Origin of the sequence: Paenochrobactrum pullorum (genome assembly GCF_041929845.1) — a bacterium.
In the GTDB taxonomy this organism is placed as follows: Bacteria; Pseudomonadota; Alphaproteobacteria; order Rhizobiales; family Rhizobiaceae; genus Paenochrobactrum; species Paenochrobactrum pullorum.
Genome location: NZ_JBHEEH010000001.1, coordinates 230422 through 288092, shown reverse-complemented (window position 1 = coordinate 288092; position 57671 = coordinate 230422). Strand labels below are relative to the sequence as shown.

Annotated in this window: 50 protein-coding genes, 1 tRNA gene, 1 other RNA gene and 1 pseudogene (1 of these 53 running past the window's edge); 28 read left to right on the top strand and 25 right to left on the bottom strand. The window is 50.5% G+C overall.

The window, feature by feature from the left end; genetic code table 11:
• The 4 genes from recR to ffs all read right to left on the bottom strand — a co-directional run.
• On the bottom strand, positions 1-575 hold the 5' portion of the coding sequence (gene recR, locus JNC77_RS01485; RefSeq protein ID WP_374828950.1) for a recombination mediator RecR. 31 nt of this gene lie to the left of the window's left edge; only the first 575 of its 606 coding nucleotides appear in the window; it begins with the start codon at positions 573-575; its stop codon lies beyond the left edge, outside the window.
• 69 nt (positions 576-644) lie between these two features.
• Positions 645-968: a YbaB/EbfC family nucleoid-associated protein gene (locus JNC77_RS01480; RefSeq protein ID WP_374828949.1), complete on the bottom strand. Its 324-nt coding sequence runs from the start codon at positions 966-968 to the stop codon at positions 645-647.
• Between the two features lie 64 nt (positions 969-1032).
• The gene (locus JNC77_RS01475; RefSeq protein ID WP_374828948.1) at positions 1033-2847 is read right to left on the bottom strand and encodes a DNA polymerase III subunit gamma/tau; all 1815 of its coding nucleotides are present in this window, start codon (positions 2845-2847) and stop codon (positions 1033-1035) included.
• A 135-nt stretch (positions 2848-2982) separates the two neighbouring features.
• Positions 2983-3079: signal recognition particle sRNA small type (gene ffs / locus JNC77_RS01470), an RNA gene on the bottom strand.
• A gap of 70 nt (positions 3080-3149) precedes the next feature.
• Between ffs and JNC77_RS01465 the strand changes: the two genes are divergently transcribed.
• Positions 3150-3554 (top strand): HIT domain-containing protein, encoded by a 405-nt coding sequence (locus tag JNC77_RS01465; RefSeq protein WP_374828947.1) that lies wholly within the window; start codon positions 3150-3152, stop codon positions 3552-3554.
• 28 nt (positions 3555-3582) lie between these two features.
• Positions 3583-4530: an NAD(+) diphosphatase gene (gene nudC, locus JNC77_RS01460; RefSeq protein ID WP_374828946.1), complete on the top strand. Its 948-nt coding sequence runs from the start codon at positions 3583-3585 to the stop codon at positions 4528-4530.
• A gap of 37 nt (positions 4531-4567) precedes the next feature.
• Here the strand turns inward: nudC and JNC77_RS01455 are convergent, their stop codons facing one another.
• Both JNC77_RS01455 and JNC77_RS01450 read right to left on the bottom strand, forming a co-directional pair.
• Positions 4568-5446, bottom strand: a complete 879-nt coding sequence (locus tag JNC77_RS01455) for a prephenate dehydratase (protein ID WP_374828945.1) — start codon at positions 5444-5446, stop codon at positions 4568-4570.
• Positions 5447-5515: 69 nt separating this feature from the next.
• Positions 5516-6274, bottom strand: a complete 759-nt coding sequence (locus JNC77_RS01450) for a 3-deoxy-manno-octulosonate cytidylyltransferase (RefSeq protein ID WP_374828944.1) — start codon at positions 6272-6274, stop codon at positions 5516-5518.
• A 228-nt stretch (positions 6275-6502) separates the two neighbouring features.
• Between JNC77_RS01450 and JNC77_RS01445 the strand changes: the two genes are divergently transcribed.
• The 6 genes from JNC77_RS01445 to JNC77_RS01420 all read left to right on the top strand — a co-directional run bounded on the left by JNC77_RS01445 (position 6503) and on the right by JNC77_RS01420 (position 14186).
• Positions 6503-7207 (top strand): c-type cytochrome, encoded by a 705-nt coding sequence (locus JNC77_RS01445; protein ID WP_374828943.1) that lies wholly within the window; start codon positions 6503-6505, stop codon positions 7205-7207.
• A 146-nt stretch (positions 7208-7353) separates the two neighbouring features.
• Positions 7354-9195 carry an extracellular solute-binding protein gene (locus JNC77_RS01440; protein WP_374828942.1) on the top strand — a complete coding sequence of 614 codons (1842 nt, stop codon included), beginning with the start codon at positions 7354-7356 and terminating at the stop codon, positions 9193-9195.
• A 158-nt stretch (positions 9196-9353) separates the two neighbouring features.
• Positions 9354-10451, top strand: coding sequence for a microcin C ABC transporter permease YejB (locus tag JNC77_RS01435; RefSeq protein WP_374828941.1), 1098 nt, complete (start codon positions 9354-9356; stop codon positions 10449-10451).
• Positions 10451-11590: an ABC transporter permease gene (locus tag JNC77_RS01430; protein ID WP_374828940.1), complete on the top strand. Its 1140-nt coding sequence runs from the start codon at positions 10451-10453 to the stop codon at positions 11588-11590. Before JNC77_RS01435 ends, JNC77_RS01430 begins: the two co-directional genes overlap by 1 nt.
• Positions 11587-13221: an ABC transporter ATP-binding protein gene (locus JNC77_RS01425; protein WP_374828939.1), complete on the top strand. Its 1635-nt coding sequence runs from the start codon at positions 11587-11589 to the stop codon at positions 13219-13221. The genes JNC77_RS01430 and JNC77_RS01425 overlap by 4 nt, the downstream gene beginning before the upstream one ends.
• Positions 13218-14186, top strand: a complete 969-nt coding sequence (locus JNC77_RS01420; protein ID WP_374828938.1) for a 2-hydroxyacid dehydrogenase — start codon at positions 13218-13220, stop codon at positions 14184-14186. The genes JNC77_RS01425 and JNC77_RS01420 overlap by 4 nt, the downstream gene beginning before the upstream one ends.
• A 7-nt stretch (positions 14187-14193) precedes the next feature.
• On the opposite strand, the gene JNC77_RS01415 is transcribed toward JNC77_RS01420, so the two are convergent.
• From JNC77_RS01415 to dnaA, 4 genes and pseudogenes are all read right to left on the bottom strand, one after another.
• The gene (locus JNC77_RS01415) at positions 14194-14955 is read right to left on the bottom strand and encodes a molybdopterin-synthase adenylyltransferase MoeB (protein WP_374830402.1); all 762 of its coding nucleotides are present in this window, start codon (positions 14953-14955) and stop codon (positions 14194-14196) included.
• Between the two features lie 7 nt (positions 14956-14962).
• On the bottom strand, positions 14963-16129 hold the full coding sequence (gene recF, locus JNC77_RS01410; RefSeq protein WP_374828937.1) for a DNA replication/repair protein RecF: 1167 nt from the start codon (positions 16127-16129) through the stop codon (positions 14963-14965).
• A gap of 8 nt (positions 16130-16137) precedes the next feature.
• Positions 16138-17256 (bottom strand): DNA polymerase III subunit beta, encoded by a 1119-nt coding sequence (gene dnaN / locus JNC77_RS01405; RefSeq protein WP_445482837.1) that lies wholly within the window; start codon positions 17254-17256, stop codon positions 16138-16140.
• A 206-nt stretch (positions 17257-17462) separates the two neighbouring features.
• Positions 17463-18926: pseudogene (gene dnaA / locus JNC77_RS01400) on the bottom strand (chromosomal replication initiator protein DnaA); the annotation flags it as partial.
• Positions 18927-18977: 51 nt separating this feature from the next.
• Here dnaA and JNC77_RS01395 point away from each other — a divergent pair.
• Positions 18978-19355, top strand: a complete 378-nt coding sequence (locus JNC77_RS01395) for a hypothetical protein (RefSeq protein ID WP_374828936.1) — start codon at positions 18978-18980, stop codon at positions 19353-19355.
• 723 nt (positions 19356-20078) lie between these two features.
• Here JNC77_RS01395 and rpsT read toward each other — a convergent pair.
• The 3 genes from rpsT to mutM form a co-directional block, all read right to left on the bottom strand.
• Positions 20079-20345, bottom strand: a complete 267-nt coding sequence (gene rpsT, locus JNC77_RS01390) for a 30S ribosomal protein S20 (protein ID WP_374828935.1) — start codon at positions 20343-20345, stop codon at positions 20079-20081.
• A gap of 286 nt (positions 20346-20631) precedes the next feature.
• Complete coding sequence (locus JNC77_RS01385; RefSeq protein ID WP_374828934.1) at positions 20632-21405, bottom strand: enoyl-CoA hydratase; 774 nt, start codon at positions 21403-21405, stop codon at positions 20632-20634.
• A 39-nt stretch (positions 21406-21444) separates the two neighbouring features.
• On the bottom strand, positions 21445-22338 hold the full coding sequence (mutM, locus tag JNC77_RS01380; protein ID WP_374828933.1) for a bifunctional DNA-formamidopyrimidine glycosylase/DNA-(apurinic or apyrimidinic site) lyase: 894 nt from the start codon (positions 22336-22338) through the stop codon (positions 21445-21447).
• A 193-nt stretch (positions 22339-22531) separates the two neighbouring features.
• Between mutM and JNC77_RS01375 the strand changes: the two genes are divergently transcribed.
• Entirely contained in the window at positions 22532-22708 is a 177-nt protein-coding gene (locus JNC77_RS01375) for a hypothetical protein (RefSeq protein ID WP_374828932.1), read from the top strand.
• Between the two features lie 9 nt (positions 22709-22717).
• Here JNC77_RS01375 and JNC77_RS01370 read toward each other — a convergent pair whose 3' ends face one another.
• Positions 22718-23068, bottom strand: a complete 351-nt coding sequence (locus JNC77_RS01370; protein WP_374828931.1) for a MarR family winged helix-turn-helix transcriptional regulator — start codon at positions 23066-23068, stop codon at positions 22718-22720.
• 105 nt (positions 23069-23173) lie between these two features.
• Positions 23174-24568 carry a leucyl aminopeptidase family protein gene (locus tag JNC77_RS01365; protein ID WP_374828930.1) on the bottom strand — a complete coding sequence of 465 codons (1395 nt, stop codon included), beginning with the start codon at positions 24566-24568 and terminating at the stop codon, positions 23174-23176.
• Positions 24569-24919: 351 nt separating this feature from the next.
• On the opposite strand from JNC77_RS01365, the gene ahcY reads away from it, so the two are divergent.
• From ahcY to trxA, 7 genes are all read left to right on the top strand, one after another.
• Positions 24920-26320: an adenosylhomocysteinase gene (gene ahcY / locus JNC77_RS01360; RefSeq protein ID WP_374828929.1), complete on the top strand. Its 1401-nt coding sequence runs from the start codon at positions 24920-24922 to the stop codon at positions 26318-26320.
• Positions 26321-26658: 338 nt separating this feature from the next.
• Positions 26659-29262 carry a sensor histidine kinase gene (locus JNC77_RS01355; protein WP_374828928.1) on the top strand — a complete coding sequence of 868 codons (2604 nt, stop codon included), beginning with the start codon at positions 26659-26661 and terminating at the stop codon, positions 29260-29262.
• Positions 29263-29265: 3 nt separating this feature from the next.
• Positions 29266-30804: a tRNA (adenosine(37)-N6)-threonylcarbamoyltransferase complex ATPase subunit type 1 TsaE gene (gene tsaE / locus JNC77_RS01350; protein WP_374828927.1), complete on the top strand. Its 1539-nt coding sequence runs from the start codon at positions 29266-29268 to the stop codon at positions 30802-30804.
• Entirely contained in the window at positions 30801-31523 is a 723-nt protein-coding gene (locus JNC77_RS01345; protein ID WP_374828926.1) for a nucleotidyltransferase family protein, read from the top strand. The genes tsaE and JNC77_RS01345 overlap by 4 nt, the downstream gene beginning before the upstream one ends.
• An 18-nt stretch (positions 31524-31541) precedes the next feature.
• On the top strand, positions 31542-34694 hold the full coding sequence (gene addB / locus JNC77_RS01340; protein ID WP_374828925.1) for a double-strand break repair protein AddB: 3153 nt from the start codon (positions 31542-31544) through the stop codon (positions 34692-34694).
• Entirely contained in the window at positions 34691-38221 is a 3531-nt protein-coding gene (gene addA / locus JNC77_RS01335) for a double-strand break repair helicase AddA (RefSeq protein WP_374828924.1), read from the top strand. The genes addB and addA overlap by 4 nt, the downstream gene beginning before the upstream one ends.
• A 111-nt stretch (positions 38222-38332) precedes the next feature.
• Positions 38333-38656: a thioredoxin gene (gene trxA / locus JNC77_RS01330; RefSeq protein WP_374828923.1), complete on the top strand. Its 324-nt coding sequence runs from the start codon at positions 38333-38335 to the stop codon at positions 38654-38656.
• A 78-nt stretch (positions 38657-38734) separates the two neighbouring features.
• On the opposite strand, the gene JNC77_RS01325 is transcribed toward trxA, so the two are convergent.
• From JNC77_RS01325 to JNC77_RS01285, 9 genes are all read right to left on the bottom strand, one after another.
• Positions 38735-40027, bottom strand: a complete 1293-nt coding sequence (locus tag JNC77_RS01325) for a bifunctional folylpolyglutamate synthase/dihydrofolate synthase (RefSeq protein ID WP_374830398.1) — start codon at positions 40025-40027, stop codon at positions 38735-38737.
• 45 nt (positions 40028-40072) lie between these two features.
• Complete coding sequence (gene accD / locus JNC77_RS01320) at positions 40073-40978, bottom strand: acetyl-CoA carboxylase, carboxyltransferase subunit beta (RefSeq protein ID WP_374828922.1); 906 nt, start codon at positions 40976-40978, stop codon at positions 40073-40075.
• Between the two features lie 42 nt (positions 40979-41020).
• A complete protein-coding gene (gene trpA / locus JNC77_RS01315) occupies positions 41021-41860 on the bottom strand; it encodes a tryptophan synthase subunit alpha (RefSeq protein WP_374828921.1) in 840 nt (279 codons plus the stop codon).
• 2 nt (positions 41861-41862) lie between these two features.
• Positions 41863-43071, bottom strand: a complete 1209-nt coding sequence (gene trpB, locus JNC77_RS01310; RefSeq protein ID WP_374828920.1) for a tryptophan synthase subunit beta — start codon at positions 43069-43071, stop codon at positions 41863-41865.
• Between the two features lie 32 nt (positions 43072-43103).
• On the bottom strand, positions 43104-43775 hold the full coding sequence (locus JNC77_RS01305; RefSeq protein ID WP_374828919.1) for a phosphoribosylanthranilate isomerase: 672 nt from the start codon (positions 43773-43775) through the stop codon (positions 43104-43106).
• An 82-nt stretch (positions 43776-43857) separates the two neighbouring features.
• The gene (locus JNC77_RS01300) at positions 43858-44484 is read right to left on the bottom strand and encodes a YdcF family protein (RefSeq protein ID WP_374828918.1); all 627 of its coding nucleotides are present in this window, start codon (positions 44482-44484) and stop codon (positions 43858-43860) included.
• Entirely contained in the window at positions 44481-45242 is a 762-nt protein-coding gene (locus tag JNC77_RS01295) for a M48 family metallopeptidase (RefSeq protein ID WP_374828917.1), read from the bottom strand. Before JNC77_RS01295 ends, JNC77_RS01300 begins: the two co-directional genes overlap by 4 nt.
• A gap of 168 nt (positions 45243-45410) precedes the next feature.
• Positions 45411-45836 (bottom strand): DUF2852 domain-containing protein, encoded by a 426-nt coding sequence (locus JNC77_RS01290; protein ID WP_374828916.1) that lies wholly within the window; start codon positions 45834-45836, stop codon positions 45411-45413.
• Between the two features lie 200 nt (positions 45837-46036).
• Entirely contained in the window at positions 46037-46969 is a 933-nt protein-coding gene (locus JNC77_RS01285) for a helix-turn-helix domain-containing protein (protein ID WP_374828915.1), read from the bottom strand.
• 691 nt (positions 46970-47660) lie between these two features.
• Between JNC77_RS01285 and JNC77_RS01280 the strand changes: the two genes are divergently transcribed.
• The 6 genes from JNC77_RS01280 to JNC77_RS01255 all read left to right on the top strand — a co-directional run bounded on the left by JNC77_RS01280 (position 47661) and on the right by JNC77_RS01255 (position 52879).
• The gene (locus JNC77_RS01280) at positions 47661-48518 is read left to right on the top strand and encodes a metal ABC transporter substrate-binding protein (protein WP_374830396.1); all 858 of its coding nucleotides are present in this window, start codon (positions 47661-47663) and stop codon (positions 48516-48518) included.
• Complete coding sequence (locus JNC77_RS01275; RefSeq protein WP_374828914.1) at positions 48515-49420, top strand: manganese/iron ABC transporter ATP-binding protein; 906 nt, start codon at positions 48515-48517, stop codon at positions 49418-49420. Before JNC77_RS01280 ends, JNC77_RS01275 begins: the two co-directional genes overlap by 4 nt.
• The gene (locus JNC77_RS01270; RefSeq protein ID WP_374828913.1) at positions 49420-50289 is read left to right on the top strand and encodes a metal ABC transporter permease; all 870 of its coding nucleotides are present in this window, start codon (positions 49420-49422) and stop codon (positions 50287-50289) included. Before JNC77_RS01275 ends, JNC77_RS01270 begins: the two co-directional genes overlap by 1 nt.
• Positions 50286-51128: a metal ABC transporter permease gene (locus tag JNC77_RS01265; protein ID WP_374828912.1), complete on the top strand. Its 843-nt coding sequence runs from the start codon at positions 50286-50288 to the stop codon at positions 51126-51128. Before JNC77_RS01270 ends, JNC77_RS01265 begins: the two co-directional genes overlap by 4 nt.
• 60 nt (positions 51129-51188) lie before the next feature.
• On the top strand, positions 51189-51755 hold the full coding sequence (locus JNC77_RS01260) for a DUF924 family protein (protein ID WP_374828911.1): 567 nt from the start codon (positions 51189-51191) through the stop codon (positions 51753-51755).
• 137 nt (positions 51756-51892) lie between these two features.
• A complete protein-coding gene (locus tag JNC77_RS01255) occupies positions 51893-52879 on the top strand; it encodes a diaminopimelate dehydrogenase (RefSeq protein ID WP_374828910.1) in 987 nt (328 codons plus the stop codon).
• Between the two features lie 211 nt (positions 52880-53090).
• On the opposite strand, the gene JNC77_RS01250 is transcribed toward JNC77_RS01255, so the two are convergent.
• Positions 53091-53165: transfer RNA gene (locus JNC77_RS01250), tRNA-Thr, on the bottom strand.
• A gap of 146 nt (positions 53166-53311) precedes the next feature.
• Here JNC77_RS01250 and JNC77_RS01245 point away from each other — a divergent pair.
• From JNC77_RS01245 to JNC77_RS01225, 5 genes are all read left to right on the top strand, one after another.
• Positions 53312-53512: a hypothetical protein gene (locus JNC77_RS01245; RefSeq protein WP_374828909.1), complete on the top strand. Its 201-nt coding sequence runs from the start codon at positions 53312-53314 to the stop codon at positions 53510-53512.
• Between the two features lie 281 nt (positions 53513-53793).
• Positions 53794-55083, top strand: a complete 1290-nt coding sequence (gene murA, locus JNC77_RS01240; RefSeq protein WP_374828908.1) for a UDP-N-acetylglucosamine 1-carboxyvinyltransferase — start codon at positions 53794-53796, stop codon at positions 55081-55083.
• A gap of 194 nt (positions 55084-55277) precedes the next feature.
• A complete protein-coding gene (locus JNC77_RS01235) occupies positions 55278-55736 on the top strand; it encodes a DUF2948 family protein (RefSeq protein ID WP_374828907.1) in 459 nt (152 codons plus the stop codon).
• Positions 55737-55817: 81 nt separating this feature from the next.
• Positions 55818-57110: a histidinol dehydrogenase gene (hisD, locus tag JNC77_RS01230; protein ID WP_374828906.1), complete on the top strand. Its 1293-nt coding sequence runs from the start codon at positions 55818-55820 to the stop codon at positions 57108-57110.
• Positions 57111-57116: 6 nt separating this feature from the next.
• Positions 57117-57596: a UPF0262 family protein gene (locus JNC77_RS01225; protein WP_374828905.1), complete on the top strand. Its 480-nt coding sequence runs from the start codon at positions 57117-57119 to the stop codon at positions 57594-57596.
• Positions 57597-57671: the final 75 nt, after the last annotated feature.

Here is a 57671-nt window from a genome sequence, read left to right as displayed (position 1 = left end):
GACAAAGTGCCTTCGTCCAGATAATCCAGTTCGCCACCCACCGGCACACCATGCGCCAATCGAGTGACTTTCACTTCAAAACCGGTCAATTGATCGGTGATGTAATGGGCGGTGGTTTGCCCTTCAACAGTGGCATTCACCGCCAGAATGACTTCTTTAATCACGCCTTCGGACACCCGTTCCACCAGTGTGCGGATATTCAAATCATCAGGGCCAATACCATCAAGCGGCGACAAACGCCCGCCCAGCACATGGTAGCCGACATTCATAGTGCCAGCGCGCTCCAATGCCCAGAGATCAGACACATCTTCCACCACGATCAGCACGGAAGGATCACGGCGCGGATCGGTACAAATGGTGCAAGGCTGGGTGGTATCGACATTACCGCATGTATGGCAGATGCGAACTTTTTCGGCAGCCTCCTGCATGGCGCCACCAAGCGGCACCAGCAATGCTTCTTTTTTCTTAATCAGATGCAAAGCAGCACGACGTGCCGAACGCGGCCCCAACCCCGGCACCCGTGCCAAGAGCTGAATCAAGCGTTCGATTTCGGGGCCGGCAATACGTTTGGACATGTTTTATGCAATCAATGAGGAGTCATGAAAACGGCAGTGTTTTGCTACACTGCCGTATGTTTTATGCAATCAGAACGGTAGTTTGAAACCCGGAGGAATTGGCAGACCAGCGGTGAGAGCTTGTGTTTTTTCAGCCATTTGGGCTTCCAGCTTTGCCTTGGCATCATTGTGTGCTGCAATGATCAGGTCTTCCAAAATCTCGCCTTCGCCCTCTTTCATCATCGAGGGATCGATATTGAGCGCCGACAAAGTGCCTTTGCCGGAAAGAGTCACAGAAACCAAACCGCCACCAGATTGAGCTGTGGTTTCCAGATTGGCGATTTCTTCCTGCATGACTTTCATCTTAGCCTGCATTTCTTTCGCCTGTTTCATCATGCCAAGCATGTCACGCATAAGAATTTCTCCTGTTCAGAACGCATATTGCAAATAGCTACATGCGACGAATCAAACTGATCGATTATTCATCGTCGTCATGTGATATATCGATGAGGTCTGCGTCCATATCAATATCCAGATCAGAATTTTCCGGTGCTGAAATGCGCACGTCAGTAATTTTTGCGCCTGGAAAGGCCGCCAAAATAGCAGCGACATCCGGATCAGCGCGCGCATCCGTCACCAGATTTTCACGGCGCTCACTTTCAGCCTGTGCAACAGTTTTGCCTTCGACATTACGCGCAACCGTCACAACCCAGCGCACCCCAGTCCATTCAAGCAGCTTTTGCGAAATATCGCTGACCAAGCTTTTGGGTGCATCATCGGTCAGGCCAATTTCCAATCGGCCTGGTGCAATGCTGGACAATTTTACATAATTTTTAACGAGAATTTTGAATTGTACATCACGATGCTGATCGGCCAGTGCAACTATATCTTCCAGACTTTTAAGCGGAACCGCCGGAGCTTCCTGAACCGGCTCCGTCTGAACTCGTTGCTGAGCTGGTACGCTATCAGGTGTTGTTTCAACCAAGCGCATAGCTGTCGCAGCGCCACCATTGCCACTGGAAGATGCCATCATCATGCCCGACACAGCCTGTGCCTGATGACCAGCACCGCCGCCATTACCACCACCGGATGACGGAGCAGCAGAACCGGTCGTACGGGTACTATGTTCACCGCTTTGCAAGGTCTTTAAAGCTTCATCCAATGTCGGCAAGTCCGCGGCATGAGCCAAGCGAATCAGCAACATTTCGGCAGCTTGTACGGGGCGCGGCGCGGTTTCGACTTCCGCAATGCCCTTCAACAGCATCTGCCATGTACGTGACAGCACACGGATGGATAGGCGACTGGCAAAATCACGACCGCGACTGCGCTCATCTTCCGAGATCGAAGCATCATCGGCAATGTCCGGCGTAAAGCGCAGACGCGTGACCAAATGATTAAAATCAGCCAGATCAGTCAGCACAACCGCCGGATCAGCACCGACATCATATTGGGCGCGGAATTCTTTCAAAACACCGGCCACATCACCGCGCATCAGCATTTCAAACAGATCGATAATGCGTGCCCGATCGGCAAGCCCCAGCATGGCACGCACCGCATCGGGCTCCACCATGCCGCTGCCATGGGCAATGGCCTGATCGAAAATCGACAGACTATCGCGCACCGAGCCTTCACCAGCGCGCGCAATCATCGCAAGCGATATGTCATCGACATCAATTTGCTCAAGACCAGCAATTTTACGCAAATGTTTAGCCAAGGTGCCTGATTCGATGCGACGCAGATCAAAGCGCTGACAGCGCGACAGAACCGTGATCGGCACTTTGCGAATTTCTGTAGTCGCAAAAATAAATTTCACATGCGGCGGCGGCTCTTCCAGTGTTTTCAACAGGCCGTTGAAAGCCTGCGTGGAGAGCATATGCACCTCATCGATGATATAGACTTTGTAACGCGCCGAAACAGGCCGGTAACGCACCTGCTCGATAATCTCTCGAATATCATCAATACCTGTATGTGAGGCGGCGTCCATCTCGATCACGTCGACATGGCGGCCTTCCATGATCGCCTGACAATGTTCGCCCATAACCGACAGATTGATGGTTGGCTGATGAACGCTGTCAGATTCGTAATTGAGAGCGCGCGCCAAAATACGCGCAGTAGTGGTTTTCCCCACTCCGCGAACCCCTGTCAGCATCCATGCTTGTGCAATGCGTGAGGTTTCAAACGCATTGGAAAGGGTGCGTACCATTGGCTCCTGGCCAATGAGATCATCAAAGTTTTGCGGGCGGTATTTTCGAGCCAGAACGCGATAAGCGCCGTCTGCGGATGTCGTGTCCATTCAAGACCCTTCCGTTATCTGTTCGCTCGTATCTTCATCAATTGTTCGGGCGAGTATTGAAAGCTTAACACAGTTTGAAGCTGCGATGCCAATACACAAGACGTGTCCCGCACAAGAAAAAGAGGAAGGAAAAAGGTGGGAGGCTGGCACGGCGACCCGTGCCTTGCTCGTTAGGGCTGCTTCCTTCCGGACCTGACCCGGTTGGCGAGTGGCTCGTCCACCACCAACCTCCCAAGGTTCATATCGTCAATTCGGCTACAAAAAGCAAGCCATGTTCAAAAAAAACTGTTATTGATTGCATTATGAAACAGTTCACTCTCGATGACAGGCTTAATGCCGACACTTTTCCAGTGCTGTCGCTTGGTCTTTGTGACTTGCGGCTGATGAATGATCAACGCTGGCCGTGGTTGATTCTGATCCCGCGTCGCCCTGATTTGAGCGAGCTTTTCGATTTAACTCCGCTCGATCAGACCATGCTGACATTCGAATCAGACATGGTGGCCAAAGCGTTGAAAAACGTCACCGGCTGCGACAAGATCAATATCGGCGCTTTGGGCAATATTGTGCGCCAGCTTCATTGCCATGTCATCGCACGCAATGAGGGTGACGCTGGTTGGCCGGGGCCTGTTTGGGGGCATGGTATCCGCGTGGCCTATAGTGAAAGTGAAGCCCAAAGCTTCATTGAAAAAATCCGTAACGCCCTATAATTTTCCAAAAATCAACAAAAGCATCCGCATGTCCCTTCCACTTTTTAGCTTACCCCATGACGAGCCAAGCAAACTGGTCGGCTTTGCCGGAAATCGTATTGATCGCCAGTCTGAAAAGCGTAGCGATACGGCAAGCCATGACGCATTGGGGCAAAGTAACACCCGCCTGATCGTGCTGGAAGGCGGCAAGCTGGTGCTGGATTATTCCGCCCCCTCCCATCCCCAGGTTCTTTTTAGCCTTGAGCAAGTGCAGCGCTTTCAGCCTGATCTGGACAATGCCATTTTACTCGGTGTGCTGGATGGTTATTCGGTGTTGGCCGTGAATGCGCTGATCAACACTGAAAGCTTGATCGAGCCGTTCAAAGCCATTCCTTATCGCAGTATCTATGTCGAGAATATTTTGCCCGACGATATGATCGGCGCAATGGCGGAGGCGATTGCCCTCGACGCCTGGCATAAAAATCACCAGTTCTGCGGGCGCTGCGGACAAAAAACCTCCATGCGCGCCGGTGGTTTTAAGCGTACTTGTGATGCTTGTAACACAGAAATGTTCCCGCGCACCGATCCGGTGGCGATCATGCTGCCGGTGCGTGGTGACAAGTGTATTTTGGCACGCAGCCCGCATTTTGCTCCCTTAACCTATTCATCATTGGCTGGTTTTATCGAGCCTGGCGAAACGATTGAGGCAGCAGTGCGCCGTGAAAGTGCAGAGGAAATGGGGCTCGATATCGGGCGGGTGGGCTATTATGCCAGCCAGCCTTGGCCGTTTCCTTATTCGCTGATGATCGGTTGCCACGCGGAAGTTTTATCCGATGATTTCACCGTTGATTTGAGCGAGTTGGAAGACGGACGCTGGTTTTCACGCGATGAAGTTCGCCTGATGCTTGCAGGTACTCATCCGAACGGGCTGATAACACCGCAGAAAAATGCCATTGCCAGCCATCTGATTGCCGCTTGGGCCAATCTGGACACATAAATAAAAAAGAGCCGGATAAACCGGCTCTTTTTTATTATTATTCTGCCGGAAGGGCAACTGTATCGCGGAAATCAGAGCCGCGATAAACGCCCAATATCCGTATCTCCGTTGTGAAAAAGCCCAGTTCTTCCAGCGCCAGACGCACGGAACGATCTTCAGGATGGCCTTCAATATCCGCATAAAACTGTGTCGCCGTAAAAGCGCCGCCAATCTGGTAGCTTTCCAGCTTGGTCATATTGACGCCATTGGTGGCAAAACCGCCAAGCGCCTTATAGAGAGCGGCTGGCACGTTGCGCACACGAAACACAAAAGTGGTCATGATGCGGCTGCCGTCGGTCGGGCGCGGTTCCCATTTTTTGGTTTTGGATAAAACAACAAAACGGGTGACGTTATCTTCAGCGTCCTCGACATTCTCTTCCAAAATATCAAGCCCATAAAGATCGGCTGCCAAACGTGGTGCAAGTGCAGCCATCGACTTGTCGCCGGCTTCTGAAACAATACGCGCAGCACCGGCCGTGTCACCGGCAATTACCGGTTTCCAGCCATTTTCGCGGATCACTTTGCGGCATTGTCCCAGCGCATGCACATGGCTGTGCACGCTTTTGATGTCTTTGCGCTTGGTGCCCGGCAAAACCATCAGTTGAAAATGGATTGGCAGGAAATATTCGCCGACAATATGCATATCGGACAATGGCAGCAGATAATGAATATCCGCCACGCGGCCAGCCAGGGTGTTTTCTATTGGAATCATCGCCAGATCTGCGGAACCACTTTCCACTGCATTAAAAGCATCCTCAAATGTCGGGCACGGCAGCGGCTCCATAGATTCAAACATATTACGGCAGGCGGTATCAGAATTAGCGCCTGCTTCCCCCTGAAATGAAATACGATTCGTTTTCACAGCCGTCTGTGTCATTTGGAATGCTTTCTACAATTGAAATTAAATGCCCCTAAGCAATCAATTTGTGAATGTTTTAAAGTTGTACTAAGCCTTTGATTGCTTTGAAAACTGATCATGTGCGATGAATTCGCGGGCGCGGTCGAGGTCTGCCGGAGTATCAACGCCTAAAGGTTGGCCGCTGACCAGTTCGACATCAATGCGCATACCATTTTCCAGTGCACGCAATTGTTCAAGGCTTTCCCTTTGTTCTAAATAGGAACGCCCCAAAGAGACAAAGCGCTCCAAAGCGGCGCGCTTGTAAGCATAAAGTCCGATGTGGTGATAAAGCGGGCCTTCACCCCACGGTGCTGTCGCACGGGTGAAATATAATGCGCGCAAACGATTCTCTTGCGCCAGCGGCGAGCCGACAATCTTCACGACATTCGGATTGGTTTTTTCTGATTCTTCAGTAATTTCAACGCCCAAAGTGGCGATATCGACAGCAGCATCATGCAGTGGTGCCAAAGCCTTGATAATCAGCTCGGCTTCAATCGTTGGCAGGTCACCCTGCACATTGATAACCGCCTCCACCAAACCATCAGGATCAAGCGTTTGAAGCGCTTCATAAATACGGTCAGAACCCGATTCGTGATCGCTGCGTGTCATCACAGCTTCCAGTCCATGCGCCTGAACGGCCTGTAAAACCTCCGGACTATCGGTTGCAACAACAGTGCGCCCAAGCTTTGCCGCATGGGCCCGCTCGGCCACATGCACGATCATCGGCTTGCCGCAAATATCGGCCAAAGGCTTGCCGGGCAAACGGGTGGAACCCATTCTTGCAGGAATTATCGTCAAGGTTTTCATGGTCTTCAACTTACGTTAGAAATTGAACAGAACAGACAGGATTGCCGGACATTACTGATAAAGTGTCAAAACGTCACGGGTGTTGCACCCCTTATAAGTGTTGCAAGAAAGAAGTAAAAGCCCTAGTTTCCCGCCCAATGCGGGGATTTTATAACGATGTTTGCCTTCCAAATGAGGTCTATCAAACCGGCTTTGGAAAGCGTCATGGTAGAGGAGCGCTGACCACCGATGCAATCTAGCCGAGCTAATATGTTTTTCATGGCCCTGTTGGGCACTGTCTTTATCGTCATGACAATAAGCCTTCTGTCTGATTCGCTGTTTCATTCGCCAGTACCTGAAAAAGAAGGTTTCGTGATTGAAGTTGCTGAAGGAGATGCGCCGGCTGCCGGTGGTGGAGCGCCTGCCAAAGAAGAAGTTTCGATCGCAACACTCTTGCAATCAGCTGATCCAGCACGCGGCCAGAATGTCTTTAAGCGTTGCGCAGCCTGTCACACCAACGAAAAAGGCGGTGCCAACAAGGTTGGTCCTAACCTTTATGATATCGTAGACCGTCCGGCCGCTTCTGTTGATGGCTTCGGCTATTCGGCTGCGATGAAAGAATTTGGGGCCGGTGGCAACAAATGGGATTTTGATCACCTCAATCAGTTCCTGACCTCACCAAAAGGCTTCATCAAAGGCACAAGCATGGGCTTTGCCGGCGACAAGAAAGACAATGAACGCGCTGATCTGATCGCTTTCCTTGCCACTCTTGCCGACAATCCGGTGCCGATGCCAAGTGTTGATGCTGCACCTGCGGAAGCTCCGGCAGAAGACAAACCAGCTGAAGCTGCGCCGACAGAAGCACCGGCACAGGAAACGCCAGCCGCAGAAGAACCGGCTAAGGAAGAAACTGCACCGGCTGAAGAAGCGCCCGCACCGGCTCCGGCCAACTAAAATCTGTACATTCGACTTAAAAGCCGGATCATTTGATCCGGCTTTTTTTATTTACTCATAGTTTGTGCAAGCAACACCTTTATTCCTCCACAAAAATCAATAAGTTGTTTCCTATTAATAGGTTCAATAATCATGGAGGCGTTTTGATGCAGCTATTGGGGATCGGTGCTACCATTATATCGGTATTGGCAGGAACAATCGCACTCTCATATGCAGATGAGCCGCAATGGCGCACGGCAACCAGCCTGACCGGTGATGCCTCTCATGATGAGAATTTCACCCGCTATGATTATGTAAATCCCGATGCGCCCAAAGGCGGCACGCTCAATCAAGTGGGTGTCGGCAGTTATGACAGTCTCAACCCTTATGTGGTGCAAGGGGTTCCTGCTGCCGGTCTTGTCGAATTTGGCGGCGGTTTATTATATGATACATTGATGAGTGATGCCCTTGATCAGGGGTCAACAATGTATCCGCTGATTGCCGAAGCCACCCAATACCCCGATGATTTTTCATGGGTAAAATTCAAACTCAATGAAAAAGCCCGCTGGCACGATGGCGAACCGATCACCGTCGAGGACGTGATCTGGTCTTTTGACGTTTTGAAAAAACAATCGCCTATGTATAATAAATATTATGCAGATGTGACGAGCGCTGAAAAAACCGGCGACCATGAGGTGAAGTTCACCTTTTCACAGAAAAACAATCGCGAACTACCGCAAATTTTAGGTCAATTGGCCGTCTTGCCCAAACATTGGTGGGAGGGCAAAGATTCAACAGGCAAACAGCGTGACATTACCCGCCCGACATTGGAAAAACCATTAGGTTCAAGTGCTTATAAAATAGAAACTACGGTTCCGGGTAAAACCATTATCTGGTCGCGTGTTGATGATTATTGGGGCAAAGATTTGCCCGTCAATGTTGGTCGCAATAATTTTGACCATATCAAATACGAATATTTCCTCAGCGAAGATGCCACTTGGGAAGCTTTCAAAAAAGGCGGCATCTATGATTACCGCCTTGAAAACAGAGCGCAGCGCTGGGCAGAGCAGTATAATTTTCCGGCCTTTGAACGCGGCGATGTGGTAAAAAAAAGCTTCGAAATTCACTCTTTCGGTCGCATGCAGGGCTATTTCCTCAACAACCGCAAAGAGAAATTCAGCAATATCAAAGTGCGCGAAGCACTGACATTGCTGTTTGATTTTGAATCTGCCAACCGCATGCTGTTTTATAACCAATATAAGCGGATCAACAGCTATTTTGCCGGTATAGATTTGGCCTCATCTGGCCTGCCGGATGGTCGGGAGAAAAAAATTCTGGAAACCGTGCGTGAAGAAATTCCGGCAGAAGTTTTCACAGAAGAATTCAAGCTACCTGTTTTTGATACGCCACAAGCAACCCGTAATAATTTACGTGAAGCGATGCGCCTCTTTGCAGAAGCCGGTTGGACGCCTAAAGACGGCAAGTTGAAAAATGCTGCCGGTCAAACCTTCAGCATTGAGTTTTTAGGTAAAGATCAGACCGATGAGCGCATCTTCAATCCATATATCAGCAATCTGCGCCGCGTCGGTATTGATGCCTCAATCCGTATTGTTGATGCCGCCCAATATCAGGCACGCGTCAATGATTTTGACTATGATGTGATGTCCACCATCATTGCGCAATCTTATTCACCAGGCAATGAACAACGCGACTTCTGGGGTTCAAAAGCCGCTGATTTTAAAGGCAGCCGCAATTATGCCGGTATAAAAAATCCGGCAATCGACAAACTCATTGATTTTGTCATTTATGCCAAAGACCGTGACGAGCTGGTGGCCGCAACCCATGCCCTCGACCGTGTTTTGTTGTGGAACTATTATGTTATTCCGCAATGGTATTCCGAAACCATCAATATCGCCCATTGGAACAAATTCGGCATGCCCGATAAACAACCTGACTATGCAGGTATTGATCCCTTCTCATGGTGGATTTTGCCACAAAAAAACAATTAAAGACCTTAACAACCAAAAGGAAACGAATAAGGCTTAAGATAAGCCAATGAGTTGATTTCCTTTTGGCCATAAGCGCATAAAAGAAAAATGAAGACGAGATACGATGCGCGGTGAAAGTTTTTTTCACCGCGACGTCAACTAACAGTTAAGGCGAATAAATGGGTGCCTATATTTTACGCCGCTTATTGCTGATGATCCCGACCATGCTGGGGATTATGGCAATTTCCTTCGCCGTGGTGCAATTTGCGCCGGGCGGACCGGTGGAGCGGGTGATTGCACAATTATCCGGACAAGGTGGCGATGCATTAGACCGTCTTTCCGGCGGTGGCGGCGACATGAACCAAGGCAATAGTTTTGAAAGCCCGTCCGGCTCCAAATATCGCGGTGCCCAAGGCCTTGATCCGGAATTTATTGCAAGTCTCGAAAAGCAGTTCGGCTTTGACAAACCGCCATTGGAACGCTTTGGCCAGATGCTGTGGAACTATATGCGCTTTGATTTCGGCACCAGCTATTTCCGCGATATCAGCGTGCTGGATCTGATCAAAGAGAAAATGCCGGTTTCCATCTCATTGGGGCTGTGGCTAACTTTTTTGTCTTATTCCATTTCCATTCCGCTCGGCATCCGCAAAGCGCTGAAAGACGGCTCCCGTTTTGACACCTGGACGAGTGCTGTGGTGATTGTCGCTTATGCGGTTCCAAGTTTTCTGTTTGCGATTTTACTGGTGGTGCTTTTTGCCGGTGGCTCGTTCTTCGACCTCTTTCCGCTGCGTGGCATCACTTCAGATAATTTTGACCAGCTCAGTCTTTTCGGCAAAATCGCTGATTATCTCTGGCATATGGCTTTGCCGGTAACAGCGCTTGTACTCTCGGCTTTTGCCACCACGACTTTGCTGACCAAAAACTCCTTTCTCGAAGAAATCCGCAAGCAATATGTAACAACAGCACGCGCAAAAGGCTTGAATGAGCGTCAGGTGCTTTACGGCCATGTTTTCCGCAATGCGATGCTGATTGTCATCGCCGGTTTTCCGGGCGCCTTTATCTCGGCTTTTTTCACGGGCTCCTTGCTGATCGAAACGATCTTCTCGCTCGACGGGCTTGGTCTGCTTGGTTACCAGTCCATTCTCAACCGTGATTATCCTGTGGTTTTTGCAACACTTTTCATTTTCTCGCTCGTCGGCCTGTTTGTCAGCCTTCTCTCCGATCTGACCTATACGTGGATTGATCCGCGTATTGATTTCGAGCGGAGGGACGTGTGATGAGCGACGCAATATCCGTGAATACGCAACCGAAAGTCAAACGCCCTTTTTTGTCGCCGCTCAACCAAAGACGCTGGCGCAATTTTAAGGCACATCGCCGTGGCTGGTATTCCTTATGGATTTTTTCCTTCCTATTGATTGCAGCCCTTTGCTCGGAACTCATCGCCAATGACCGCCCTATTCTGGTGTCATACAAAGGTGAGTTGTTAGTTCCTGTCCTGATCAACTATCCGGAAGAAAAATTCGGCGGTTTTTATGCAGTCACCGATTATCGTGATCCGGTCATTCAGGACGAAATCAACAGCAATGGCTGGGCTTTATGGCCGCCGGTTCGCTATTCATACCGCACGGTCAATGACGCCATTCCACAGGCTGCTCCTTCCAAACCCTTTTGGCTTTACAGCAAGCAAGAACGTTGCCAGCATTATCCGCTCGGCGTTGATGACCCGAACTGTATCTTCGGCAATATGAACCTGCTGGGCACCGACGATCAGGCACGTGACGTGTTTGCCCGTGCCCTTTACGGCTTCCGCATTTCAGTGCTCTTCGGCCTTGTGCTCACAGCTGCATCCGCCGTTATCGGCGTGGCGGCTGGCGCTGTGCAGGGTTATTTTGGTGGCTGGGTGGATTTGCTGTTCCAGCGTTTCATCGAAATCTGGTCATCCATTCCGGTGCTTTACCTGCTGTTGATTATTGCCGCGATCCTGCCGCCCGGATTCTGGGTGCTGCTTGGAATCATGCTTTTATTCTCATGGGTGGCCTTTGTCGGCGTGGTGCGTGCCGAATTCTTGCGCGCCCGTAATTTTGAATATGTCAATGCGGCCCGCGCATTAGGTGTTTCCAACCTCACCATTATGTGGCGGCACTTACTTCCCAATGCGATGGTGGCAACACTCACCTTCCTGCCATTTATTTTAAACGGCTCGATCACCACCCTCACCTCGCTCGATTTCTTAGGCTTCGGCCTGCCACCGGGTTCTGCCTCGTTGGGTGAATTGCTGGCGCAGGGTAAAAACAATCTGCAAGCCCCGTGGCTTGGTATCACCGGCTTTGCCGTCATCTCTGTCATGCTGTCGCTGCTGATCTTTATTGGTGAAGCCACACGCGATGCTTTTGACCCGCGAAAGTCGTTTCAATGAGCCATCAACAACCATTACTCTCCGTTGAAGACCTCTCGGTTGCCTTTCATCAGGATGGCCGTACCAGCACTGCTGTCGATCATATTTCATTCAAGATCGACAAAGGCGAAACTGTTGCACTGGTTGGTGAATCGGGTTCCGGTAAATCCGTTTCCGCTTTATCCGTGATGAAACTCTTAGCCTATCCGCCGGCCAGCCACCCAAGTGGTAAAATTCTGTTTGAAGGCAAAGACCTGCTAAGCTTACCGGAAGCGGAATTGCGAAAAGTGCGTGGTAACGACATTACCATGATTTTTCAGGAACCGATGACCTCACTCAATCCGTTGCATGTGATTGAAAAACAGATCAGCGAAATCCTGAAAATGCATCAGGGCATGAGCGATAAAGCAGCCCGCGCCCGCACGCTGGAACTCTTGCATGAAGTTGGTATCCGCGAACCGGAAAAGCGTCTGCAATCCTATCCGCATCAGCTCTCCGGTGGCCAGCGTCAGCGCATCATGATTGCCATGGCGCTTGCCAATAAGCCAAAACTACTGATTGCCGATGAACCAACCACGGCGCTGGATGTCACCGTTCAGGCGCAGATTTTGCAATTGCTGGCCGATTTGAAAAAATCACAAGGCATGTCGCTGTTGTTCATCACCCATGATTTGGGCATTGTGCGCAAAATTGCCGATCGTGTCTGTGTGATGACCAAGGGCAAGATTGTCGAAAGCGGTAGAACCGCTGAAATTTTTGCCAATCCGCAGCATGAATATACCAAACATCTGCTGGCTGCCGAACCAAAAGGCATGCCGCCACGCTCTGACAAAACCGCACCTGTTGTTATGCAGGGGCGCGATATCAAAGTGTGGTTCCCGATTAAAAAAGGCTTCATGCGCAAGACGGTTGGCCATGTCAAAGCGGTCAACGGCATCAATGTGGAATTGCGTGCCGGACAAACGCTGGGCGTAGTGGGTGAATCCGGTTCCGGTAAAACCACTTTGGGGCTGGCGCTTTCGCGGATGATTTCATCTCAGGGCGAGATCCGTTTTGATGGTCGTGAAATCAACAAATACAGCTTTGCCGATATGCGCCCCCTTCGTCGTGAAATGCAGATTGTGTTTCAAGATCCGTTTGGATCACTCAGCCCGCGTATGCCGGTGGGTGAAATCATCTCTGAAGGTTTGCTGGTACATGAACCGAAACTTGACCATGATCAGCGCGATGAGCGGGTGGTGGAAGCCTTGCGCGAAGTGAAACTCGATGCAGAAGTGCGCTTCCGTTATCCGCATGAATTTTCCGGCGGTCAGCGCCAGCGCATCGCCATAGCACGCGCGATGGTTCTCAATCCTAAATTCGTCATGCTGGATGAGCCGACCTCAGCGCTCGACATGAGCGTTCAGGCGCAGGTGGTGGATTTGCTGCGCGATTTGCAAGCCAAGCATAATCTGGCTTATCTTTTCATCAGTCATGATCTTAAAGTCGTGCGGGCACTGGCCAATGATGTGCTGGTGATGCGCAATGGTCAGGCAGTCGAATACGGCCCGTCAGAGAAAGTCTTCTCTGAACCGGAAACGGATTATACCAAAGCACTGATGGCTGCTGCTTTCCATATGGAAACAGCTGATAAGGGGGGAATAAATCAATGAGCAAGAAAGACGCAAAATCGGGTAAAATCCTGTTGGCAACCTCTGGCTGGGATCCGGCCATCTGGATAGAAAACTTTGCTGCCAAAGCAAAGGGACGGGAAACCGTTTTGCCGGATGGTGATTTCAACCGCGAGGATGTGCATTATGCAGCCGTTTGGAAACAACAGCCCGGTTCATTGAAAAACCTGCCCAATCTGAAGATGATCATCTCGCTTGGTGCCGGTGTCGATCATGTTTTCCATGATCCGTTTATACCGGATGTGCCGATTGTGCGTGTCATCTCGCCTGATCTAACCATGCGTATGACCGAATATGTGGTGTGGCAGGTGCTTGACCATCATCGTTTGGGCGGACGTTATCGCCAGCAGCAGAAAGAAAAACTCTGGCATGAAGACCGCCGCCAGCCAGCAGCCAATGAAGTGACGGTCGGTATTTTGGGGCTTGGTGTTTTGGGAAGCGATGCTGCAGAAAAACTGATGAATATCGGTTTTAACGTCACCGGCTGGAGCCGCCGCGAGCGCAAGCTTGACGGCGTCACTACCTATCACGGGGCAGACGGCTTTAAAGCGTTTTTAAAAACCGCTGATATTTTCGTGTCTCTTTTGCCGCTGACACCGGACACTAAAGGGCTTTTGTCGATGTCGATGTTTGCGCAAATGAAAGAGGAAGGGCCGCTCGGCGCCCCCATCCTCATCAATGCCGGACGCGGTGGCTCACAAAATGAAGCCGATATTCTGGCAGCCCTTGATCGCGGCATGTTGTCCGCTGTGACCCTCGATGTCTTCCAGCAAGAACCATTGCCTGCTGACAGTCCGCTTTGGACGCATCCGAAGGTGACCATCACCCCGCATGCGGCAGCAGCCTCTTCGGCAAGTGCATTGGTGCCGGCAATCATCCAGCAGATTGAAGCTTTTGAGCGCGGAGAGCCTTTGCAAAACCTCGTTGACCGCACTAATCAATATTAGGGCAATATTAAAGCTTGCGCTTATAGCGAATGGTTTCAAAACGGCAGGTTAAAGCATCATAAAGCAACAGCCTGCCGACAAGCGGCTCGCCGATACCGGTAATGAGTTTAATCACTTCCATTGCCTGCAATGAGCCGATAATGCCAGGCAAAACACCCAACACGCCAGCCTCCGCACAAGCTGGCACAGAGCCAGCCGCAGGCGGCACCGGAAACAAATCCCGATAGCGCGGATTGAGCCTGTCTGACTCATCTTTTTCATATGGTTTCAGCACGGTGACATTGCCGTCAAAACGCCCGATCGCACCGGATACAAGCGGGCGCTTTACGGCTTCGCATGTATCCGCCAGCATATAGCGCGTTTCGGCATTATCGCAGCCATCAACGACAATGTCGTAATTTTCGATCAATGCGCGCGCATTGTCATGAGTTAAACGCAGACAATGGGCTTCAATGCCGACATGCGGATTTTGCCGAGCAATCGCTTGTTCAGCGCTTTGCACCTTCGGCTGACCAATAGCGGCTGTGTCATGAATGATCTGGCGCTGCAAATTGGAAAGCGACACATGGTCATCATCAACAATCCCAAGCGTACCGACACCTGCAGCTGCCAGATATTGTAAGATCGGCGATCCAAGCCCGCCTGCGCCCACCACCAAAACACGGGCTTTTTTGAGCTTTTGCTGCCCTGCGCCGCCAATTTCCCGCATGATGATATGGCGCGCATAACGCTCCAGTTCCAATTCGGAAAAAGGGGAAGTGCTCAAAATGCTTGCCTCAGCTATAAGAAGGGGTCAATACTCCGGACGATACCTGAAAGAATTGCGCATCGCCATGCAGACTTTCAAATAAAGCTCTGTCAGTACCCGTCATAAATGCCTGACAACCCAGATCGTCCAGAATATCAAACAGCGCTGCACGGCGCCCTGTATCAAGATGCGCGGCTATTTCATCCAAAAGCAAGATCGGCGCCATCCGTGATAGTTCACCGGTCAAACGTGCGTGAGCTAAAACCAACCCGATCAGCAATGCTTTCTGCTCGCCTGTCGAGCACAAAGCGGCCGGCATTTGTTTCGGCCGATGATGCACGATCAGTTCGGTGCGATGCGGCCCGTCAAGTGTGCGCCCGCTGGCTCTGTCACGCATACGCCCGTCATGCAGATTACGGCGAAAATCTTCTTCCAGATCAAGTGCGGCCTCAAGTCCGATGCGCTGCTCCAGTGTACCATCCAGAAAGCAATCGGCTTTCGGAAACGGACTGTCATCCGGCATATGCTCGATCATGGTTTTAATCAGCCGCATCATTTCGGCGCGTGCCGCAGCAATGGCAATGGCAAGTTCCGCCATCTGGTTCTCAATCGCATCCAGCCATTGCGGATCACTGACGCCGTCACTCAGCAAACGATTGCGGCTGCGCATGGATTTTTCATAATCCACCACACGCTTGCCGTGGCCGGTATCAATGGCCAGCACCATGCGATCAAGAAAACGGCGGCGATCACCCGAGCCACCGGTAAAGAGCCCGTCTTGCGACGGTGTCAGCCAGAGGATACGGGCATAATTCAACAATTCATCGGCGGCAGTAGTGGAACCGTTGATGCGCACCCGCCGCCCTGCTTCACCGGCATTATTGCCGGCAGTGCCGGTGCCGATTTCAGCCTCGCCATAAAAATCATTTTCCAATGTCGCATGAATGGCAAAACCATCGGCAGCATCATGGCGCGCCACATCACCATAAGCGGCACGGCGCAAGCCCCGACCAGGCGAAAGAAAAGAAACAGCTTCGAGTAGATTGGTTTTGCCCGAGCCGTTATCGCCCGTCAGCACCACATGACCTGCCCCTAAAGGCAGGTGGAGCACATCGTAATTGCGAAAATTATTAAGTTTAAGCCGCCGGACCGAAACCCGATCCAGACGGCTTTTATGATCACCCGACGTGCTCACATCATCAACTATACGCGCATCGGCATCAGCACATACAAGACATCTTCGTCACCGGTATCAAGTACCACTGTCGGAGAGCCTGCATCGGCGAGCATGAAGACGGCTTCAGAGCCGGAAAGCTGGCTGGTAATGTCGAGCAGATACTTCGAGTTGAAACCGATATCAATCGGATCCGCATCATAATCGGCGGCCAATTCGTCTGTTGCGCTGCCGGAATCAGGATTATTGACTGTCAGTGTCAGCTGACCATCACTGATCGACAGTTTAACGGCACGACCGCGTTCACTCGAAATCGTCGAAACACGATCAACTGATGACGCGAAATTCTGACGGTCGATCACCAGTTTCTTGTCGTTGCCAGATGGAATCACACGCTGATAATCAGGGAAAGTACCGTCAATGAGCTTGGAGGTGAGGACGATCGACCCAATGGTAAAGCGGATTTTTGCATCCGACAATTCAATGGTGACATCCGCATCAGGCACATCCACCAGTTTCTGCAATTCAGCAACGGTTTTGCGCGGGATAATTATGCCGGGCATACCTTCTGCACCGCTTGGTGCTTCCAGTTCAGCCCGTGCCAGACGGTGACCGTCGGTGGCAACCGCACGCAATTTCAGCTGACCTTCGCTTTCAATCGCATGCAGGTAAATACCATTGAGGTAATAACGGGTTTCTTCCGTCGAAATCGCAAACTGGGTGCGATCAATCAAGCGTTTGAAATCCAAAGCCTTCATGACAAAGCTATGGGTAAAGCTTCCCGCTGTCAGTTCCGGAAAATCGGACTGCGGCAGGCATTGCAAACGGAAAGACGATCGGCCTGAAATAACCGAAACGGAATTACCGTCAGGATTGGTTGCAAGCTGAACCTCGGCACCATCAGGCAATTTACGCACAATGTCGTAAAGCAGATGGGCAGGGACAGTCGTAGCACCGGCTTCTTCAGCCATTGCTGCGGTTGCTTCATTAATCTCAAGATCCAGATCAGTTGCTTTCATCGCCAGGCTTCCGCCTTCGGCCTGTAGCAACACGTTGGACAAAATAGGAATCGTGTTACGGCGCTCCACAACACGATGAACATGGTTGAGAGATTTCAGAAGATTGGAACGTTCCAGAGTAACACGCATGATAAACGAACTCGCTGACTTCTGGTCACACAAGACGCCGCCCATCGTTTGATACGAAGCGCAAGCCTTGCGCGACTGGCTGGGCGAATGACCGCCCCAAGGGATAGTAAAGTGGCAGAAAACTAACCAAAAAAGCAAGCCCACACAACCACATCAACCGTGGATATGCGGGCTTTATGTTGATAACTTGTGCTTTTTAAGCTGCGTTATGCAGCCTGATCGTTGATCAGGCGCTTCAACAGCTCCAGTTCCTGCGCCAATTTGGTATCGGCACCGGCCAGATCTTCGATCTTGCGCACCGCATGCAAAACGGTTGTGTGGTCACGTCCGCCAAATCGACGGCCTATTTCCGGTAGGGAACGCGGGGTGAGCATTTTCGCCAGATACATCGCAACCTGACGTGGCTTGACGATGATGCGGGTACGACGGCTGGAAAGCAAATCCTGCTTCGAGACATTATAGTGACGCGCGACGATGCGCTGAATTTCTTCAATACGGATACGCTTTGGCTCACCGGCGCGTGTCAGATGGCCGAGAAGCTCGTCAACCCGGTCGATGGACAAATCTGGCTCGAAAGACTGACGGAACAACAGCTGGTTGAACGCGCCTTCAAGCTCACGGCCTGAACCGGTCACAGTGCGGGCCACATGGCTCAAAATTTCTTCCGAAATATTGAGTGTGTAATCTTCAACCTGTGCGGCAACCAGACGGCGCTTGAGCATCTCAAAGCGCATTTCATAATCCGGTGCTGCCACTTCCAATGCCACACCGCCCTGCAAACGGGAGCGAACGCGCACATCAAGCGATTCCAGTTCTGACGGCGGGCGGTCAGCGGCAACCACAACCTGTTTGGCGCTATCAAGCAAAGTGTTGAGCAGATGGCAGAACTCGTGCTGGATCGACTTACCTTGCAGGAACTGCATATCGTCGATGACGAGCAGATCGATATCGCGCAACTGTTCTTTGAAGGAAAGCGCGTTATTGTCACGGATTGCGGTTGCAAAACGCCACATGAAATATTCTGCGGTCAGGTAAACCACGCGCGGCTTTTCAGGGCGCTGAAAAGCCGCCGCAGCAATTGCCTGCAAAAGGTGTGTTTTACCAAGACCTACAGACGCATGGATAAACAAAGGATTGAAACGAACAGCACTGGAGCCGGCCTCCGCGATAGTGCGGGCGGCTGCCAAAGCCACACGGTTGGAAGCGCCATCGACAAAGCTGTCGAATGTGTAACGTGGATCAAGCGGAGAACCGAGAACCGCGCCCTGTGAGCCGCTCGAATGGGTTTCCATCGCAAGAGCGGCACCACGTTTTTCATTACTTGGCTGGCCAACAGGAAAAGCAATTTTTTCACGCATTGGGGATCGGGTTTCCACCGGTTGCGGCTCAACAGCCACTTCAGCGACCGGTGCCGGACGGACGACACGGCTCATGCCACGTACCACGATCTCAACCTTGAGGATCTGCGGGTTTTCTTCCTGCCACAACTGCGTCAGAAGCTCGGTGTAATGGTTATTGATCCAGGAACGCAAAAAAGCGGTCGGTACCGATAAACGCACAATGCTCTTGGATAAATCGTCCAGTTGCAGGCGGCCAAACCAGCTGGAATAAATTTCGCTGCCGACGCGGGCTTTAAGCTTGGAGGTCAGACGCTCAAACGCGGCTTCGCTATCATTAATTGTTGCAATCATCTGTTGATTATTATTCTGAGAAGTCGATGTTTGAGTGCCACAATCCGCATGCGTATTATTATTCTTCGCTGCCGTCACTTTGTCGCCCGTCACTATCATCGCTTCATCTACCTTCACATTACGGCGCGCCGTTTCCGGCGCTTGTCATTATTTTTTAAAAGAAACAGCCTGTTGTCAGGTCTGGTTAGAAATCCGCAATTGTTACATCACCGACTCACATTTCCTTCTTCAACCATGCTGATTGCCCGAATTAAGATTTTCAACAACCGCTCTTTGCCGGTGGAGACCGGCGAAGAGTGTTCACGGTTAATGAACGGTAAACCGTATAATCCCAACTCAAATGAAGGTCACAAAAAGCCACCGACAGATTGTGAACCTGAAGCATTCATTTCATATTTATTTGCTTAAACCTGGGTCAGAAGCCCGCCCCGTTGATGCCTAAACATTAGCGAAGATTTTGCCAAAAGAGCAAGCCCAGAATTTGCATTTTCGAGAGAGCTGAAGATGCCCCAAAAGAGCATCTTGACAGGGAGAATCGGATAAAAACCGCGTAAGACCATTGGATTCAAAGCGTTTTATTTTTTTGAAATTCACGACTCTGACCTCCAAAATTGCAGCAAAAAAAATATTAATTATTCGCTTGACTCTCAAGCCCTTCCGAGTCCCTCCGGAGCCTGTGGACAAGCGTGGATTAAACTTGTAACTATATGATACTATTGACGAATATTTGTGCCTTTAACGCAATAATCGTACGCTCATTTTTTAAGCGCCGAGACCGATTCCAATGGAAATTTAAGCTATATCAGCAGGATAGGATGCGTGGTTTCAACCAATTCTTGTTTTATGAAGAATCGTTTGGAAGCCTCATGCAGCTACACTGAAGCGAGTTTTCAAGAGCGAGTACTCAAGGGGAGCGTAAGCTTAATCTTAGCTGCGCCAAAGCCATCTCAAATGATGTGCGCTTTGAACTGATAGCAAGCTAACCATCTGTCCTTTTAACTCTCATTGTCCGAGATGTGGCCAGTCATATTTACGCATGCGAAAAACTTGAACATATTCCATTGGCAGATAACAAAAAACCCGGCTGAAACAGCCGGGTTTTTTTAAACTGATATCAAAACCTGACAACGATTAAGCTGAAAGACCCTGAACGCGCTTGGTCAAACGTGACACTTTACGCGATGCGGTGTTCTTATGCAGAACGCCTTTGGTTGCAGCGCGCATCAGCTCTGGCTGAGCAGCCTGCAAAGCAGCCTGAGCTGCTGTCTGGTCACCAGCGATGATCGCATCTTCAACCTTACGGATGAAAGTACGCACGCGTGAACGACGTGACTTGTTGACTTCAGTGCGGGCAGCAATCTTGCGCACCGCTTTCTTGGCCGAAGGAGTGTTGGCCATAAATGCCTCTCTTTTTACTGTCAGCTATCCAGCGGGTGTATAATATAACCGCCGTGCACAAAACTATAAGGGCGGCATATATGCCACCGAACCGTGGGGCGCTTATAGATCAGCTTTCCATCAACGTCAACGCAGATTCTGACCATAAGCGCATGGAAACACCCGTTTTATAGCCTTTAAAGCCCTTGAGACTCTTGTTTTCATTCAAAATATTTCAATTTCGGCATCTGATAAAAGAAGCAAAACATGTGTCACATCAAGCTCTGCCCGTCTGATTCCGCTATATTTAGCGATTCTTGAAATCCGGTTTGCGCTTATCAATGAAAGCCGCCATGCCTTCCTTCTGATCTTCCAGCGCAAAGAGCGAATGGAAAAGGCGCCGCTCAAAGCGTAAGCCCTCATTGAGAGAGACCTCATAAGCCCGGTTGACCGCCTCCTTGTTCATCAAAACGGAAAGGCGCGAAAAGCCTGCAATCTTGTGCGCTGTCTTCATGGCATCTTCAAGAAGAGTGGCAACAGGCACAATACGCGAAACCAAGCCGCAGCGCTCTGCCTCCTCGGCACCCATCAAACGGCCGGTCAGGCACATTTCCATTGCCTTGGACTTCCCGACATAATGGGTCAAACGCTGCGACCCGCCCATGCCCGGCATAATACCAAGGGTAATTTCCGGCTGACCGAATTTGGCGTTATCGGCGGCAATAATGAAATCGCACATCATTGCCAGTTCACAGCCACCACCCAGCGCATAGCCTGCAACTGCCGCAATCACTGGTTTGCGCACATAATCCATATGCTGATTCCCGGCGAACATATCGCTCATATAGGCATCGACAAAACTGACCGGCTGCATTTCTTTAATATCAGCGCCAGCGGCAAAGGCTTTGTCGGAGCCTGTCAGCACAATGACACCGATTGCATCGTCAGCCTCAAAAGCTGTCAGCGCATCGCGCAACTCTTCCAGCAATTGCTTGTTTAAAGCATTGAGCGCTTCGGGACGGTTCAGCTTCACCAGCCCGACCTTGTCATGCGTCTCGATGATGATGGTCTGATATGTCATCGGGTCAATCTCCTCCTCTTTAACCTTGATCTTCTCTCATCAATGCTGGCAACTCTCGCACCAAAAGGTGGAGCGTCCGCTTTGTGTGATGCGCGAAATCGTACCCTTACAGCCTTCACGGCGGCATGGCTCACCTTCACGACCATAGACCGAGAAGGAATGCTGGAAATAGCCAAGCTCGCCATCCGCTTGCCTGTAATCGCGCAGGCTTGAACCGCCAGCAGCAATCGCATCGGCAATCACTTCTCGAATATTGGTGGCAAGCCTGTCCGCCACAGCAATATCCGCGCCGCCTTGCGTGGTAACAGAACCGGCACTGCGCAATGGCGAAAGCCCTGTGCGCCACATCGCTTCACAAACATAAATATTGCCAAGCCCTGCAATCAGGCTTTGATCCAATAATGCAGCCTTTAAAGGTGCTTTTTTACCTGCAAAGGCTTTATCCAGCCATTCACCGGACAGATAATTGCCTGTCGGCTCAAGTCCGAGTTTTTCCAAAAAAGGATGCTGATCGAGACGACTGGTTTGTGCCAGCACCAAGAAACCGAAACGGCGCGGATCATTATAAATAATATTGGTTTTGCGCCCCTGATCATTCGATAAAGAGAATATCAGATGGTCATGCACGCTTTTCTTGGAGCGCTCATGGGTGAACTGCCCCGGCACTGTTTCAGCCGCATCACTTTCAATACGATAGGAACCGGACATGCCCAGATGCGAAATCAGTGTCTGATCATCCTCCAAATGAATGGTCAGATATTTCGCCCTTCGTCCCAGTGCCTCAATACGCTTTCCGGTGATTTTTTCAGACAGTTTTTCAGGAAAAGGAAAACGTAAATCAGCCCGGTTCTGTTGCACTTTTTCAATTTTTGCCCCTTCCATAAAGGGTTGCAAACCACGGCGAACCGTCTCTACCTCAGGCAATTCAGGCATTTATCACCTTCATCATTAAAAAGCTTTATTTTAAGCCATAACGCAGAAGATGCTTATGGTCACCCTCTATCTCAAGACTTGAAGCTCAACAAAAAACGCATGAGTGAATTTGTTAACCTTGTTTTTTAAGACCATTAAAATCTTGGAGCGATAGATTGGTCACCAGGTTCGCATAAAGGCGGGATTTACAATAATGCCTGGATTATTAAACAGATTTGCAAAAAACCGCTCAAGCGCTTCGGTTCTGGAGTTCTGCTTGATCGGCGTACTCACATTTGTTGCTATTATCAGTGCTGTTTTGGTGGTGTCTGCCAGCAGTGAATCTTTTGCCTTCATTCCTCAGGCTATGGCCACCTTGTTTAATTTTTAAAGTTTAAACTTATAAAGGCAGCTCTTTGGCGGTTCTAATCACCAGATCACCAAGGCTTTCAACATATAATGCACCTGTCACTGTCCGCTTGATCAGCACATTGCGACGGTCTTTTTCATCGCGATGACGCGATACCAGTTCTAAAGCCCCCATTGTATCCAGCGCCCGCGTAATCACCGGCTTGCTGACACCCAAATGCTGCGCAAGTGCGCGCACCGTATGGGGCGGCGGATCGAGATAAATTGTCAGTAAAATCGTCAGCTGTCTTGTCGTCAGATCATGCATGTCATCACGAACCTGCGTCAGTGCCAGGTTTTTCAGCAAGGTCAGCGATTGCAGTGGTTTCAGCTCAACCGGCATTAAGATAGCTCTTGTTACGGATAGTTCCCATAAAAGCGCGTCTTTGCCGGTTGTGCAAGCAGATCAGCGGGCTAAAGTTAATTAGCCCGCCAAGATAGTTTCAAATCAAGCTTTGCCGAAACGATCCAACAGCACCTGATAGATAGTGCGGATAGCTTGTGCAGCACCACCAAATGGTGCTTCCGGCTTTTCAACCGGTGTCCAGCCGTAAATGTCGAAATGCGCCCATTGTGCGCTGTTTTCAACAAAGCGCGACAAGAACAAAGCCGCCGTCACGGAACCGGCAAAACCATCAGTGGTGACATTGTTCATGTCGGCAATGCGTGATGAAAGCTTCTTCTCATATGGCTCCCAAAGCGGCATGCGCCAGACAGGATCCGCCACCTGATAAGCAGATTTTGCAACCGAAGCAGCAAGCTCTTCATCATGCGTGTAGAATGGCGGAAGATCAGGCCCAAGCGCCACACGGGCAGCACCGGTCAAAGTTGCCATATCAATCAGCAATTCCGGCTTTTCTTCATCCGCCAGCGCCAAGGCATCAGCCAGAACCAGACGACCTTCGGCATCGGTATTGCCGATTTCAACAGTCAAACCTTTACGGCTGGTGAGCACATCACCCGGACGGAAAGCATTGCCGGCAATGGCATTTTCAACCGCCGGAATAAGCACACGCAAACGAACCGGTAATTTGGCAGCCATAATCATTGCGGCCAGACCGATCACATTGGCGGCACCACCCATGTCTTTTTTCATCAACAGCATACCGGCAGGGCTTTTGATATCGAGACCACCAGTATCAAAGCAAACGCCCTTACCAACCAAGGTCACTTTCGGGTCGGTTTCATTGCCCCATGTCAGATCAAGAAGACGCGGTGCCTGCGCACCGGCACGACCGACCGCATGGATCATCGGGAAATTATGCTCCAGCAACGCATCGCCGACAATCGCATTGACCTTGGCGCCGTGTGTTGCGCCTAAATTGCGCAAAGCCTGTTCCAGCGCTTCCGGCCCCATATCATTGGTCGGTATATTGATAAGATCACGGGTCAAAGTGACCGCTGATGCAATGCGGTTGATCTCGGCCAGATCGGCACCTCCCGGCAATGCCAAGCGCACGGCACCTTTGGATGAACCCTTGCGATAGTGATTGAACTGATAGCCGCCCATCAAGAAAGAAAGTGCTGCAAGTTTCGCATCACTTTGTAAATTTTCGATATGCCAGTCACCTGCCGGTAAAAGCGCCGACAATTTACCCGCCAGCATACGGGACTGGCCTTCACGATCAGGCTCTCCAACACCAAACAAAGCACCGGCAATGGCACCTTTTTCGTTCGGAACCACCAGAAATGCGCCAGCCGAACCATCAAAATCATGGCGCTCTGCCCAAGCCGCAGCACTCGCGCTCAATCCCGCCTCTTCCACTTTGTTTTTTGAAACAAACCAGACCGGCAGGCTGGTATCTGATTTTTTAGCCAGAAGTTCGAGGCGTGTAGCCGACATCATCATATTCCTTTTCAATGACCTGCATATATTACCAGCCAGATGACCAGCAATAATTTGCAACATGGATAGAGCGATAATTAGCCAAGTTTAAGAGCAATGAAAATGATCAATCAGATGCGTAAGAAAAAAGAACCATTATTTTTTGTGCGCGGTTAACATAAAGAGATAAAAACACCAACATATACGCATAAAGATTTCTTTATATCCCATTGTTAATTTGGTCATGATCTGTTAGTTGAAGAATATGAAAAGCATTTTGCCATGGCCGCGTTTCGATGAAATCTTATCGGAAACTCCAATGGCAGCAGACAACATCTATTACCCATCAACAGCTATCGGAGCTTTAGGATGACCGCCAAACAAGATTACGTCGTCAAGGATCTCGGCCTTGCCGATTGGGGCCGCAAGGAAATGGATATTGCGGAAACCGAAATGCCGGGCCTGATGGCCGCACGTGAAGAATTCGGCCCGTCACAACCACTTAAAGGCGCGCGCATCTCCGGCTCTTTGCACATGACCATTCAGACAGCCGTGCTGATTGAAACACTGACAGCCCTTGGCGCTGAAGTGCGCTGGGCATCGTGCAATATTTTCTCGACACAGGATCATGCAGCGGCTGCCATTGCTGCAAGCGGTGTTCCGGTCTTCGCCATCAAAGGCGAAACCTTGGAGGAATACTGGTCTTATACCGATCAGATTTTCCAATGGACTGATGGCGAACCATCCAACATGATTTTGGATGATGGCGGTGACGCCACCATGTATATCCTGCTTGGCGCCCGTGCTGAAGCTGGTGAAGATGTGCTGAGCAACCCATCAAGCGAAGAAGAAATCTACTTCTTTGCCCAGATCAAAAAGCGTATGGCAGCAACCCCTGGCTTCTTCACCAAGCAGCGCGCAGCCATCAAGGGCGTGACGGAAGAAACCACCACCGGTGTGAACCGTCTTTATCAGTTGCATAAAAAAGGTCTGCTGCCTTTCCCTGCGATCAACGTCAATGACAGTGTCACCAAGTCGAAATTCGACAATAAATATGGCTGTAAAGAATCGCTCGTCGACGGTATCCGTCGCGGCACCGACGTGATGATGGCCGGTAAAGTGGCTGTTGTTTGCGGTTATGGTGATGTGGGCAAAGGCTCCGCACAGTCGCTGCTGGGTGCTGGCGCCCGCGTTAAAGTCACCGAAGTTGATCCGATCTGCGCATTGCAGGCTGCAATGGACGGCTTTGAAGTGGTGACCCTTGATGATGCAGCGTCCACCGCTGATATCGTCATCACCACCACCGGCAACAAAGATGTGATCACGCTCGATCACATGCGCCAGATGAAAGACATGTGCATTGTCGGCAATATCGGCCACTTCGACAATGAAATTCAGGTTGCTGCATTGAAGAACCTGAAATGGACCAATGTGAAGCCACAGGTTGATCTGGTTGAGTTTCCCGATGGCAAGCGCATCATCCTTCTCTCGGAAGGCCGCCTGCTCAATCTCGGTAATGCCACCGGTCACCCAAGTTTTGTGATGTCTGCTTCTTTCACCAATCAGGTGCTGGGTCAGATCGAACTTTACACACGTCCTGAGGCTTACCAAAATCAGGTCTATGTGCTGCCGAAACACCTTGATGAAAAGGTTGCACGTTTGCACCTCGACAAGCTGGGCGCGAAACTGACTGTGCTTTCTGATGAGCAGGCCGAATATATCGGTGTCACTCCACAAGGCCCGTACAAGTCAGAACACTACAGATATTAATAATTCATTAACTATAATACTACATGTTGAGGTCGGGCAATTTATCTTTTGCCCGACCTTTCTTTTTATCATTGAGACGCTTCACGGGGATTCCACATAAGGGTATTGTGGACTGATTCGACTGTAGCTTTATTTTCAAATGCCGCCGGATTCCGTCAGGAATACCGAGCCTTTTGAATTTAACCTTTTGTACCGGTTTCTAAGCTGTATGTTGAATGTTAGACTAGGCATCGTGCTTTTCCCAAAAGGACGCACGGCGCTCTGATGTAATTCCAGACAATGAAATCCGGCTTCTCACACCGAGTTTTGTTGTTTTCTCGCGGCGGAGAACAGAAACTATGCAAGGCCTTGGCTCATTTGAGAGCTTACGAAGCGATTCCGGTTCATTACCGGCCAAAACCTGCATCGGCACAGGCCCTACAGCTATAAGCGTTAAAGGTATCGGCGCACACGCATATCAATGGTTGCGCACTTTAAAAAACAAAACATTTTCACTGGCACTCTCCACCACCGCGCTTTTCTCTTTCACCTCACTTGGTCACGCCCAAAGCGGCCAGTTTTCCGGTCATATCGAACTGCCTTTCGGCACTGTCAGCGCCTTGGATGTGGTGCAATTTGCCACCTTTGCCGGTGCAATGGGCGCTGCTCTTCTGACCGCTGGCTGGCTGATCCGCGACCGCAGCAAAATGGTCAATGAAACGGCAGCACTGCGCACCAAATGCGCCGAGCTTGGCATGATTGCCCAGCGCAATGAAGCGCTTCTCAATCTCAAAGACCAGCGCATCATTATCTGGGATGGCTATAATGCCAATTCCGAAGTTGTCGGTCTGTTGCCGGACGATACCGGCGCACCGCTTGATCGTTCGCAGTTTTTAGCCTTTGGCCGCTGGCTGCGTGCAGATTCCGTGATGGCGCTTGAGCATGCCATTCGTGATTTACGCGAAAAGGCCATTACCTTTGATATGGTGGTGGAAACTGTCAACGGCACATTGCTTGATGTCAATGGCCGCACCTCCGGTGGCTTGGCCATTGCCCGCTTCATCCACTTGCAGGGGGTGCAGGCAGAATGTGCGGTTTTGAAAACCGAGAACCACCATCTTTTTGAGACGCTCAATCTGTTGCGCAGCCTGATGAACCGGCTCGATCAGGCAGTATGGATCAGAGATGATCAAGGCCGGCTTGAATGGGTCAATGATGCCTATGTCAAGGCAGTTGAAGCGGCAGACGGTATTCAGGCTATACAAGAAGGCCGCGAACTTTTCGGCACCCAAGCGCGCGAACGGATGGAACGCGAACGGATGGGGCCATCCGGTTTCCGCAATCAATTGCCGACCGTCATTGCCGGTGACCGCCATATTTTTGATGTGATAGAAGTACCGGGCGAAGCAGGTTCTGCCGGTTTTGCCGCCAATATCAGCGAAATCGAACAAGTGCGCGAAGAGCTGCAGCGCACATTACGCAGTCATGCCGAAACGCTTGATCAGCTTTCCACGGCTGTAGCGATCTTCGATCCGGAAATGAAGCTGCAATTTTTCAATCAAGCATTCAGCAGCCTGTGGTCGCTTGATACCGCCTTTTTGGAATCGCGCCCGAGCAATGCATTGCTGTTTGACCGTTTGCGCAGTGACGGCAAATTGCCGGAACAGCCGGAATGGCGACGCTGGAAAGATTCCATGCTCTCCGCCTATCGATCGGTCGAGCCGCAAGAACATATGTGGCATCTGCCCGACACCCGCATCATGCGCGTTGTTGCCAATCCGCATCCCAAAGGCGGCGTGACTTGGTTCTTTGAAAATATGACCGAGAAATTCGAACTGGAAGGCCGTTATAATACGCTGATCCGTGTTCAGGGTGAAACGCTCGACCATCTGGCTGAAGGCGTTGCCGTGTTTGGTGCCGATGGCCGCATCCGCCTTTCCAATCCGGCTTTTGCCAATTTGTGGTCATTGCCGTCCGGCATGGTGGTGGAAGGGGTGCATATCACCGACATCACCCGCATGACCGAAAAGCGTGCCGGCAGCCCAATCTGGCAGGATTTCATTTCCGCTGTCACCGGTTTTACCGATGTACGCGATGGTCAGGCCGGACAGATCGAATTATCAGACGGCAATGTTTTGTCTTATGCATTGGTGCCGCTGCCAAAAGGCCAGACTATGCTGACCTTCATCGATGTGACCGATACGGTTCATGTCGAGCGCGCGTTGAAAGACAAAAACGAAGCGCTGGAATTTGCCGACCAGATCAAGAACGATTTCGTGCAGCATGTTTCTTATGAGCTGCGTTCACCGCTTACCAATATTATCGGTTTTACCGAACTGTTGCAGACCCCGTCATTCGGCTCGCTCAACGAGCGCCAGCATGAATATCTCGACCATATCAGCTCGTCTTCCTCGGTGCTTCTCACCATTGTGAACGACATTCTCGATCTGGCAACGGTTGATGCCGGTATCATGGAGCTGGAAATCGACGATGTAGATGTAAGTAGCGCTATCAATGAAGCCGCCGAGCGAGTAGCCGAGCGTCTGCGCGAACATAATATCGGCCTTGCCGTGCATATTGGCGAAGATGCGGAACGTTTCCGGGCCGACGCCAATCGTTTGCGTCAGGTTCTCTTCAACCTGCTCAGCAATGCCGCCAATTATGCACCGGAAGACAGCGATATCCGCCTGATGGTTGAGCGCGAAGAAGACGAGATTATCTTCAGCGTACAGGATGAAGGTCCGGGCATGCCGCGCGAAGTGCTCGACAGTGTTTTCCAGCGCTTCCAATCGCACAATAATGGTGGCCGCAAGCGTGGTGCTGGTCTCGGCCTGTCCATTGTCAAAAGCTTTGTTGAACTTCATGGCGGTGCCGTTCACATTCAAACCGCCAGCAATAGCGGCACCACTGTCACCTGTCGTTTTCCGATTGAGGCGCGCAGTTTCCGCGCCGCAGCCGAATAAATCATGTCCGCATCAGAAATCTTTGAAATCAGCCTTGCCGATGAAGCGGCTACCATTGCTCTGGGCGAAGATCTGGCACTGGCGCTTAATCGCGGCGACTTGGTTACATTATCCGGCGATTTGGGTGCCGGAAAATCATCGCTGGCGCGTGCGCTCATCCGCACGATTGCCAATGATGAATCTTACGAAGTGCCAAGCCCGACCTTCACCCTCGTGCAGGCCTATGATGAGTTGCGCTTGCCTATCGCCCATGCCGATCTTTACCGCTTGTCTGGTGGTGATGAACTGGATGAACTGGGTTTTGACGAGTTTTTGCAAGATGGTGCTGTGCTGGTCGAATGGCCGGAACAAGCCGAAGGCATGTTGGGCACGCCTGCCTTTGCCATTGAATTGCGCCATCCTGATAATGGAGAATCAGGCCGCCTTGTTACCATTACCGCACAACTAAATGCTGCCAAACGCCTGACCCGCTCCCGTGATATCCGCGCATTTTTAGAAGAGCATAAGCGCCTGTTAAACAAGCAGCCAGCCAAGCGCCGCTATTTGCTGGGCGATGCATCTCCCCGCGCTTATGAAACAGTGTTTTCAGATTTCGGTACCGAAATCCTGATGAATGCGCCCAAGATTACCGGCGAACCTTTATTGCCCAATGGCAAAACTTACCGCAAAACCGCGCATATTGCTGAAAACTGCGTTCCGTTTTCCGCTATTGCCAAGCTAATCAAGCCGCAAGGTTTTTGTGTACCGGAAATCTATGCCGAAGATTTGGCTAATGGCTTTATTCTGATGGAGCATTTAGGCACTGAGGGTGTGCTTGATGCAGACCGTCACCCCATTTCCGAGCGTTACTTGGAGGCTGCGCACTTCTTGGCGCATTTTCACCAAGTTGACTGGCCATTGAGCGTTGCGGTCACGGGTTGCGACGACTATCAATTCGCACCATTTGATCGTGATGCAATGATGATCGAGGTGGATTTATTATGCAATTGGTATCTGCCGCGCATCACCGGCAAACAACCGGATGAAGCACAAAAACAATCCTATCATGATGCATGGGATGCAGTTTTTGAGCATCTTGCCACAACAGAAAAAAGCCTGCTTTTACGCGATTATCATTCGCCCAATCTGTTCTGGTTTGAAGATAAAACCGGCATTGACCGCATCGGCATGATCGACTTCCAAGATGCCATGAACGGCCCTGCCGCTTATGATCTGGCGTCACTTGCATTGGATGCTCGCGTGACAATTTCCGCAGAGCTTGAACAGCAAATCATTGCCGCCTATTGCGAAACCCGTAAGGGTTTAACCAAAGCTTTTGATGAAACTGCTTTTCTGAGCGCCTATGCAATTATGGGTGCGCAGCGCAATTCCAAAATCCTTGGCATTTTTGTGCGTCTTGATGAACGTGACGGCAAGCCACATTATTTGGCGCATCTGCCCCGCATTCAGGATTATTTGCGTCGCGTCCTCACCCACCCATCTTTAAATCCAGTGGCGGAATGGTATGAAAAATACGGTCTGTTAGCGGAGAAAAAACCATGATCCATCCAAAAAAAGCGATGGTTCTGGCGGCAGGTTTGGGTAAAAGAATGCGCCCGATCACCGACACCATCCCGAAGCCAATGGTCAGAGTTGCCGGTAAAACATTGATTGATTACGGTTTGGATTCACTAGCACAAGCAGGTGTCGAGCAAGCAGTGATCAATGTGCATTATCTGGCCGACATCTTGGAAGCGCATTTGCAAAACCGCCATGATTTAGCGATCAGCATTTCGAATGAGCGCGCAGAACTGCTTGATTCCGCAGGCGGCATTATCAATGCTTTGCCGATGTTAGGTGATGCGCCTTTTTACATCCTCAATGCCGATACATTCTGGGTTGATCAACAAGGCGAACCTGCCAATCTTTACCAAATGGCAGAAGCTTTTGATGAAACCCGCATGGATATTTTGCTGATGGTTGCACGTCTTGATCAGGCAACCGGATATGACGGCAAGGGCGACTTTACCCTGACGCCCGACAACCAACTTTTGCGCCGTCAGCATGATGATCCGCAGTCGGTTATTTATGCAGGGGCAGCAATCATTCATCCACGCATCTTTAAAGATGCAGAGACTGGTATCTCCTCACTCAACCGCTATTTTGACCATGCCATTGCGACTAAGCGTTTATATGCTATGCCCATGCATGGCCATTGGCTGACCGTCGGAACGCCAGATGCTATCGAAGACGCAGAAAAGGCGCTCGAAGCCCTCAAATAAAAAAGAAGGAAGAAAATTATGAGCAACAGAGACCCGCACATATTTTCTACTCCTCCTGGCACACCCTTTCTGCCAAGCTTTGTCGATGCCCTATTGCAAGGTAAAATCATCAAAGGTTTTCCGGCTGATCGAAGCGATCCGCTGGCATTGGCCAAAGCCACCATCTATGTGCCGACACGCCGTGCCGCACGCAGTCTGCGCTCGCTTTTGGTGGAAAAGAGCCATGCCCGTTCGGCTATTCTGCCCACCATCCGCGCCCTTGGTGATGTGGATGAAGAAGCGGTGTTTTTCGATGCGGATGCGCGTGAATTTCTGCAACTCAATCCGCCTATCAACAAAGCCGAGCGCTTGCTTCTGCTCACCCGCCTGATCAAACCTTGGCGCGAGAGCCTGCCTGAACATGTACGCGCGCTTTTTGGCGTTGAAGATGTTTCAGTACCGACCACCACCGCCGACGCCATCTGGCTGGCGCGTGATCTGGCCAATCTGATGGACCAGGTGGAAACCGAAAGTGCCGATTGGGCAGAGCTGAAACTCATCGCCCCTGACGAACTTGCTGACTGGTGGCGGGTGACATTGAGTTTTCTGGAAATCGTCACCACGATTTGGCCGGAAGTGTTGAAAGAGCGCGGACTTTCCAATCCGGCTGCTTATCGCAATCGCCTGATTGAAATCGAAACAGATCGTTTAACGCGTTTTCCACCGGAAGGCCCTGTGATTGCTGCCGGTACCACCGGTTCCATTCCTGCCACCGCCGAACTGATCGCCACAATCGCCAAGCTGCCACAAGGCGCATTAGTGCTGCCCGGCCTTGACCGCGACCTTGATGATGCGGCTTGGCACATTTTAGGTCGGCCTGAGCAAAACCCGTCTATATTCGGCCATCCGCAATATGGTTTTTATCAATTGCTCACCCGCATGAGCACCAACCGCGATGCGGTTGAATATTTGCCTGATCATTCGCCTGAAAAAAGAACCTTAGAGCGCATTGCCGCCGAAGCACTGCGTCCGGCAGAAAGCACCGAACATTGGCGTGATCTTTTAAGCCAACCGGATATGACGCTTGAGCATCGCTTGGCCGCCACAAAACAAATCGATATGATTGAAGCCGCCAATGAGCGCGAGGAAGCTTTGAGCGTTGCCTGTGCTTTACGTGAAGCCATCAGCGATCCAAACAAAACCGCAGCCCTTGTCACCGCCGACCGTAATCTGGCGCGCCGTGTGGCCGCAGAACTGGCACGCTTTGGCATTGAGGCCGATGATTCAGGCGGGCGTTTTTTGCGCGATGCCGAACCTGTCACCCTCATGCGACTGGTGATTGAAACCATCTTTAATCCCGGCGATCCGGTGGCATTGCTGGCATTGCTGAAACACCCGCTGACAAAGCTTGGCAAACCACGCATCGAGCGCCGCTTAGCGGCAGAAGCACTGGAACTGATCGCCTTTCGTGGCGGCACGGGCCGCGCGTCTATTGCTGAATTGCCGGAGTTTTTCGAGGGTAAACTCACCGAAGGGCTGAATGCTAACCGCAAACCTTTGTGGATTGATCTGACTGTTGAAGAACAGATCACCAATGCGCGAGTTTTATGTGAAGAACTGTCAGAAGCGGTTAAACCACTGGCAGACTTCACCAAAAGTGCCGGTCAGCACACTGATATGGCAGCCATTGTGCGCGCAAGCGTGGAGGTACTGGAAACACTCGCTCGTGATGAGCAGGGAAATGTCGGGGCGCTTTATTCCGGCGAGGCAGGCGAACAATTTGCGTCCCTGTTGCGTAATCTGATTGCCACAGAAGCCGATCTGGAGTTTGAAACCATTGAATGGCCTGCGGTTTTTGAAGCTTTAATTTCCGGTGAAACCGTCAAGCCACGACCGGGCGGCAATCCACGCCTGTTTATTTGGGGTGCCTTGGAAGCCCGTCTGCAAACCATTGATACGGTGATTATCGGCGGCTTGAACGAAGGCAGCTGGCCTTCCAAAACCCGCAATGACCCGTTCATGTCGCGCCCGATGAAAGCGGCCATCGCACTGGAACCGCCAGAGCGGCGCACCGGCCTTGCCGCTCATGATTTCCAGATGGCTTTAGGCATGGATCATGTGGTGTTGTCGCGCGCTGACCGCACCGACAATGCCCCGACAGTGCCGTCTCGCTGGTTGCAACGCCTGCAAACTGTGCTTGGCAATGAAGTGACTGACACCATGCGTCAGCGCGGTGGGCGTTTTCTGCACTGGGCGCGCGAGATTGATCGCTCTGCCGATATTCCCTTCGTCAAACGACCGGAGCCGAAACCACCGGTTTCTGCCCGCCCGACGCATTTTTCGGTCACCGATATCGAAACATTGCGGCGCGACCCATATGCGATTTATGCGCGTAAAATCTTGAAACTGAACCCGCTTGATCCCCTCATCCGTGATCCGGGTCCTGCCGAGCGCGGCACGCTATTTCATGATATTATCGGGCATTTCACGCAATCCGGCTTCGATGTGATGGCTGAAGACTCGCATCAAAACCTGATTGAAATTGGCCGTCAGTTTTTTGCCGAGGCCGATCTGCCGATCGAGATTGAAGCCGTTTGGTGGCCGCGTTTTGAAGCTTTGGTGCCAGAATTTTTAAACTGGGAGCGCGAGCGCAACTATAATTTGAAAATCCGTCACGCCGAAATCGCTTCGAAAAAACGTGAAATCGGCTCGCTCGGCATCACGCTTTCAGGCCGCGCCGACCGTGTGGATGTGATGCAGGACGGCACTACCGAGATCATCGATTTTAAAACCGGTTCAACCCCTTCATTAAAGCAAGCCCACATTCTCTTGTCGCCACAGCTGGCACTCGAAGCTGCCCTTCAGGCGCGCGGTGCCTTTGAGGAAGTGGGCGCGATTCCAGCTTCTGATCTGCTTTATGTGCGCCTGAAAGCCAGCGGTGCTGTGGTGCCGGAATCTATTTTGAAGATCAGCCGACCGGAACCAAGTCAGAAATCCGCACCGGAAATCGGCGAAGAAGCATGGCGCAGGCTCGAAGAATTGCTGAGCGACTATAAAACTGAAAATAAAGGCTATCTGTCACGTGCTCTGCCGTTCCGTGAAACGGATTTGACTGGTGATTATGACCATCTCGCCCGCGTGTTGGAATGGTCTGCCGGTGGCGCAGATGGTGGAGAAGGGGCAAGCGAATGAAAACACCATTGAACATTCCACCCGAAACAATTCAGGCGCAAAGCAAGGCCGCCAATCCGTTTGACAGTGTCTGGGTTTCGGCAAATGCCGGTTCAGGCAAAACCCATGTTTTGACCGAGCGCGTTATTCGCTTGTTGCTGGAGGGCACCGACCCTTCAAAAATTCTCTGCCTTACCTACACCAAAGCGGCAGCGGCGGTTATGCAAAACCGCGTCTTCTCGCGGCTTTCCGATTGGGCGATGCTGGATGATGCACAACTGGCAAAAGTGCTGGAAAAGCTTGAAGGACAAGTTCCTTCTGAAATGCGTTTGAATATCGCCCGCCGCCTGTTTGCACGGGCATTGGAAACACCGGGCGGTTTGAAAATTCAGACCATTCACGCTTTTTGTGAAGCTATTCTGCATCAGTTTCCACTGGAAGCCAATATTGCCGGCCATTTTGAAATGCTGGACGATTTGATGCAAGCAGCACTTGTTGGCGAAGCGCGCCGCCAATTGCTGGAAACGGCCCATAATGGCGGCAATGAAGCTTTGGCCGAAGCCTTCACCACAGTGCTGGATACAGCCGGTGAGTTTGGCCTGCAAAACCTGTTGGATGAAGCCATTCGCCAGCGCCACGGATTACACGAATTTTTGCGCCAACTTGGCGTAGCATCAGAACGTGAAAGCGCTTTACGCAGTATTTTCCGCTTTGAGCCGCATGAGACCGAAGCGACCATTTTAAACGACCAGTTGCCGGTTATTGAGTTTGAGACAGATGTTCTTGATCTCATTCTTTCCATTCCGAAAGGGGCGGCACGCGCACAGGATTTTGCCCTGCAATTGAAGCAGCTTGGCAAAGTAGAATCATTACGTGACAAACAAGCCGTACTCACCGAAGCCTTTTTGAAAAAAACCGACGGTATGCCGAAAGCTGCGTCTTATGTCGGCTCAGCCGCGGTTCGTAAACTGCTGCCGAATTTTGATGATCTTTTCATCGATGCCTCAACCCGCATTTATGAAGCGGTGGAGCGGATCAAGCTATTGCGTCTGGTGCGGATCAATCTTGCCGCCTATCAGATTATCGACGAGCTTTTGTCGCGCTACCAATTATTAAAACGCCGTCGCGGTTTACTGGATTTTGATGATCTCATCACCCGCACCGTGGCGCTTCTCGCCCGTGATGGCGCGGGGCAATGGGTGCAATATAAGCTTGATCGCGGCATAGACCATGTGCTTGTCGATGAAGCGCAAGATACCAGCCCTGACCAATGGCGCGTAATCCGTATGCTGTCTGACGAGTTTTTCTCAGGGCTTGGCCAACGTGATGTCCGGCGTACCCTTTTTGCGGTGGGCGATGAAAAACAGTCGATCTACTCTTTCCAAGGGGCAGTGCCGGAGGATTTTGCAGCCTCGGGCAATGATGTTAAAAAACAAGCCGAACGTGCCGAGCTTACTTTTGAAAAAGTCAGCCTCAATTTCTCTTTCCGCTCGACGCCAGATGTGTTGAGCGCTGTTGATGAAGTGTTCTCCCGCCCTGAAGCTTTCCGCGGGCTTGGGCTGGTGCCCGGCCCTACTTTGCACGCCGCTATCCGCAGTGATGCGCCGGGGGACGTGGAAATCTGGGATATGCTCAGCCCTCAAGTCGTGGAAGAACCCGATGATTGGCGCACACCTGTCGACCATCTGGCAGCGCCTGCCATCCGGCTTGCCGACCAGATTGCTCTAACCATCCGCCACTGGCTTGATAGCGGTGCGATTATTGCCGGTAAGGGGCGAAAAATCGCACCACGTGATATTATGGTGCTGGTGCGTAAACGTGACCAGTTTATGCCGGCCCTTTCCCGTGCACTGAAAAACAATCTGGTGCCGGTGGCCGGTGCCGACCGTTTGCGCCTGACCTCGCATATCGCCATTCAGGATTTGATGGCCATCGGGCGTTTTGTGCTGCAACCAGCTGATAATCTGTCGCTGGCAGCTTTGTTGAAAAGTCCGCTTTTCGGCTGGGATGATGATAAGTTATTCACGCTTGCCTATGGGCGCGCCAAAGGGCAAATCCTGTTTGAAAAGCTCTATCAAGCCTCGCGCGAAGATGCAGAACTGGCAGCAGTTCACAAAAAGCTCAGCCATTGGCGCTCCATGGCTGACACGATGCCGGTCTATGAATTTTACACCCATATTTTAAGTGCTGACGGTGCGCGCCGTTTGCTGCTGGCACGTCTTGGGCCGGAAGCGGGTGATATTATCGACGAGTTTCAAAATTACGCGCTGGCAACGGAGCGTGCCGGACTACCGGGCTTACAATCCTTTCTGGAGACGCTGGAAGCCGCCACGCCGGAGATCAAGCGTGAACTTGATCAACGTCGCGATGAAGTGCGCATCATGACTGTGCATGCCTCCAAGGGGCTGGAAGCAGCCATTGTTTTCTTGGTCGATCCGGGCAACAGCGCATGGACGAGCAGTCAGGCACCCAAACTGATGGCCATTCCCATGCATGAGCCGGACGGGTTTCAGGGCAAAGGCTATTTATGGCAACCCAATCAATCGCTTGAAACCGCTGCCACGATTGAGCGGCGCGAAGAACTTAAAACCCGCTCTGAGGAAGAATATCGCCGCCTGCTCTATGTCGGTATGACCCGCGCAGAAGACCGTTTGATCGTCTGCGGCTATCGTGGTGTGCGCGAAGTTGATGAGACATGGCACAAGCTTGTTGATGATGCTTTAAGCCCGTTGTCAGAGCCATTCGGGCATCCTGTTGCAGGTGTCACAGCGCGCCGTTATCAAAAAACACCCCTTGGCAATATCACCATTCAAGAGACCGAAGAAAGCAAGCCGCATAACTATCCGCCATTGCCGGAGCTTTTCCGTAGCCGTATGGCACCTGAAAAGGGCATGCCGCGACCGCTCACACCATCGGGTGCCTCAGCACTCATTGAATTGGAAGATGCGCCGCCACTCGGCAATCATTCGCCCGTTCTTGAAGCGATAAACACCAGCCCCGCTTTTGCGCTTCAACGCGGCACCATCATGCATGCTTTATTGCAGCATTTGCCCAATGTGCCGGTTGATGAACGCGGCGCTGTGGCGCAGCAATATTTACAACATGCAGGCAAAGACTGGAGCGAGGAAAACCGTCAAAAGGCTTGGGAGTCGATTGAGACAATCCTCAATGATCCGGCCTTTGCTGATGTTTTTGACATCAATTCCAAAACGGAAGTTTCCGTGATGGGCATGCTTGATTTAAACGGCAAAGAACAGGCTGTTTCGGGCATTATCGACCGGTTGAGCGTTACTGATACGACCGTGCGCATCATTGACTATAAAACCAACCGCCCACCTGCTTTAACGCTTGAAGAAGTGCCACCTGCCTATATCACCCAGCTAGCGCTTTACCGCGAGTTGATGAAGCCGCTTTATCCGCAGCATAAAATTGAAGCCGCAGTGCTTTTCACCGAAGCACCGATCTTGATTGAACTGCCGGTTGAGGTGATGGAAAATGCCATCAAAAAACTCGGAAAACACAAGTCCGAGAAAATTGCAGATGAATGAAATTAACCTGTAACATTCATTCACACATGTGAGAATTAATCTATATCTGCTTGACGCAAGACGCATCAAACACCACATAATGTGCCACACAGAATCGAAAAGGAACGCCCCATGGCAACCGTAAAAATTGACAACAGCAACTTCCAGTCCGACGTTTTGCAGGCAGATGTCCCTGTTGTCGTGGATTTCTGGGCTGAATGGTGCGGCCCTTGCAAAATGATTGCACCTGCACTTGACGAAATTGCTGCTGAAATGGCCGGTCAGGTTAAAATCGCCAAGCTCAACATTGACGAAAATCCGGAACTCGCAGCGCAGTTCGGTGTGCGTTCAATCCCAACACTGTTGATGTTCAAAAACGGTGAAGTTGCCGCCAATATGGTTGGTGCAGCACCTAAAAGCCGTCTGGCTGACTGGATTAAAAACTCAGCTGCTTAATCGGCTGATGTTTAAGATTAAAAAAGCGGCTTCTCACGAGGCCGCTTTTTTTATGCAATCATCTTAAACAAGCACAGATCAAACTGGCGGGGTGCCGTTTTCATGCAGCACATCTCCTGCCAGATAAAGCGAGCCTCCGATCAAAATACGCGGTGGCACTTCATCATTGGTGCTCGCATCACGCAGCAGCTTCAAAGCATTGGCAACGGAGTGAACAGGCTCTGCCGGAATGCCTGCGGCTTCCGCCGCCAGTGCCAGATCGGCATTGTTGATACTGGCGTCACTGGAAGCAATCGGCACAGTGAAAACGCGTCGTGCCATGCCTGCAAAGGCTTCAAAAAAGCCTTTCGGATCTTTGGTATTGATCATGCCTGTAATCAAATAAAGCGGACGCGGGACGCGGTCTTCAAGCTCAGCAAAAGCTTCGGCAATAACAAGACCAGCCGCCGGATTATGGCCGCCATCCAACCAGATCTCGGAACCATTGGGCGCAAGATCAACCAATGCGCCATGGGTCAGGCGCTGCATACGTGCAGGCCACTCCACCACCAGCATAGCTTTTTCAATCGCTTTATCGGTCAAATCAAAACCGGCCATACGCACAGCTTCAATGGCTGCTGCCGCATTGGAAAGCTGATGGCGCCCCGGCAAACGTGGCAAAGGCAGATCAACGAGCCCTTCTTCATCCTGAAAGACCATGCGGCCATGTTCTTCAAATGCGATGAAATCCTGCCCGTAAATCGTCACCGGACATCTTAAGCGTTCAGCCTTATCTACCAGCACATCAAGCGCTGCCACACTTGGCTGGAAACCGATAACCACCGGACAGCCACGCTTCATGATACCAGCTTTTTCAACGGCAATCGCTTCAATTGTATCGCCCAAGAAAGCGGTGTGATCAATGCCTATCGGCATGATGACGGAAACAGCCGGATCAACCACCACATTGGTGGCATCAAAGCGCCCGCCAAGGCCAACTTCCAGCACCACGGCATCGGCCGGATGTTCGGAGAAAAGCACAAAAGCAACAGCGGCCATAATCTCAAAAACGGTGATATATTCACCATTATTGGCCACAGCTACACGTTCAATCGCCTCAGCCAATACATCATCCGAAACATACTGGCCGCCATTTGGTGCGCCCAAGCGATAACGCTCGTGCCAGTTGACCAGATGCGGCGAGGTGTGAACATGCACGCTTAAGCCCGATGCTTCCAGCAATGCACGTGCAAAAGCTGACGTGGAGCCCTTACCATTCGTGCCGGCAATGTGAATAACAGGCGGTAAGTTGAGGTGAGGATTACCCAGCCGCTCTAAAAGCTTGAGGATCCGATCCAGTGAAAGATCGAATCCCTTTGGGTGCAATTCCATCAACCGCTCAATGGCAGCGGAAGCTTTGCTCATGATGATGACTTCTTAAACGGCAGGATCGGTTTTGGTTGCCACTTCTTTTGTCTCTGTTGATTGTGTCGCTGGCTGCTTCATCAGCATTTTCAAAAGACGGGCAATGGTTTCTTTCAGCTCGGTGCGTGGCACAACCATGTCCACCATACCGTGCTCCATCAGATATTCTGCGCTCTGGAAACCTTCAGGCAGTTTTTCGCGGATGGTCTGCTCGATCACGCGCGGGCCTGCAAAGCCGATCAATGCACCCGGTTCTGCGATATGGATATCGCCCAACATCGCATAAGAAGCGGTCACACCACCAGTGGTCGGATTGGTGAGAACAACAATATACGGAAGGCCTGCTTCTTTGAGCATTTCAACCAGCACAGTGGTGCGTGGCAACTGCATCAAAGACAGGATACCTTCCTGCATACGTGCGCCACCGGAAGAGGCAAAGAGCACCAACGGGCGTTTCAATTCAATGGCTTTTTCAAAGCCTTTGATGATGGATTCACCCGCTGCCATACCAAGCGAGCCGCCCATAAAGGAAAACTCCTGAACAGTTGCGACAATCGGCAAACCTTCAATGGTACCAACCGCATTGATAATCGCATCTTCAAGACCGGTGCGGTTGCGATAGTCTTTCAGACGATCTGTATAACGCTTTTCATCGCGGAATTTCAGCGGATCAACCGGTACTTTCGGTGTTTCCAGCGTAGTGTATTCGCCATTATCAAAGAAGAAACGCAGGCGATCTTTGCCCGGAATACGCATATGATGGCCGGAAGCAGGGATAACCCACTGGTTGCTTTCCAAATCCTTATGGAACACCATTTCACCGGTTGACGGATCCTTGATCCAGAGGTTTTCCGGCATTTCACGACGGCCAAGCATCGAGTTGATTTTTGGACGAACGTAATTTGTAATCCAGTTCATGGTGACTTTTCCGTAATTTTTCTTGTTCTTATTATGGGTAACTTATTGGGCAGCTTCAAGGCGGACAGAGCGAACACTTGCAGAAAGTTCGCCGACCAGTTTTGAAACATCAGCAACAGGATCACCTGTCACTTTGCCGTTTTCATCAAGATTTGCGGCAACCGCATTGACAATCGCCGAGCCGACGACAACGCCGTCAGCAGTGGCGCTGATCGCGCGGGCCTGTTCAGGTGTTTTGACGCCAAAACCGACGCAAACAGGCAAATCTGTATGCGCTTTGATGTGTTTAACCGAAGCCGCAACTTTTTCTGTATCTGGCACAGCCGAACCGGTAATACCGTTCATCGAGACATAATAAACGAAGCCGGAAGAGTTCTTCAAAACAGCCGGCAGACGTTTTTCATCCGTGGTTGGAGTGGCAAGGCGAATGAAATTCAAACCTGCTTCCAGCGCCGGAATGCATAATTCCGCATCCATTTCAGACGGCAGATCAACAATAATCAAACCATCAATACCGGCCGCCTTTGCATCCCGTACAAACGCATCGACACCATAAATATAGATCGGATTATAATAACCCATCAGCACAATCGGGGTGGTGTCGTCACTTTTGCGGAACTCTTCCGCCATTTTCAATGTTTTTTTCAGGGTCTGACCAGCTGCAAGCGAACGAAGACCAGCGGCCTGAATGGCAGGGCCGTCAGCCATCGGATCAGAAAACGGCATGCCGAGTTCAACCACATCGGCACCGGCTTTCGGCAGCGCCTTCATCACGCTAAGCGAGGTTTCAAAATCCGGGTCACCACCCATAAAATAAGTGATGAGAGCCGGACGCCCTTCCGCTTTCAAAGCCGCAAATTTATTATCCATACGTGCGGTCATGATCAGATCTCCATGCCCAGAAGAGCGCCAACAGTGTGAACGTCTTTATCGCCACGTCCGGAAATATTAACGATGATAATTTCATCCTTGCCCATTGTTGGTGCCATTTTAATGGCTTGTGCCAGAGCATGAGCCGATTCAAGCGCCGGAATGATGCCTTCCGTACGGGTGGTCACCTGAAATGCATCAAGCGCTTCATCATCCAAAATCGGCACATAATCCACACGGCCTGTATCACGAAGCCATGCGTGTTCCGGGCCAACACCTGGATAATCAAGACCGGCCGAAACCGAATGGCCTTCCAAAATCTGGCCATCTTCATTCTGCAACAAATAGGTGCGGTTTCCGTGCAAAACACCCGGACGACCTTTGTTCATGGAGGCGCAATGTTCATCGCCATCCACACCACGGCCACCAGCTTCAACGCCAACGATTTTAACACTGGCATCATCAAGGAAGGAGTGGAACAGACCAATCGCATTCGAACCACCGCCAACGGCTGCAATAATCAAATCCGGCAAACGGCCTTCTTTTTCCAAAATCTGTTCGCGCGCTTCAATACCGATCACCGATTGGAAATCGCGCACCAATTCCGGATAAGGATGCGGGCCGGCAGCGGTGCCGATCAGATAATAAGTATCTTCCACATTGGTGACCCAGTCACGCAAGGCTTCATTCATTGCGTCTTTCAAAGTGCCGTTGCCAGCCGAAACCGGTTTCACTTCTGCACCCAGCAAATGCATGCGGAACACATTCGGCTTTTGACGTTCAACGTCGGTAGCGCCCATATAAACCGTGCAAGGAAAACCAAAACGCGCAGCCAATGTGGCGGAAGCCACACCGTGCTGACCAGCGCCGGTTTCGGCGATGATGCGGGTTTTGCCCATACGTTTGGCAAGCAAAATCTGCCCCAAGCAATTGTTGATCTTATGGCTGCCAGTATGGTTGAGATCTTCGCGCTTGAAGTAAATTTTAGCGCCGCCCAAATGTTTGGTCAGACCTTCAGCATAATAAAGCTTGGACGGGCGACCGGCATAATTTTCCGACAGGTTTTTCAACTCGGCCTGAAATTCAGGATCATCCTTGGCAGCGGTGTAAGCGTCCTGCAATTCGAGAATGAGCGGCATCAATGTTTCGGCAACAAAACGGCCACCGAAAATGCCAAACATGCCCTCTTCATCAGGACCGGTCTTATAAGAATTAGGTTCCATTGCCTTGCTCAACGCATCCGCTCCACTTGTCTTCAGGCTTTTGATTGTGAGGCAACCATTATTTCAGCCTCACGCACCGCCTTTAAAAATTCTTCAATCAGCCGCACGTCTTTTTCACCGGCGCGTCGCTCAACGCCGGATGAGACATCTACCGCCTGCGCACCTGTTTGTACCAGCGCCTGCGCGATATTGTCTGCATTTAGTCCACCCGAAAGCATGTAATCCACATCGCCGTCAAGCTTTGTCAGCAATTCCCAGTCAAAAGAGACACCATTACCACCGGGTAATTCAGACCCCTTTGGTGGCTTGGCATCAAACAGAAAACGATCTGCGATCCCCTTATAAGGGGTAATTGCCTCAAGATCATCTAAATTACGAATGGCAAAAGCTTTAATCACAGGCAGGCCAAAGCGCGCTTTGAGAGCTTTTACCCGATCAGGTGTTTCCTGTCCGTGCAATTGCAAAATGTCAGGGCGCACATAATTGATGATTTCAGCCAGATAATCATCATCGGCATCAACAGTAACAGCCACCACTTGTGCCCGCCCTTGTGCTGCTACACGCAAGCGGCCAGCCTCTTGCACGCTGATATGACGCGGGCTTTTGGCAAAAAAGATAAAGCCGATATGTGTTGCGCCACCATTGAGCACAGCCGCTACCGCTTCAGGGGTCTTGAGCCCGCAGATTTTAAGATCAAAATTCATGCACGTCACGTTGCATAAATTCACTCAACTGTCGAGCATTTCGTGAATTGTCCCTCAGCAAACAGCAGCTTGCAACGATGTTTCAATGCTTGTCATAACCCTGCGCGATCAAAAACTCATAGGCCTCCAGCACATCCAGCGGCACAGCCTGTGCCACCTGAAAACCTTTGGCCGGATACTCAAGAATACGTGCCAAATCGCCGGTCAGTTCATTAATCAACAATTCCATCGGAACCTGATCGGTTGGCTGTTCTTCAAAAGAGATCAACGGTGCTGTCACCATGACAGAGGCTTCCGGCCAACGGCGTGCGGCCGTTGCACGTACGCGACGCTGCGTTTGCGGCTTTGTGACCATAATAGCACTTAAAGCACCGGGTGCCATCAGTTCCTTGGTGAATAAAATATTCTCGCCAATATTGGTGGCTGCTTTTTCAAGAATAATTGCCTCGTCCGGCACACCTGCTGCCGTCAGAACGTCGGCAAAAGCCTCCGCTTCGCTCGCTGGATAAAGCCCTTGCGTCCAATTGCCGGAATGGCCGGTTAAAACGATCAGTGGTGCTAAACCTTGATTATAAAGCTCCGCCACCCTTTCCGCCACGCGCAAATCATAGCTACCAAAACCGACGATCACATCGGCAGTTTTAAGCGGGTCGTAAATACTATGGAAATCCCAAAGCATTTTTGCAGAAGCGAGAATTTGGTCGTTCATGAAAACTCGATGGCTTGCAATGTTGCGCCGTTACGGGTGAGCCAGTTGCGGCAATTCACGGTATCGGGGCATAGTTCGTGACACAATTTCCAGAAAGCCGGACCATGGTTCATCTCGATGAGATGCGCCACTTCATGTGCGACGAGATAATTAATCACCGACGGCGGCGCCATGCCGATCCGCCACGAAAAAGACAAAACCCCCTTGGAGGTGCAAGATCCCCAACGGCTTTTCGTATCTTTAAAACGAACAGCTGTGGCTTTACGCCCCACAGCAGCTGTATGTTTTGCAACGAGCATTTCAATCTCGCATTTGACTTCCTTTTTCAGGAAATCCGCAATGCGGCGCGATAAATGCTCGGCACTTCCAAAAACGATTAATTGCGGCTGACCGTCTTCTGACTGATGAACATGAGTAATCCCGCGCTTGTCAGGGGTATGCACAATCAGATGATCCACGCCTCGAAAGGGCAACAGACCTCCGGCCTGAACCGTTTCCACAGCCGGAATTTGAGTAATCCTGCTTTCCAGCCAGCCCTGATGGCGTGAAATAAAACGGTCAATCTCGCTGTTTGGCACCTTGGGCGGCACCGTCACCCGAAGCCCTTTTCCACCGGCATCAATGCGAAGCGTAAACCTGCGGGCACGCGGATTTTCAACAATTTTCAATGGCAAAACCCGTCCCGCAACTTCATGAGTGCGAGGGCTTGTATCAACGGAATGTTTCGCAGATGCCGCGCGAAAAAAAGAGAAAGCCATAAAATAACCATAAATGATTCGCGGCAAAACTTCAGCAGCTAAAGCTGTTTTTAAATTTCTCACTCACAAATGCTTGATAAATAATAAAAAGAGCGGCACATCAACTGATATGCCGCCTTTCTATTTTGACAAAAATTCAATATATTAGATGAACTCTACAAGCCATTATCATGCCTGATCGACAGGCAGATCACCCTTATGTGAACGACCTTCCATAAAGCGCTCAAATTCCTGACGATCGCGAGCACGTCGCAGTTCCTTCATGTGCAGTTCGAACTCAGCTTTGGCTTCATCAAGTTTGCGACGCTCCTGTTCCAAACGTGTAAGCTCCTGATCACGCCATTCATCAAAAGCGGCATTGCCACTTGAACGGCAAGCAGAGCCACTATCAAAATTCTTAAAACCTCTGCGGGCAGCATTCATCACATTATCAGTGGTCTCGTTGACATCTTTTTTGAAGCCATCAAGACGATCGCCCCAAATGATATAAGCCAACATAGCTAAACCCAACGGCCAATAGACAATAAAACCAATAACCATCAAAGCAATTGTGGCAGGTGTCCATGCCGGGCGAATTAATGCAGCATTCTTCATGACATACCTCTTAAAATTGACAGCCTGATTTTCCGCTTTTTACATGCTAAGTTTGATCTATCGCAGCAGCTCTGATGAATATGATCGCAAAGAAAAAAGCCGATCCATGAATGGCCGTTTCATTTCGAAAATGGGAAATGAAATATGGCAATTCAAGAACCGGCCCGCATTATTTCATAAGGCACTAATATAATTGAATATTACACTGTCGTTGTACGGTTACGAAACCGCATACGGCGCAATTCGCCCGGCGTAGTGCTACGGTTTTTCTTCAAAGCTGTTGTCATATGACTTTGTGATGAAAAACCAATTTTGTCGGCAATATCAGCCAGACTTTCATCTGTCTCCTGCAAGCGCCGCTCCGCCTCGTTCAAACGCAACATCAACAAATATTGATGTGGTGTTTGGCCAAAACTTTCTCTGAAAGAGGTCAAAAAGTGACCAGGTGAAACACCTAAGAAATTAGCCATCGATGTGACAGAAATTTTCTTACAAAAATTATCGCGTAAGTAATTTTCGATCTGGCGCATGGAATGGTAGCTCAAACCACCCATTTCCTGCCGTTCATAATTGCGACGCAATACCGAATGATTTTGCAACAGCAATGTTACAAATACTGTTTTCAGCGCCTCCAGATAATGCTCAATGACCGGTCCGTTTTTCTGCATTTCCGCCCGCAATAAATGGGCAACTTGCAAACATTTAGCATCAACAAAACGGGCAGGTGCCGGAAAATATTCTTCAGCGGAAAGTGCTTTGTCGCCCTCGCATGCGGCCTGTAATGCCTCGGCATCAAGTTTAACCACCAGATGCTCTTTCTGCACTGACCATGACATTTCCAGCATTGTGTCTGCCGGCACGACCAGAATCGTGCCCGCCGGAGCATTGAACGTTTCATTACGGCCTGTCGCCGTTTTCCAATGCAGATCACGGGTTGCCGACATAATAATAATTGCAGTCAGATCTTCAAAACTGGCAGATCCTGATCCGGCAGGTGTTACAGCATAGGTTAATTTACCATTGGTTGTCGTCAAACAGCGCTCACCGGCAGCGCGCAAAAAATTGCGCTCCTGGCTAAACCGCTTATCAAGAGAACCCGCACTATGAGCTTGATGAATAGTATATATACTCATTAAAATCCCCAATGATTATTAACTTTAATAAATATCAAAAATATATTCGCAGCTTCTTGGCTAAGAAGTTAAAATGAACTTCGCTTTATTGTGAGATCATTTTATGCGGCTCAAGCTTGTTAAAACTTGCTCTCCATAAAACGATTCCACTTACACGCTAGCATGATTATTCACTCAAATGCAATTTATGCGTGTAATAATCGTATATATTTCTATAGAAATTCACTCTATTTAAGTTAACGAAATCCTATGTAAAATCAAAAAATTAAATAAAAACAATACTATAATCTTTTCATTCCTTACTTGAAAAAAATACCACCTGATAGAATCAACCCTTGATTGAATTTATTCAAACTGACTAATGTATAAAATCATCAGCCAAAGAACAAAAACAATTCATCATTTTCAATAAGGTTGAGTTTGGTGTTTTTTGTCTTGAAGAATACATGCATGTCATCTTTTTAAAGACCAAGCGATGCAATTTATTTTTATCCCTTATCCTGCAAGGCATCCTCTTGCACCACCTATATCTTAAAAAAATAAAAAGGCGACAAATTCATCAAGACTCTACTTGCTATTGATTTGCATTTGCCTTAAATGTAATCGCAGTTGCAAATCAATAGCAAGAAAGAATGCCAGCCACATGACTGTTTCAGTGAAAACCAAGATCATCTCTGCGCTTTCTGCTCTTATGGTATCCACACTCGTCAGTGGCTCCGCATGGGCGCAAGAAAAGTTTAAAGCTGTCACAACATTTACTGTGATTGCCGATATTGCCAAAAACGTAGCCGGTGACGCTGCGATTGTTGAATCCATCACCAAGCCAAATGCCGAAATTCATGATTATCAGCCAACCCCTGGCGATATTATCAAAGCACAGGATGCCGATCTGATTTTCTGGAACGGTCTTGGACTGGAATTGTGGTTCGAGAAATTCTTCCAGAACTTGAAAAATGTTCCAAGCGTTGTGGTTTCCGAAGGCGTTGAGCCAATGGGTATTACTGAAGGTCCTTATAACGGCAAGCCAAACCCGCATGCGTGGATGTCGCCAAACGCAGCGCTGATTTATGTCGACAATATCCGCGATGCTTTCATCGAGCATGATCCGGAAAACAAAGACATTTATGCGAAAAACGCTGAAACCTATAAAGATCAGATCAAAGCGACCATTGATCCGATCAGAGCAGAACTTGCTGCCATTCCGGCCGACAAGCGCTGGCTGGTTTCCAGTGAAGGTGCCTTCTCTTATCTGGCACGCGACTTTGACTTGAAAGAACTCTACCTCTGGCCAATCAACGCCGATCAGCAGGGCACACCACAGCAGGTGCGCAAAGTGATCGACGAGGTCAAGAAAAACAACATTACCGTCGTATTCTCCGAAAGCACCATTTCCGACAAGCCTGCCAAGCAGGTCGCGCGTGAAACCGGTGCCAAATATGGCGGCGTACTGTACGTAGATTCACTCAGCGATCCGTCAGGTCCGGTTCCCACCTATATTGACCTCCTGAAAGTGACCTCAGGTACAGTCGCCAAAGGGCTTGCAGAATGAAGCCGCAAACTCTCCCAACTGCAAGCCTGAACACCGCCGCCGGATTATTAAATCCGGTGGCGGCACTTTCAGTCGATAATGCCACCGTTACCTATCGTAACGGTCACACCGCACTTAAAGATGCAACATTCAGCCTGCCTTCCGGCACCATTACCGCCCTTGTCGGTGTCAATGGTTCCGGCAAGTCCACATTGTTCAAAGCCATTATGGGCTTTGTTAATCTGGCGCGCGGCGAGATCTCTGTCTTTGGCGAACCTGTCGCCAAGGCTTTGCGCAAAAACATGGTCGCTTATGTGCCACAGAGCGAAGATGTAGACTGGAACTTCCCTGTTCTGGTTGAGGATGTCGTGATGATGGGACGCTATGGCCATATGGGCATGATGCGCATTCCAAAACGCGTCGACCATGAGGCTGTCAGTGCAGCCCTTGCACGCGTCAACATGACCGAATTCCGCAAACGCCAGATAGGCGAATTGTCGGGCGGCCAGAAAAAACGTGTCTTCTTGGCGCGTGCCCTAGCGCAAGACAGCAAGCTCATTCTGCTCGATGAACCCTTCACCGGTGTTGATATCAAAACCGAAGATCAGATCATCGAATTGCTGCGCTCTCTTCGTGAAGAAGGCCGCATCATGCTGGTTTCAACGCATAATTTGGGCAGTGTGCCGGAGTTCTGTGACCGTACCGTGCTGCTGAAACGCACTGTACTGGCCTATGGTTTCACCGAAGATACCTTCACGCAGAAAAATCTGGAAAAGACCTTTGGCGGCGTCTTGCGCCATCTGGTTCTCAATGAGGCAGATCATGGCGGCGAAAAATCACTCGGCATTATCACCGATGATGAAAGACCGCTGGTCCTGCATGATGACAGACCCGTGCAACAGCCGGTAAAAGGAAAAGCGTAATGAGTGTGCTGCTTGAGCCATTCAGCTACCAATATATGGTCAATGCCATGTGGGTGTCGGCCTTGGTTGGTGGTGTTTGTGCTTTTCTCTCTGCCTATCTGATGCTGAAAGGCTGGTCGCTGATCGGTGACGCGCTTTCGCATTCCATCGTGCCGGGCGTTGCCGGTGCTTATATGCTGGGTCTGCCTTTTTCCATCGGTGCGTTTTTCTCCGGTGGCTTGGCAGCAGCAGCCATGTTGTTTTTGAACCAGCGCACCAAGCTGAAAGAAGATGCGATTATCGGTCTGATTTTCTCATCCTTCTTCGGGCTTGGCCTGTTTATGGTTTCACTCAAACCAACTGCTGTGAGCATCAACACGATTGTTTTGGGGAATATTCTGGCCATAACGCCGGAAGATACATTGCAGCTTGCCATTATCGGTTTCATCTCACTGGCTGTCCTGCTGGTGAAATGGAAAGACCTGATGGTGGTTTTCTTCGATGAAAGCCATGCCCGTTCCATCGGCCTCAATCCGTCACTGTTGAAGATTGTCTTCTTCACATTGCTGGCCGCTTGTACTGTGGCTGCAATGCAGACAGTTGGCGCGTTTCTGGTAATCTGCCTTGTGGTGACACCGGGCGCAACAGCCTATCTTCTTACTGACCGTTTTCCACGTTTGCTGACCATTGCCGTACTGATTGGTTCCATTACCAGTTTTGCTGGTGCCTATGTCAGCTATTTTTTGGACGGCGCAACCGGTGGTATTATCGTTGTCATGCAGACGGCAATCTTCCTGATCGCATTTTTCTTTGCACCAAAGCACGGCATGCTGGCCGCCCGCAGACGCGCGTCTCAAGCCCTGCTCTTGTCAGGAGAGATCGACCAATGATTGACACTCTCTTGATGCCATTTCAGTTCGAATTCATGCGCTATGCATTTATCATAACGCTGCTGATTGCGATTCCTGCCAGTATTTTGTCCTGTTTCATGGTGCTGAAAGGCTGGTCGTTGATGGGCGATGCCATCAGTCATGCCATTTTTCCGGGCGTAGTGATTGCCTATATAATCGGCATTCCTTACGCCATCGGAGCCTTTATAGCAGGCATGTTCTGTGCGATTTCAACTGGTTTCCTCAAAGAAAACAGCCGTATCAAACAAGATACCGTGATGGGTGTCGTCTTTTCCGGAATGTTTGGCTTAGGGCTCGTGCTTTATGTCAAAATTGAAAGCACAGTTCATCTTAATCATATCCTCTTTGGCGACATGTTGGGCGTAAATGTTCAAGACATCATCGAAACTGGTCTGATTGCATTGGGTATAACGGCTATCATGGCCGTGAAATGGCGTGATTTCTTGCTGCATGCTTTCGATGCAGCCCATGCCCGTGCTGTTGGCCTGCCGGTGCGTCTGCTGCATTACGGTTTGTTGTGCATGATCTCACTTACTATTGTCGGTGCTTTGACGGCGGTGGGGATCATTCTGTCAATTGCCTTGCTGATTGCGCCGGGTGCGATTGCGTTCCTGATTACCCGTAAATTCAGCTCCATGCTGATCACTGCTATTGCGGTTGGTTTAAGCACCTCGTTTCTTGGTGTTTACCTGTCGTTTTTCATCGACAGTGCTCCGGCACCAACAATCGTTCTGCTGATGGCAATCTGCTTTATTGCAGCCTTTACCACCGCCACCCGCAGAGCTGCGCGCATTGAGGCGCAACACAGCTCATCTTGAAAGCACTGAAGTAAACATGCAAAGTGAAGGCATAGACATCAAAGAGCGACGGAGATGACCATGCCTTCACTAACCTCCTCGGCACAAAACAATGCGGCACAAGACGTGCTGGATTTCTGGTTCTCGGAAAATGTCGAGAAACATTGGTTTGTCCGCAGCGATGATCTCGATGAAGAAATCAAACAACATTTTTCAGCTCTTTACGAGCAAGCCCATAGTGGCACGCTGGATGTATGGGGCGATGAATTACACTCTGCCCTTGCTCTTACCATTATTCTGGATCAGTTCCCGCGCAATATGTTCCGCGGTTCCGGACGCGCGTTTGAAAGCGACGCCAAAGCCCGCCAGATTGCCAAAGCTGCCATAGAAAAGGGCTTTGACCAACAAGTCAGTGAAAAACAACGGGCGTTTTTCTATCTGCCTTTGATGCATAGCGAAGACTTGAATGACCAGAAAAAGAGCGTCGAACTTTATGAAGCGCTGGGCAATGCCAATTCACTGGATTATGCCCATCAACATCTTGATATTATCGCTCAATTTGGCCGTTTCCCGCATCGCAACGTGGCGTTGAAACGTGAAAACACACCAGAAGAAACCGAGTTTCTCAAAACCCATTCTGGCTTTTAATCCTCTCTTGCCATTTTAAAAACACGGCTCCGCCTTCAGATCAGGAACGGAAATTCTTGATCTGAAGGCGTGATGTGCTATCGGTTTTTTGACTGATAAAAAGCCACCAAAAGCTTAACTCAAAAGGATATATCATTATGGCTGAACTCATCCGGATCGCCATTGCCGGCCACGGAAATCTAGGACGCGGCGTTGAAGCAGCCATCAAGAAAAACCCTGACATGCAATTGACGGGTATCTACACCCGCCGCCCGCTGGCACAGGTGTCGCCGTTGAGCGAAAATGTGCAGGTTTTCAGCATGGATGACCTGAAAACCCATCAGGACAAAATTGACGTTTTGATTTTATGTGGCGGCTCCAAGCAGGACCTACCGGAACAGGGGCCGGAACTGGCAGCGCTCTTCAACACCGTTGACAGTTTCGACACGCATGCACGTATTCCGGAATATTTTGCAGCTGTTGACGCTGCTGCCCTGCCCAACAAAAGAACCGCGCTGATTTCGGCCGGCTGGGATCCTGGCATGTTCTCGATCAATCGCGTGATGAGCGAAGCCCTGCTGCCGGACGGCGAAACCTACACCTTCTGGGGTGACGGTCTTAGCCAAGGGCACTCAGACGCTATCCGTCGCGTGGAAGGCGTTGCAGGCGGCGTACAATATACCCGCCCTGTGCCGGAAGCCATCGAAAAAGTACGCAGCGCCTCGCGCCCTGTGCTCACCACCCGCGAAAAGCACAAGCGTGAATGTTTTGTTGTGCTGAAAGAGGGTTCGGATGCCGACGCTGTTCGGGAAAAAATCGTCACCATGCCGGATTATTTTGCCGATTATGACACAACCGTCAACTTCATCTCAGCTGAAGAACTGGCACACGACCATCAGGCGATGGTGCATGGCGGCTTCGTCATTCGCAGCGGCAACACCTCCGACCAGAATGCACAAGTGGTGGAATATAGCCTCAAGCTCGACAGCAATCCGGAATTTACCGCCAGCGTTCTCGTGACTTATGCGCGTGCGGTATATCGTATGGCACAATCCGGCCAGCATGGTGCCAAAACCGTGTTTGATGTTGCCCCTGGTTTGCTCTCGGTCAAATCAGCCGCGGAATTACGTGCCGAACTGCTCTGATTCTTTTTGAAATGAGTATAAAGAAGCTCCGGTTCAGCCGAACCGGAGTTTTTTGTTGTTAGAATCTAAAAATACCGCGTCAACAGCACAGCTTTCGCCAGCTCATAATTGCTGAAAGAATATGAAAATCACAACTTTACCCGCGAAAATGCTCAAAAGGATGAGCGTGTGCGATGCACCAGTTAGTTCAAATTGTAAAAAGAGGGAAAACTGGTGCTGCGAGGGAGGTTCGAACTCCCGACCTCTCCATTACCAATGGAGTGCTCTACCACTGAGCTACCGCAGCAAACACTTGATTGCGGCGGACTTCTGCCACATAAGAACCAAAACCGCAAGATAGCAATTGTAATTCTTTTTCAGATTGTGGAAATCCGCATTTGCTGGCACGGCAAATAGCCTTTTCCCACTGATCAGTCCAGAGCAAAAATGAACATGAGTGAAGATAAACCATTAACAGAACAGGAAAAACAGCGTTTGGCACAGGAAAAACGCCGTTCCGAACAATTACGGGCTAACCTCCAGCGCCGCAAAGCGCAGGTTCGTGCCCGCAGAGCAGGCGCAGAAGACAGTCGCCAAGAGGGAATCAAAGCCGCATCCACACCGCAAATTCCGGAAAAAGATGAAAAAGCTTGAAGATAATCAGTTGCTTCGCGAATCATATGCCGTTTTCCGTCATGTGGAATGCGAAAAAATAACCTCTTCCTTGATGCGGACAAAAAGCCCGCTTAAGAATCACATCTAAGCGATAAGTCTACTTGGCATCGGCGTTGCGTTTCTGTACCCAGCACATTCAAATTCATCCGTTTCAGAATAATTATCTTAGCCACAAGATGAATGTTTTTCATTAACCGGCGCGTTACCGGTTTGGTGTAGAATAGGTAATTACCCTTCAGCGGCTCATAAGGTTTAACAGCATGGATCGTATTAAAATTATCGGCGGCAATCAGCTTAATGGGGTCATTCCTATTTCCGGCGCCAAAAACGCAGCGCTTCCGTTGATGATTGCGTCACTCATGACCGACGATACGCTGACACTGGAAAATGTGCCGCATCTGGCAGACGTGGAGCAGCTGATCCGCATTCTTGGCAATCATGGCGTTGATTATTCTGTCAATGGTCGCCGTGAGCATCAGGATAACGGCTATTCCCGCACCATCCATTTCACCGCACGCAACATTGTCGACACCACCGCTCCTTATGAGCTGGTATCGAAAATGCGCGCAAGCTTCTGGGTTATTGGCCCGTTGCTGGCACGTATGGGGGAAGCCAATGTGTCGCTGCCTGGCGGTTGCGCCATTGGTACACGTCCGGTTGACTTGCTGCTCGAGTGCCTGATTGCGCTGGGTGCCGAAATCGACATCGACAATGGCTATGCAAAGGCACGCGCACCAAAGGGTCTGATCGGCACCGAATATACCTTTCCGAAAGTGTCAGTCGGTGCCACCCATGTGATGCTGATGGCGGCAGCTTTGGCAAAAGGCGAGACCATTATCCACAATGCGGCGCGCGAGCCGGAGGTGGTCAATCTGGCCGACTGCCTCAATGCCATGGGCGCAAAAATTTCCGGTGCCGGCAACAGCACGATTACAATTCAAGGTGTCACCAACCTGACCGGTGCCCGCGTACGTGTCATTCCTGACCGTATTGAAACCGGCACTTACGCTATGGCTGTTGCCATGACCGGCGGCGATGTTTTGTTAAAAGGCGCACAAGAAGAGCTGTTGAGCGAAGCACTAGATACATTGCGCCAAACAGGTGCAGAAATTACCTCCACGCCGGAAGGTATCCGCGTGGTGCGTAATGGCAACGGCATCAAGCCGGTTGATATTACTACCGAACCTTTCCCGGGCTTTCCAACCGATTTGCAGGCGCAATTCATGGGGCTGATGACCAAAGCGCAAGGCACATCAAAAATCACTGAAACGATTTTTGAAAACCGCTTCATGCATGTGCAAGAACTGGCGCGTCTGGGCGCGAAAATTTCGCTTTCCGGCCAGACCGCAACGGTTGAAGGTGTTGAACGCTTAAAAGGTGCGCCCGTGATGGCAACCGATCTACGCGCATCCGCCTCGCTGGTTATTGCCGGCCTTGCAGCGGAAGGCGAAACCATCATCAACCGCGTTTATCATCTTGATCGCGGCTTTGAACATCTGGAAGAAAAGCTCTCCCGTTGCGGCGCGCAGATTGAACGCATCAGCGGTTAATCAAGCTTTTTAAGCATTAGGTTCTACAAGAACGGGCGGTTTTGAGGCAGATTACACCTCAGACCGCCCTTCTTTTTGGCTTTTTAAGTGCTCACACTACTTTCGCGCTATAAGGATGATTGCAGAACCAAAGAGTTATGTGGCATGACAGAAACAAGCAGGACATAAAGCATCAAGCTCAAGGGTAGAAAATCATGCTGAAATTGATGGCACTCGATCAAGAAGATCTGCAAATCATTTCCGCGCATCTGCAAGATGCCGTGCTTAAAACTGCCGATATTCAATATCTCCACCAAGAAAAGCGGTTTATTCTCACCGTAAACCGTTTCGTTTGGGAAGGCGCACAGTCCGGCTTCAAACTGAAGCTTTTCGGCAAGCGCAGCTTTGAGCGCCGCCGCACAAGTCTGCATTTCAACCGTGTTTTGAGCGTTAAAACCAACGGCATAAATCGCGACAATGAGCAAAGCGTCCTCTCACTGCTCTCGGTCAATTTTATCGAAACAGAAGCACCCCATGGCGTGGTGGAGCTGATTTTCGCTGGCGGCAATGGTGTTAAACCAGCCATTCGTCTTGACGTGGAATGTATTGAGGCGCAAATCACTGATCTGGGTCCTGCATGGGAAACAAATGCCAAGCCAAAACATGGTGTTTAAGACCTGTTGCTGATACTGCTATGCTTGAACTAAAAAGGCTTAAGTATAGTCGCCAATAAGATTTTAAGAAGGAATACCAGCGTGGTTCAAACGCTTCGTCAAAGCAGTCCTGATTTCGAAGAAAAGTTTGCTCAGTTTCTCAACAGCAAGCGTGAAGTTTCCGCCGATGTGGATCGGGTGGTACGCGAAATCGTGGATCATGTGCGTCGTGACGGCGATAAAGCGCTGATTTCCTATTCAAAGACCTTCGACCGTATTGATCTGGAAAAAACCGGCATTGCCGTCACCAGCGAAGAAATCGACGAAGCTTTCAAACTGGCTCCGGCCTCAACCGTTGAAGCATTGAAACTGGCACGCGACCGCATCGAAGCGCATCACGCACGTCAAATGCCGAAAGATGACCGCTACACCGACGCTTTGGGCGTGGAACTCGGCTCGCGCTGGACAGCAATTGAAGCTGTCGGCCTTTATGTGCCGGGCGGTACTGCCAGCTATCCAAGCTCCGTTTTGATGAATGCTTTGCCTGCACGCGTTGCCGGTGTCGAGCGTATCGTCATGGTTGTGCCTTCACCGGATGGTATTTTAAACCCGTTGGTGCTGGTGGCTGCACGCCTTGCCGGTGTATCTGAAATTTACCGTGTCGGCGGAGCGCAGGCCATTGCCGCTCTTGCCTATGGCACAGAAACCATCAAACCGGTTGCCAAGATTGTCGGCCCCGGCAATGCCTATGTGGCAGCCGCCAAGCGCATTGTTTTCGGCACAGTCGGCATTGATATGATTGCAGGCCCCTCCGAAGTGCTGGTCATTGCCGACAGCGACAATAATCCTGACTGGATTGCAGCTGATCTTTTGGCGCAAGCCGAGCATGATACGGCCGCGCAATCGATTCTAATGACCAATGACGAAGCTTTGGCCAAAGCAGTTGAAGACGCCGTCGAGCACCAGTTAAAAACCCTGTCACGCAGCGAAACGGCGGCAGCAAGCTGGCGCGATTATGGCGCCGTCATTCTGGTTGAGGATTTTGACAAAGCGATACCGCTCGCTAACCGTATCGCCGCCGAACATCTGGAAATTGCCACTGCAAATGCTGAAGAACTGGTAGATAAAATCCATAATGCCGGTTCGATCTTCATCGGTAAATATACGCCGGAAGTGATCGGTGACTATGTTGGCGGCTGTAACCACGTCTTGCCGACAGCGCGTTCCGCACGTTTTTCATCCGGTCTTTCCGTGCTTGATTATGTCAAACGCAGTTCTATTCTAAAGCTTGGACCTGAACAGCTGCGCGCTTTAGGCCCTGCAGCTATTGATATCGCCCGTGCTGAAGGCCTTGATGCCCACGCACAATCGGTTGCAATCAGATTGAATCTTTGAGGACACATGACCAGCGGCGGTGAAGCCCGATTGATTGATGTTGAGCTGGATGAGTCCATTGGACGCTCCACGCCTGACATCGAGCATGAGCGCGCCGTCGCTATTTTTGATCTGATTGAAGAAAACAACTTCAGACCGGTGGGTGATGATATTGGCGGTCCTTACAAATTGCGGCTCTCATTGCTTGAAAAACGGCTCATTTTTACCATCTCGCGGGAATGCGGCGAACTTGTTGCCACGCATATTTTGTCGCTCACCCCTTTGCGGCGCGTTGTGCGTGATTATTTTATGATCTGCGAAAGCTATTATGAAGCCATCCGCTCTGCCACTCCCAGCAAAATTGAAGCCATTGATATGGGACGCAGAGGTTTGCACAATGAAGGTTCGCAAACATTACAATCCCGCCTTGAAGGCAAGATTGAAGTTGATTTTATCACAGCGCGCCGGCTGTTCACGCTGGTTTGCGTGCTGCATTGGCGGGGGTAAACTTGCATGATCGCCAGTGAAGTTGTATCAAGCCCCGCAGAAGATGTAGAAAAACCCCTTAAACCGGGTCTGCCC

What these genes read in the sequence shown, in the direction of transcription:
- JNC77_RS01480 (WP_374828949.1), bottom strand. Translation starts at nt 968, where the DNA reads ATGCGTGACATGCTTGGCATGATGAAACAGGCGAAAGAAATGCAGGCT.
- JNC77_RS01475 (WP_374828948.1), bottom strand. Translation starts at nt 2,847, where the DNA reads ATGGACACGACATCCGCAGACGGCGCTTATCGCGTTCTGGCTCGAAAA.
- JNC77_RS01465 (WP_374828947.1), top strand. Translation starts at nt 3,150, where the DNA reads ATGAAACAGTTCACTCTCGATGACAGGCTTAATGCCGACACTTTTCCA.
- nudC (WP_374828946.1), top strand. Translation starts at nt 3,583, where the DNA reads ATGTCCCTTCCACTTTTTAGCTTACCCCATGACGAGCCAAGCAAACTG.
- JNC77_RS01455 (WP_374828945.1), bottom strand. Translation starts at nt 5,446, where the DNA reads ATGACACAGACGGCTGTGAAAACGAATCGTATTTCATTTCAGGGGGAA.
- JNC77_RS01450 (WP_374828944.1), bottom strand. Translation starts at nt 6,274, where the DNA reads ATGAAAACCTTGACGATAATTCCTGCAAGAATGGGTTCCACCCGTTTG.
- JNC77_RS01445 (WP_374828943.1), top strand. Translation starts at nt 6,503, where the DNA reads ATGCAATCTAGCCGAGCTAATATGTTTTTCATGGCCCTGTTGGGCACT.
- JNC77_RS01440 (WP_374828942.1), top strand. Translation starts at nt 7,354, where the DNA reads ATGCAGCTATTGGGGATCGGTGCTACCATTATATCGGTATTGGCAGGA.
- JNC77_RS01435 (WP_374828941.1), top strand. Translation starts at nt 9,354, where the DNA reads ATGGGTGCCTATATTTTACGCCGCTTATTGCTGATGATCCCGACCATG.
- JNC77_RS01430 (WP_374828940.1), top strand. Translation starts at nt 10,451, where the DNA reads ATGAGCGACGCAATATCCGTGAATACGCAACCGAAAGTCAAACGCCCT.
- JNC77_RS01425 (WP_374828939.1), top strand. Translation starts at nt 11,587, where the DNA reads ATGAGCCATCAACAACCATTACTCTCCGTTGAAGACCTCTCGGTTGCC.
- JNC77_RS01420 (WP_374828938.1), top strand. Translation starts at nt 13,218, where the DNA reads ATGAGCAAGAAAGACGCAAAATCGGGTAAAATCCTGTTGGCAACCTCT.
- dnaN (WP_445482837.1), bottom strand. Translation starts at nt 17,256, where the DNA reads ATGCGTGTTACTCTGGAACGTTCCAATCTTCTGAAATCTCTCAACCAT.
- rpsT (WP_374828935.1), bottom strand. Translation starts at nt 20,345, where the DNA reads ATGGCCAACACTCCTTCGGCCAAGAAAGCGGTGCGCAAGATTGCTGCC.
- JNC77_RS01385 (WP_374828934.1), bottom strand. Translation starts at nt 21,405, where the DNA reads ATGACATATCAGACCATCATCATCGAGACGCATGACAAGGTCGGGCTG.
- mutM (WP_374828933.1), bottom strand. Translation starts at nt 22,338, where the DNA reads ATGCCTGAATTGCCTGAGGTAGAGACGGTTCGCCGTGGTTTGCAACCC.
- JNC77_RS01375 (WP_374828932.1), top strand. Translation starts at nt 22,532, where the DNA reads ATGCCTGGATTATTAAACAGATTTGCAAAAAACCGCTCAAGCGCTTCG.
- JNC77_RS01370 (WP_374828931.1), bottom strand. Translation starts at nt 23,068, where the DNA reads ATGCCGGTTGAGCTGAAACCACTGCAATCGCTGACCTTGCTGAAAAAC.
- JNC77_RS01365 (WP_374828930.1), bottom strand. Translation starts at nt 24,568, where the DNA reads ATGTCGGCTACACGCCTCGAACTTCTGGCTAAAAAATCAGATACCAGC.
- ahcY (WP_374828929.1), top strand. Translation starts at nt 24,920, where the DNA reads ATGACCGCCAAACAAGATTACGTCGTCAAGGATCTCGGCCTTGCCGAT.
- JNC77_RS01355 (WP_374828928.1), top strand. Translation starts at nt 26,659, where the DNA reads ATGCAAGGCCTTGGCTCATTTGAGAGCTTACGAAGCGATTCCGGTTCA.
- tsaE (WP_374828927.1), top strand. Translation starts at nt 29,266, where the DNA reads ATGTCCGCATCAGAAATCTTTGAAATCAGCCTTGCCGATGAAGCGGCT.
- JNC77_RS01345 (WP_374828926.1), top strand. Translation starts at nt 30,801, where the DNA reads ATGATCCATCCAAAAAAAGCGATGGTTCTGGCGGCAGGTTTGGGTAAA.
- addB (WP_374828925.1), top strand. Translation starts at nt 31,542, where the DNA reads ATGAGCAACAGAGACCCGCACATATTTTCTACTCCTCCTGGCACACCC.
- addA (WP_374828924.1), top strand. Translation starts at nt 34,691, where the DNA reads ATGAAAACACCATTGAACATTCCACCCGAAACAATTCAGGCGCAAAGC.
- trxA (WP_374828923.1), top strand. Translation starts at nt 38,333, where the DNA reads ATGGCAACCGTAAAAATTGACAACAGCAACTTCCAGTCCGACGTTTTG.
- JNC77_RS01325 (WP_374830398.1), bottom strand. Translation starts at nt 40,027, where the DNA reads ATGGAATTGCACCCAAAGGGATTCGATCTTTCACTGGATCGGATCCTC.
- accD (WP_374828922.1), bottom strand. Translation starts at nt 40,978, where the DNA reads ATGAACTGGATTACAAATTACGTTCGTCCAAAAATCAACTCGATGCTT.
- trpA (WP_374828921.1), bottom strand. Translation starts at nt 41,860, where the DNA reads ATGACCGCACGTATGGATAATAAATTTGCGGCTTTGAAAGCGGAAGGG.
- trpB (WP_374828920.1), bottom strand. Translation starts at nt 43,071, where the DNA reads ATGGAACCTAATTCTTATAAGACCGGTCCTGATGAAGAGGGCATGTTT.
- JNC77_RS01305 (WP_374828919.1), bottom strand. Translation starts at nt 43,775, where the DNA reads ATGAATTTTGATCTTAAAATCTGCGGGCTCAAGACCCCTGAAGCGGTA.
- JNC77_RS01300 (WP_374828918.1), bottom strand. Translation starts at nt 44,484, where the DNA reads ATGAACGACCAAATTCTCGCTTCTGCAAAAATGCTTTGGGATTTCCAT.
- JNC77_RS01295 (WP_374828917.1), bottom strand. Translation starts at nt 45,242, where the DNA reads ATGGCTTTCTCTTTTTTTCGCGCGGCATCTGCGAAACATTCCGTTGAT.
- JNC77_RS01290 (WP_374828916.1), bottom strand. Translation starts at nt 45,836, where the DNA reads ATGAAGAATGCTGCATTAATTCGCCCGGCATGGACACCTGCCACAATT.
- JNC77_RS01285 (WP_374828915.1), bottom strand. Translation starts at nt 46,969, where the DNA reads ATGAGTATATATACTATTCATCAAGCTCATAGTGCGGGTTCTCTTGAT.
- JNC77_RS01280 (WP_374830396.1), top strand. Translation starts at nt 47,661, where the DNA reads ATGGTATCCACACTCGTCAGTGGCTCCGCATGGGCGCAAGAAAAGTTT.
- JNC77_RS01275 (WP_374828914.1), top strand. Translation starts at nt 48,515, where the DNA reads ATGAAGCCGCAAACTCTCCCAACTGCAAGCCTGAACACCGCCGCCGGA.
- JNC77_RS01270 (WP_374828913.1), top strand. Translation starts at nt 49,420, where the DNA reads ATGAGTGTGCTGCTTGAGCCATTCAGCTACCAATATATGGTCAATGCC.
- JNC77_RS01265 (WP_374828912.1), top strand. Translation starts at nt 50,286, where the DNA reads ATGATTGACACTCTCTTGATGCCATTTCAGTTCGAATTCATGCGCTAT.
- JNC77_RS01260 (WP_374828911.1), top strand. Translation starts at nt 51,189, where the DNA reads ATGCCTTCACTAACCTCCTCGGCACAAAACAATGCGGCACAAGACGTG.
- JNC77_RS01255 (WP_374828910.1), top strand. Translation starts at nt 51,893, where the DNA reads ATGGCTGAACTCATCCGGATCGCCATTGCCGGCCACGGAAATCTAGGA.
- JNC77_RS01245 (WP_374828909.1), top strand. Translation starts at nt 53,312, where the DNA reads ATGAGTGAAGATAAACCATTAACAGAACAGGAAAAACAGCGTTTGGCA.
- murA (WP_374828908.1), top strand. Translation starts at nt 53,794, where the DNA reads ATGGATCGTATTAAAATTATCGGCGGCAATCAGCTTAATGGGGTCATT.
- JNC77_RS01235 (WP_374828907.1), top strand. Translation starts at nt 55,278, where the DNA reads ATGCTGAAATTGATGGCACTCGATCAAGAAGATCTGCAAATCATTTCC.
- JNC77_RS01225 (WP_374828905.1), top strand. Translation starts at nt 57,117, where the DNA reads ATGACCAGCGGCGGTGAAGCCCGATTGATTGATGTTGAGCTGGATGAG.